This window comes from Stenotrophomonas sp. YJH_SMC_131 (genome assembly GCF_059367975.1).
The window spans coordinates 55786-112057 of record NZ_JCAFRJ010000008.1 but is presented as its reverse complement, the minus strand read 5'-3'; the positions used below and the strand labels follow the sequence as shown (position 1 = coordinate 112057).

At 68.2% G+C, this 56272-nt stretch carries 49 protein-coding genes (2 of these 49 running past the window's edge); 22 read left to right on the top strand and 27 right to left on the bottom strand.

The window, feature by feature from the left end:
- A protein-coding gene (locus tag AC5P56_RS16560; RefSeq protein WP_014037553.1) for a hypothetical protein crosses the window boundary here: on the bottom strand, nucleotides 1-168 show its 5' portion. Its footprint begins 129 nt before the window's first position; the window shows 168 of its 297 coding nt (coding positions 1-168); the start codon lies at nucleotides 166-168; the stop codon falls past the left edge of the window.
- A gap of 169 nt (nucleotides 169-337) precedes the next feature.
- Between AC5P56_RS16560 and AC5P56_RS16555 the strand changes: the two genes are divergently transcribed.
- The gene (locus AC5P56_RS16555) at nucleotides 338-997 is read left to right on the top strand and encodes a decarboxylase (RefSeq protein ID WP_069118248.1); all 660 of its coding nucleotides are present in this window, start codon (nucleotides 338-340) and stop codon (nucleotides 995-997) included.
- Nucleotides 998-1065: 68 nt separating this feature from the next.
- Nucleotides 1066-1845 carry a CDP-diacylglycerol diphosphatase gene (locus AC5P56_RS16550; RefSeq protein ID WP_041863570.1) on the top strand — a complete coding sequence of 260 codons (780 nt, stop codon included), beginning with the start codon at nucleotides 1066-1068 and terminating at the stop codon, nucleotides 1843-1845.
- Here AC5P56_RS16550 and AC5P56_RS16545 read toward each other — a convergent pair.
- A complete protein-coding gene (locus AC5P56_RS16545; RefSeq protein WP_014647486.1) occupies nucleotides 1842-2477 on the bottom strand; it encodes a GNAT family N-acetyltransferase in 636 nt (211 codons plus the stop codon). The two genes, AC5P56_RS16550 and AC5P56_RS16545, sit on opposite strands and share 4 nt — an antisense overlap.
- Before the next feature lie 179 nt (nucleotides 2478-2656).
- Here AC5P56_RS16545 and AC5P56_RS16540 point away from each other — a divergent pair, with 179 nt between their 5' ends.
- The gene (locus tag AC5P56_RS16540) at nucleotides 2657-5383 is read left to right on the top strand and encodes a TonB-dependent receptor plug domain-containing protein (RefSeq protein WP_495231815.1); all 2727 of its coding nucleotides are present in this window, start codon (nucleotides 2657-2659) and stop codon (nucleotides 5381-5383) included.
- Nucleotides 5384-5463: 80 nt separating this feature from the next.
- Here the strand turns inward: AC5P56_RS16540 and AC5P56_RS16535 are convergent, their stop codons facing one another.
- Nucleotides 5464-6105: a hypothetical protein gene (locus tag AC5P56_RS16535; RefSeq protein WP_075076515.1), complete on the bottom strand. Its 642-nt coding sequence runs from the start codon at nucleotides 6103-6105 to the stop codon at nucleotides 5464-5466.
- Nucleotides 6106-6289: 184 nt separating this feature from the next.
- Between AC5P56_RS16535 and AC5P56_RS16530 the strand changes: the two genes are divergently transcribed.
- Entirely contained in the window at nucleotides 6290-7450 is a 1161-nt protein-coding gene (locus tag AC5P56_RS16530; protein ID WP_495202662.1) for an amidohydrolase family protein, read from the top strand.
- 77 nt (nucleotides 7451-7527) lie between these two features.
- Here AC5P56_RS16530 and AC5P56_RS16525 read toward each other — a convergent pair whose 3' ends face one another.
- Nucleotides 7528-7965, bottom strand: a complete 438-nt coding sequence (locus AC5P56_RS16525) for a DUF3806 domain-containing protein (RefSeq protein ID WP_069118246.1) — start codon at nucleotides 7963-7965, stop codon at nucleotides 7528-7530.
- A 208-nt stretch (nucleotides 7966-8173) separates the two neighbouring features.
- Nucleotides 8174-9055 carry a LysR substrate-binding domain-containing protein gene (locus tag AC5P56_RS16520; protein WP_046431153.1) on the bottom strand — a complete coding sequence of 294 codons (882 nt, stop codon included), beginning with the start codon at nucleotides 9053-9055 and terminating at the stop codon, nucleotides 8174-8176.
- Nucleotides 9056-9177: 122 nt separating this feature from the next.
- Here AC5P56_RS16520 and AC5P56_RS16515 point away from each other — a divergent pair, with 122 nt between their 5' ends.
- Complete coding sequence (locus AC5P56_RS16515; RefSeq protein ID WP_495231814.1) at nucleotides 9178-9879, top strand: ankyrin repeat domain-containing protein; 702 nt, start codon at nucleotides 9178-9180, stop codon at nucleotides 9877-9879.
- A gap of 51 nt (nucleotides 9880-9930) precedes the next feature.
- Complete coding sequence (locus tag AC5P56_RS16510) at nucleotides 9931-11388, top strand: amidohydrolase family protein (protein ID WP_495202661.1); 1458 nt, start codon at nucleotides 9931-9933, stop codon at nucleotides 11386-11388.
- Nucleotides 11389-11481: 93 nt separating this feature from the next.
- On the opposite strand, the gene AC5P56_RS16505 is transcribed toward AC5P56_RS16510, so the two are convergent.
- Entirely contained in the window at nucleotides 11482-12411 is a 930-nt protein-coding gene (locus AC5P56_RS16505) for a LysR family transcriptional regulator (protein ID WP_445978872.1), read from the bottom strand.
- Between the two features lie 93 nt (nucleotides 12412-12504).
- Between AC5P56_RS16505 and AC5P56_RS16500 the strand changes: the two genes are divergently transcribed.
- Nucleotides 12505-13695, top strand: a complete 1191-nt coding sequence (locus AC5P56_RS16500; protein ID WP_445978873.1) for an MFS transporter — start codon at nucleotides 12505-12507, stop codon at nucleotides 13693-13695.
- Nucleotides 13696-14120: 425 nt separating this feature from the next.
- Here AC5P56_RS16500 and AC5P56_RS16495 read toward each other — a convergent pair whose 3' ends face one another.
- Both AC5P56_RS16495 and AC5P56_RS16490 read right to left on the bottom strand, forming a co-directional pair.
- Nucleotides 14121-14774 (bottom strand): response regulator, encoded by a 654-nt coding sequence (locus AC5P56_RS16495; protein ID WP_014647476.1) that lies wholly within the window; start codon nucleotides 14772-14774, stop codon nucleotides 14121-14123.
- Nucleotides 14767-17796 (bottom strand): sensor histidine kinase, encoded by a 3030-nt coding sequence (locus AC5P56_RS16490; protein WP_495231813.1) that lies wholly within the window; start codon nucleotides 17794-17796, stop codon nucleotides 14767-14769. The genes AC5P56_RS16495 and AC5P56_RS16490 overlap by 8 nt, the downstream gene beginning before the upstream one ends.
- A gap of 96 nt (nucleotides 17797-17892) precedes the next feature.
- Here AC5P56_RS16490 and AC5P56_RS16485 point away from each other — a divergent pair, with 96 nt between their 5' ends.
- The 7 genes from AC5P56_RS16485 to AC5P56_RS16455 all read left to right on the top strand — a co-directional run bounded on the left by AC5P56_RS16485 (nucleotide 17893) and on the right by AC5P56_RS16455 (nucleotide 24687).
- On the top strand, nucleotides 17893-18225 hold the full coding sequence (locus AC5P56_RS16485) for a hypothetical protein (RefSeq protein WP_495231812.1): 333 nt from the start codon (nucleotides 17893-17895) through the stop codon (nucleotides 18223-18225).
- Nucleotides 18226-18275: 50 nt separating this feature from the next.
- A complete protein-coding gene (locus tag AC5P56_RS16480; RefSeq protein WP_041863566.1) occupies nucleotides 18276-18719 on the top strand; it encodes a helix-turn-helix transcriptional regulator in 444 nt (147 codons plus the stop codon).
- A complete protein-coding gene (locus tag AC5P56_RS16475) occupies nucleotides 18716-19372 on the top strand; it encodes a hydrolase (RefSeq protein ID WP_014647472.1) in 657 nt (218 codons plus the stop codon). Before AC5P56_RS16480 ends, AC5P56_RS16475 begins: the two co-directional genes overlap by 4 nt.
- Nucleotides 19373-19374: 2 nt before the next feature.
- Nucleotides 19375-19818, top strand: a complete 444-nt coding sequence (locus AC5P56_RS16470; protein ID WP_329768152.1) for a DoxX family protein — start codon at nucleotides 19375-19377, stop codon at nucleotides 19816-19818.
- A 119-nt stretch (nucleotides 19819-19937) separates the two neighbouring features.
- Nucleotides 19938-21785, top strand: a complete 1848-nt coding sequence (locus tag AC5P56_RS16465) for an amidohydrolase (RefSeq protein WP_180835401.1) — start codon at nucleotides 19938-19940, stop codon at nucleotides 21783-21785.
- Nucleotides 21764-23047: an alginate export family protein gene (locus AC5P56_RS16460; RefSeq protein WP_481453769.1), complete on the top strand. Its 1284-nt coding sequence runs from the start codon at nucleotides 21764-21766 to the stop codon at nucleotides 23045-23047. The genes AC5P56_RS16465 and AC5P56_RS16460 overlap by 22 nt, the downstream gene beginning before the upstream one ends.
- Nucleotides 23041-24687 carry an MFS transporter gene (locus AC5P56_RS16455; RefSeq protein ID WP_288495281.1) on the top strand — a complete coding sequence of 549 codons (1647 nt, stop codon included), beginning with the start codon at nucleotides 23041-23043 and terminating at the stop codon, nucleotides 24685-24687. The genes AC5P56_RS16460 and AC5P56_RS16455 overlap by 7 nt, the downstream gene beginning before the upstream one ends.
- Before the next feature lie 114 nt (nucleotides 24688-24801).
- On the opposite strand, the gene AC5P56_RS16450 is transcribed toward AC5P56_RS16455, so the two are convergent.
- A complete protein-coding gene (locus tag AC5P56_RS16450) occupies nucleotides 24802-25626 on the bottom strand; it encodes an alpha/beta fold hydrolase (protein WP_134809004.1) in 825 nt (274 codons plus the stop codon).
- Between the two features lie 186 nt (nucleotides 25627-25812).
- On the opposite strand from AC5P56_RS16450, the gene AC5P56_RS16445 reads away from it, so the two are divergent.
- Nucleotides 25813-26199 (top strand): hypothetical protein, encoded by a 387-nt coding sequence (locus tag AC5P56_RS16445; RefSeq protein ID WP_495231811.1) that lies wholly within the window; start codon nucleotides 25813-25815, stop codon nucleotides 26197-26199.
- A 75-nt stretch (nucleotides 26200-26274) separates the two neighbouring features.
- On the opposite strand, the gene AC5P56_RS16440 is transcribed toward AC5P56_RS16445, so the two are convergent.
- The 13 genes from AC5P56_RS16440 to AC5P56_RS16380 form a co-directional block, all read right to left on the bottom strand.
- Nucleotides 26275-26985, bottom strand: a complete 711-nt coding sequence (locus AC5P56_RS16440) for a DUF2968 domain-containing protein (protein ID WP_014647465.1) — start codon at nucleotides 26983-26985, stop codon at nucleotides 26275-26277.
- 105 nt (nucleotides 26986-27090) lie between these two features.
- A complete protein-coding gene (locus tag AC5P56_RS16435) occupies nucleotides 27091-29241 on the bottom strand; it encodes a TadG family pilus assembly protein (protein WP_495231810.1) in 2151 nt (716 codons plus the stop codon).
- 8 nt (nucleotides 29242-29249) lie between these two features.
- A complete protein-coding gene (locus AC5P56_RS16430) occupies nucleotides 29250-29711 on the bottom strand; it encodes a DUF3613 domain-containing protein (RefSeq protein WP_049440896.1) in 462 nt (153 codons plus the stop codon).
- Entirely contained in the window at nucleotides 29708-30598 is an 891-nt protein-coding gene (locus AC5P56_RS16425; RefSeq protein WP_032962555.1) for a tetratricopeptide repeat protein, read from the bottom strand. The genes AC5P56_RS16430 and AC5P56_RS16425 overlap by 4 nt, the downstream gene beginning before the upstream one ends.
- Complete coding sequence (locus AC5P56_RS16420; RefSeq protein ID WP_014647461.1) at nucleotides 30598-31533, bottom strand: type II secretion system F family protein; 936 nt, start codon at nucleotides 31531-31533, stop codon at nucleotides 30598-30600. The genes AC5P56_RS16425 and AC5P56_RS16420 overlap by 1 nt, the downstream gene beginning before the upstream one ends.
- 28 nt (nucleotides 31534-31561) lie before the next feature.
- Nucleotides 31562-32518: a type II secretion system F family protein gene (locus AC5P56_RS16415; RefSeq protein ID WP_046431116.1), complete on the bottom strand. Its 957-nt coding sequence runs from the start codon at nucleotides 32516-32518 to the stop codon at nucleotides 31562-31564.
- 2 nt (nucleotides 32519-32520) lie between these two features.
- Entirely contained in the window at nucleotides 32521-33870 is a 1350-nt protein-coding gene (locus AC5P56_RS16410) for a TadA family conjugal transfer-associated ATPase (protein WP_014647459.1), read from the bottom strand.
- Nucleotides 33855-35111: a CpaE/TadZ family protein gene (locus tag AC5P56_RS16405; RefSeq protein WP_041863560.1), complete on the bottom strand. Its 1257-nt coding sequence runs from the start codon at nucleotides 35109-35111 to the stop codon at nucleotides 33855-33857. Before AC5P56_RS16405 ends, AC5P56_RS16410 begins: the two co-directional genes overlap by 16 nt.
- Nucleotides 35112-35138: 27 nt before the next feature.
- The gene (locus tag AC5P56_RS16400) at nucleotides 35139-36497 is read right to left on the bottom strand and encodes a type II and III secretion system protein family protein (RefSeq protein WP_032962552.1); all 1359 of its coding nucleotides are present in this window, start codon (nucleotides 36495-36497) and stop codon (nucleotides 35139-35141) included.
- An 18-nt stretch (nucleotides 36498-36515) separates the two neighbouring features.
- Complete coding sequence (cpaB, locus tag AC5P56_RS16395) at nucleotides 36516-37550, bottom strand: Flp pilus assembly protein CpaB (protein ID WP_126412474.1); 1035 nt, start codon at nucleotides 37548-37550, stop codon at nucleotides 36516-36518.
- 25 nt (nucleotides 37551-37575) lie between these two features.
- Nucleotides 37576-38052 (bottom strand): TadE/TadG family type IV pilus assembly protein, encoded by a 477-nt coding sequence (locus AC5P56_RS16390; RefSeq protein ID WP_164077797.1) that lies wholly within the window; start codon nucleotides 38050-38052, stop codon nucleotides 37576-37578.
- Nucleotides 38049-38594, bottom strand: coding sequence for an A24 family peptidase (locus AC5P56_RS16385; protein WP_126412472.1), 546 nt, complete (start codon nucleotides 38592-38594; stop codon nucleotides 38049-38051). Before AC5P56_RS16385 ends, AC5P56_RS16390 begins: the two co-directional genes overlap by 4 nt.
- An 89-nt stretch (nucleotides 38595-38683) precedes the next feature.
- Nucleotides 38684-38872, bottom strand: coding sequence for a Flp family type IVb pilin (locus AC5P56_RS16380; RefSeq protein WP_005416979.1), 189 nt, complete (start codon nucleotides 38870-38872; stop codon nucleotides 38684-38686).
- Between the two features lie 693 nt (nucleotides 38873-39565).
- On the opposite strand from AC5P56_RS16380, the gene AC5P56_RS16375 reads away from it, so the two are divergent.
- The 4 genes from AC5P56_RS16375 to AC5P56_RS16360 all read left to right on the top strand — a co-directional run bounded on the left by AC5P56_RS16375 (nucleotide 39566) and on the right by AC5P56_RS16360 (nucleotide 47839).
- Nucleotides 39566-40546 carry an AraC family transcriptional regulator gene (locus tag AC5P56_RS16375; RefSeq protein ID WP_032962548.1) on the top strand — a complete coding sequence of 327 codons (981 nt, stop codon included), beginning with the start codon at nucleotides 39566-39568 and terminating at the stop codon, nucleotides 40544-40546.
- Nucleotides 40547-40781: 235 nt separating this feature from the next.
- Nucleotides 40782-46523, top strand: a complete 5742-nt coding sequence (locus AC5P56_RS16370; protein ID WP_495231809.1) for an ESPR-type extended signal peptide-containing protein — start codon at nucleotides 40782-40784, stop codon at nucleotides 46521-46523.
- Between the two features lie 61 nt (nucleotides 46524-46584).
- Nucleotides 46585-47427 (top strand): OmpA family protein, encoded by an 843-nt coding sequence (locus AC5P56_RS16365; protein WP_049440882.1) that lies wholly within the window; start codon nucleotides 46585-46587, stop codon nucleotides 47425-47427.
- Between the two features lie 148 nt (nucleotides 47428-47575).
- Complete coding sequence (locus AC5P56_RS16360; protein WP_223224455.1) at nucleotides 47576-47839, top strand: DUF6959 family protein; 264 nt, start codon at nucleotides 47576-47578, stop codon at nucleotides 47837-47839.
- An 80-nt stretch (nucleotides 47840-47919) separates the two neighbouring features.
- On the opposite strand, the gene AC5P56_RS16355 is transcribed toward AC5P56_RS16360, so the two are convergent.
- Nucleotides 47920-48747, bottom strand: coding sequence for a class I SAM-dependent methyltransferase (locus tag AC5P56_RS16355; RefSeq protein ID WP_032962545.1), 828 nt, complete (start codon nucleotides 48745-48747; stop codon nucleotides 47920-47922).
- Nucleotides 48748-48810: 63 nt separating this feature from the next.
- Between AC5P56_RS16355 and AC5P56_RS16350 the strand changes: the two genes are divergently transcribed.
- Nucleotides 48811-49218 carry a MerR family transcriptional regulator gene (locus AC5P56_RS16350; RefSeq protein ID WP_262217522.1) on the top strand — a complete coding sequence of 136 codons (408 nt, stop codon included), beginning with the start codon at nucleotides 48811-48813 and terminating at the stop codon, nucleotides 49216-49218.
- A 73-nt stretch (nucleotides 49219-49291) separates the two neighbouring features.
- Here the strand turns inward: AC5P56_RS16350 and AC5P56_RS16345 are convergent, their stop codons facing one another.
- The 3 genes from AC5P56_RS16345 to AC5P56_RS16335 all read right to left on the bottom strand — a co-directional run bounded on the left by AC5P56_RS16345 (nucleotide 49292) and on the right by AC5P56_RS16335 (nucleotide 54026).
- Nucleotides 49292-50008 carry an MgtC/SapB family protein gene (locus tag AC5P56_RS16345; RefSeq protein ID WP_014647448.1) on the bottom strand — a complete coding sequence of 239 codons (717 nt, stop codon included), beginning with the start codon at nucleotides 50006-50008 and terminating at the stop codon, nucleotides 49292-49294.
- 101 nt (nucleotides 50009-50109) lie between these two features.
- Entirely contained in the window at nucleotides 50110-51882 is a 1773-nt protein-coding gene (locus tag AC5P56_RS16340) for a chloride channel protein (RefSeq protein ID WP_046431088.1), read from the bottom strand.
- A 62-nt stretch (nucleotides 51883-51944) separates the two neighbouring features.
- Nucleotides 51945-54026, bottom strand: a complete 2082-nt coding sequence (locus AC5P56_RS16335) for a TonB-dependent receptor family protein (protein ID WP_495231808.1) — start codon at nucleotides 54024-54026, stop codon at nucleotides 51945-51947.
- A gap of 131 nt (nucleotides 54027-54157) precedes the next feature.
- Between AC5P56_RS16335 and AC5P56_RS16330 the strand changes: the two genes are divergently transcribed.
- The gene (locus AC5P56_RS16330; protein ID WP_046431082.1) at nucleotides 54158-55078 is read left to right on the top strand and encodes a M14 family metallopeptidase; all 921 of its coding nucleotides are present in this window, start codon (nucleotides 54158-54160) and stop codon (nucleotides 55076-55078) included.
- A gap of 87 nt (nucleotides 55079-55165) precedes the next feature.
- Here the strand turns inward: AC5P56_RS16330 and AC5P56_RS16325 are convergent, their stop codons facing one another.
- Nucleotides 55166-56017 (bottom strand): LysR family transcriptional regulator, encoded by an 852-nt coding sequence (locus AC5P56_RS16325; RefSeq protein WP_014647444.1) that lies wholly within the window; start codon nucleotides 56015-56017, stop codon nucleotides 55166-55168.
- Between the two features lie 162 nt (nucleotides 56018-56179).
- On the opposite strand from AC5P56_RS16325, the gene AC5P56_RS16320 reads away from it, so the two are divergent.
- Nucleotides 56180-56272, top strand: partial view of an SMR family transporter gene (locus AC5P56_RS16320; protein ID WP_010485170.1) — the beginning only. 261 nt of this gene lie beyond the right edge of the window; only the first 93 of its 354 coding nucleotides appear in the window; it begins with the start codon at nucleotides 56180-56182; its stop codon lies beyond the right edge, outside the window.

The window sequence follows — 56272 nt, the reverse complement described above, 5'->3', positions numbered from 1 at the left end:
GGACAGGCGGCGGATGTTGGGCTCATTGGCAGGCTGGCCGATTGCCCAGCCCAGCTGGCTGGCGTCGCAGTGGCCGGTACCCTTGACCTGCGGACCGGGGGTGCTGACGCAGGCCGACAGCAGCAGGGCCGACGCGGGTAGCAACAGGGACAGACGGAAGGCGGACATACAGCGCTCCTGCGCAGGGAAGATGGGCGGAACGATAGCACCCGGCGCGCGAAAGGCGTCAGCGCCCCGGTCATTGCCGGCACGGCGTAGCCACTGCATAGTGGGAGGGATGACTGGCATCGCGCCAGCGGGCAGGCCGGGCCATTCCGGTGCAGGTGCTGGATACGGTATGACGGCAGACAGTTTCCGCGACAAGCGCAGGGCGATGACGGTACTTGCAGTATCGGTGCTGGCCGTGGCGTGTGCCGCCACTGCCGCCGAGCCAGTGCCGGCCGCAGCCGCGGAAACGCCGGTGTTCGGCGCGTGGCGCAACCTTCAGACCGAGGCCGGCTACGCGCCGGCCCAGCGCAATCTGGCCTTCGCCATGCTGCCGCAGGCGGCGACCCGCGGCGACCGTTTCGCCGTCCTCGACCGTGAAGGCAAGCGGGCGGTGTGTTGCCTGCAGGTGGCCAGCCCGTCGCTGGGCGTGGCCGCGCTGCGCGAGCAGTACCACCTGCCGCAGGCCTGGGTGACCGACCTGAGCAATGGCCGCAGCCCGGCGCGTCCTTATCTGCCGCATGTCTATGCGATGCAGCGTGTGGACGAACTGGCAGACTACGGCTTCGCCGATGTGCCCGGGGCCTACAGCGACCTGGGTGGGCTGCTGATCCCCGAGGGCGCCGCCCTGGAGGACGATGGCAGTGCCGTCCTGCTGGGCGACAACCGTTATTCCCTGCATTTCCAGCGCCAGCCGCACGCCGATGATGATGGCGCGCTGGACCGCTACACCCTGCAGGGCGGCGACGGCGAGGCCCCGTTCGTGGTTGAAGTGCCGTTCGGCACCTACTGACTGCAGCACTGCACTGGCTAGAATGCAGCGCGGCGCCGTCTGCCGTGCCTGTTCCGTGAGTTGCTGCCGTGTCCCTGCGCCCTTTGCTGCTGTCGTCCCTGCTGCTGTTGTCCGCCTGCGCCAGCGCGCCACCTCCACCGCCGGCCCATTCCGATGCGCTGTGGCGCTTGATCGAGCGTGACTGCAAGGCGGTGGAAGGACCGCGTGGCAGTTGCCTGCGGGTGGAGACGGCGGCCGACCGCCGCGACGTGCTGGTCAAGGATGCGCACGGTGACTACCAGTTCCTGCTGATGCCGCTGGACAAGGTCAGTGGCATCGAGAGCCACGGCCTGTACCAGCGTGGGGTACCCAACTATTTTGCGGCCGCCTGGCAGGCGCGCGGGCATACCGAACAGGCCCTGGGCCGGCCGCTGCCGCGCAGCGTGGCCAGCCTGGCACTGAATTCGCCGCACGGTCGCTCGCAGCACCAGCTGCATATCCATGTCGACTGCCTGCGCGCGGATGTGCTGCAGGCACTGGATGCACATGCCGGTGCGCTGGGTCCGCGCTGGTCACCGTTTCCGGTGCCGCTGCGCGGGCATCAGTACCAGGCCTATCTGCTGCCCGGTGCAGAACTGACCGCCAATCCGCTCAATCTGCTGGCCTATGGCCTGAGCGGCGTGGGCGATGTGGGCCAGTGGAGCCTGGTGGTGGCCGGGCGCGGCGAGGTGCGGGGCGGCCCCGGCTTCATCCTGCTAGCTACCCGCGTGGATGCCGCCAGCGGCAACGATGCCAGCGGCGAGGAACTACAGGACCATGCCTGCACGGTCTTGACCGGTGCCGGTGCGGCACTGGAGCGGGTGCGCTAGCCGATCGGCTGCTGGCAGCTGCGCCAGGCCGACGCGGTCAGCGCCAGCAGCTGACGGTCATGCCATCCCTGCGCGTCCAGATGGTAGTCGCGCAGGATCCCTTCGCGGATGAACCCATGGGCCTGCAGCGCCTGGGCAAACGGGCTGGTGCAGCCTGGCGGCAGCAGCACGAAGAGGCGGTGCAGGCCGACATCGTCGAACAGGAACGGGCACAGTGCCCGCAGTGCCGCCTGCGGATGGGGGTGCCGGTGCTGCAGCGATTGCAGCTCGGCGCAGCGCGAGTGCAGCGACTGCAGGCGGATATGCAGCTGGTCGTGCAGTACGCCCTGCACGTCGTCGAACACACCCAGCACCAGCAGGTCGTTGTCTTCCTGCAGGCGTGAACGATAGACGCTGGCGAGGAACCGCGCCTCTTCATCAATGCCGTAGGACGGCCGTTGGCCGCGCTGGCGACGGTCGTCGAAGGCACGCCAGCGTGGCAGGTCGGTGCGCTGGAACGAACGCAGGGTGATGGGCGTGGCCTGGAGGTGGAGCAAGTGGCGGCGCAGGACGGGTCGTAGTGGAGCGAAGTGGGTGGAAGGGGCGCTGTTGGTCATCCCGGCACGATGCGCATCACCGACGCGCCAGGCCATGCAATTCATTGCAAAAGTGGGGTGGTGCCGTAAACGCGTCTGATTCGGTTCAGGCATAAGCCCATCAGGGCTGGTCATTTCCGTTGAAACCACCCATTCAGGACACTTTCGTTACGGGATCGTTATGTGTCGTACCGGCTGCGGCTCCCGTACCACCCGCCCACTCCCCCAGGAAGCCCATGTCCGCCTCCCACAAGGCGATGCGCCCGCGTCCGCTGGTGCTCGCGCTGTCGTCCCTGATGCTGGCCTCGCTGCCGGCCTTCGCGCAGGAAAGCGCGCCCACCACATTGCAGGAAGTGAAGGTCACCGGCTCGCGCATTCCACGTGCCAGTGTCGAGGGACCCTCGCCGGTGACGGTGATCAGCCGCGAGCAGATCGACGCACAGGGCTACCGCAATGCCTTCGACGCCCTCAGCGCGCTGACCGAGAACACCGGCAACGTGCAGGGCGAGGATTTCGGCAATACGTTCACGCCGGCCGCCAACACCATCAATCTGCGCGGGCTGGGTCCGAACCGCACGCTGGTGCTGGTCAACGGCCGTCGCCAGGCCGACTACCCGCTGGCCTACGAAGGCTCGGTGAACGTTGTCAACCTGGCCAACATTCCCAGCGCCCTGATCGAACGCATCGAAGTGCTGGCTGCCGGTGCGTCGGCGGTGTACGGCTCCGACGCCATTGCCGGTGTGGTCAACATCATCCTCAAGGACCGCTTTGAAGGCGTGGACGTGAACGTGCGCGCCGGCGGCACCCAGCAGGGCGGCGGTGACAACCAGCGCGTGCAGGTGGTGGGCGGCAGTTCCGGCGAGCGCTGGGACGGCCTGTTCGGTTTCGAGTTCGACGTGCGCAAGGCGATCCACGCGCGCCAGCGCGACTTCATGGATTCGCTGGACGATGACCCGGCCGGCAAGGCGCCGCAGGCGACCGCGATCGCCTATCGGCGCAACGCTGCCACCGGCCGCAACATCGATCCGGGCGTCAACGGCTGCGACGCCGCGTCGGACATCTATGGCGGCAGCGTGTTCCGTGCCAACAACCCGCGCCAGGGCTGGTACTGCGGCAGCAACGAGGCCGCCGCCAGCTACTGGACCGTGCAGACCCAGAAGCGCAATCTCAACGGCTACGGTCTGCTGACCTTCCACGTCAACGAGACCACCGACCTGTTCGCCGATGTCGCCGTGGGCAGCGCGCGGATCTACAACAACACGCGTGCACCGACCTGGACCTCGGCCCGCAACTACTTCTACAACCAGACCACCGGCAACCTGGAAAGCTGGTACCGCCGCTTCGCGCCGGAGGAAATCGGCGGCCTGCCGCGCAATGCCAACCGCTTCCTGGAAAACTCGTGGTCGTTCAATGTCGGCGCACGTGGCCAGATCGGCGACAGCGGTTGGGATTACGAAGCGGTCTACAGCCGCTCGCGTTACGAGAACCGTACCCGCCGACCGGTGCTGCTGGCCGGCATCAACGAATACCTGCTCGGTCCGAAGCTGGGCGTACGCAATGGCGTTGAGGTCTATGCGCCCGACCCGGCACGCCTGTTCAAACCATTGACCCCGGGCGAATACGAGGGCCTGTCCGGCTACCAGAAAAGCCGCAATGCGGCGTGGCTGCAGACCTTCAGCGCCAGCGTCAACGGCCGTTTGTTCGCGCTGCCCGGTGGCGACGCTGCATTGGCGGCGGTGGTCGAGGCCGGCAGCCAGGGCTACCGCAACCGCCCGGACCCGCGACTGGGCACGGGCGAGTTCTGGAACACCAGCGCCGGTATCGGTGCCGGCGGTGATCGTGACCGCTATGCGGCCGGCGTGGAGCTGCAGTTGCCGTTGCTGAAATCGCTGACCACGACGCTGGCCGGTCGCTATGACCAGTATCGCGCCGGTGGCGAGCACATCGGCAAGGCGACCTGGAGCTTCGGCGTCGAGTTCCGCCCGATCGAGAGCCTGTTGATCCGCGGCTCTGCTGCGACCAGCTTCCGTGCGCCGGACATGAACTATGTGTTCGCGACCGAGACCCGCGGCTACAACCCGGGCATGACCGACTACTGGCGCTGCCGCACCGCAGGCCAGTCGTACGACAACTGCGACTACAACGGCCTGTCGATCGACTACAGCAACCGCGCCAACGCGCAGCTGCAGCCGGAAACCGCGAAATCCTATGGTTTCGGCGTGGTCTGGTCGCCGCTGTCCGGCCTGGATTTCAGTGCCGACTACTACGACATCCGCATCGACAACGAGGTCACCAGCCTCGATACCAGCCGCATCCTGCGCGACGAAGCCGATTGCCGCCTGGGCCGCACGCTGGGTGGCGAAGCGCGCGATATCGGTTCACCGCTGTGCCAGGACGCGCTGTCGCGGGTGATCCGCAACCCGTCCACTGCAACCGTGCAGCCGGACCAGGTGACCCGCGTGCTGATCAATCCGATCAACGCGGCCTCCGAATCGGTGCGTGGCCTGGACCTGAAGGGTAACTGGCGTTTCGATGCCGGCCGCTATGGCCGCTTCACTACGCGCCTGGCCTATACCGTGGTGCTGGAGCACACGTACCGGCAGTTCTCCGATGATCCGGAGCGTGACATCCGCAATTCGCTGGATGACTACCAGTGGCGCAGCAAGGCCAATGGCAGCATCACCTGGAACCAGGGTGACTGGACCACCACGCTGTACGGCAACCGTTTCGGTTCACTGCCGAAGACCGATGGCAGTGGCCGCATCGCGCCGTACATGACCTACAACGCCAGCGTGTTCCGCCAGTTCGGCGAGAACCTGTCGGTGGGCGTGATCGTCAACAACCTGCGTGACAGCCGCCCGCCGGCGGACAGGAACGGTGGCGGCTGGCCGTTCTATCCGGTTGGCAACTACGACCCGTATGGCCGCCAGTACTGGCTGCAGCTGGACTACCGGTTCCGCTGATCCGGCTGGCAAACAGAAGGCCCGGCAATGCCGGGCCTTCTGCTGTGTCGATGTCCGCTGTGATGGCGGGCGCCGGTGGCCTAGGGCAGTGCCTGCTGCAGGTACGACTCGATGACGTAGCTGAAGGGCTGCTGCTGGCGATCGCGCAGCAGGGCGCGCACTTCCAGGATCACGCTGCGGTCGCCTTCGCCACGCGGTGGCCAGAAGGTCTGGTCAGCCAGTGTCTGGCGCTGGAAGCCGAGCGGGCCAACCACGCGGCCAAAGGGTTCGTCGGTGCTGTCCAGCACCTGGTTCATGGCGGGACTGAGGTGGTCCGGCAGGTACCAGTTGTCGGCCTCGGAGAGTACGCGGCTGCCACAGACCAGCTGCACACGGCGGTAGCGAAGGGCGGTGCCGGGTTTCGCACCCAGTGCCTGCAGCACGTCGGCCGGTGCTGTCTTGTCCTGGCCGTGTACACGCACCGCGCGCACCCGCGCCTGTTCGGCCAGGCCGTGTTCGGCGCACCAGTATTCCAGGGTGGCGGTGGCGCTCTGCCCGGAAAGCACACGCTGGTGCAGCCGCTCGACCAGCGCCGCCGGGGCGATGCGCTGTTGGCCAGGCGGCGCCTGCAGCGGCGCGGTGGCGGCCGCATCAGTGGCGGATAGGCTGGCCATCGGGGCAGCAGCCAGCAGGGACGCGGCCTGCCAGCGGCGGAGACGATCGTGGCGGTCGGACGGGCCCATGCGGCATCACAGCGGAAACAGGCGCCTATGGTACCCGTTCAGGCGTGTGCACGGCGTGGCTGCGAGCCGCCGTCGCGGCGGCATTCATCGTTCTGATGAATGTGTGGCATCCAGATATTTCGTTGGCCGATGGCAGTGCCAGCGCGCAGGATGGCGCCATGACTTGGCTTTCCGGGAGTTTCCGATGACGCTTCAGTTCGTCCATGGCGCGGTTGATCGCGAGGGCGCGCCGCTGCATTTCCACATCCACAACGGTCGTATCAGTGGTCTCAACGGTGATGCTGCGCCGCGCGAGGGTGCGGAACCCGTCGACTTGCAGGGCTGTGCCGTCCTGCCGGGCCTGGTCGACGGCCATATTCATCTGGACAAGAGCTTCGTCGGCGACCGCTGGCACCCGCATCAGCCGGTGAACAGCCTGCGAGAGCGGCTGGCGGTGGAGAAGGCCGCGGTGGCGGGCGCGGCGCCAATGGTGGACCGTGCCGAGGCCTTGATCCGCCAGTGCAGCCGCTTCGGCACGGTGGCGATGCGCTGTCACGTCGATGTCGACGGCAGCACCGGCCTGCGCCATCTCGAAGCAGTGCGCGAGGCGGCGCGGCGCTGTGCCGACATCATGCGCATCCAGCTGGTGGCGTTCCCGCAGGCCGGGGTGATGTCCTGTCCGGGTACCGCCGCCGTGCTTGAGCAGGCCCTTGCAGCGGGCGTGGAGGTGCTGGGCGGCATCGATCCGACCACGCTGGATGGCGATGCTGAAGGCCAGCTGGCCCTGCTGTTCGGCCTGGCCGAGCGCTATGGCGTGCAGCTGGACATCCACCTGCACGAGCCCGGCGAAACCGGACTGGCCCAGTTGCTGCGCATTGCCGCGCGCACCCGTGCCGCTGGCCTGCAGGGGCGGGTGGCGGTCAGCCATGCCTACTCGCTGGGCGACGTGCCGCTGGCGCGCGCGCTGCAGGTGGGTGAAACACTGGCCACGGCGGGCGTTGCGATCATGAGCAACGCGCCGGGCGACCATCCGTTCCCGCCGCTGCGTGCATTGCACGACGCCGGCGTGCGCGTGTTCGCCGGCAATGACAACATCCGCGACTGCTGGTGGCCGTACGGCAACGGCGACCTGCTGCAGCGCGCGATGCTGCTGGGCTACCGCTCGGGCTTCTACACCGATGGCGACCTGATGCTGGCGCTGGACATGGTCACCACCCATGCCGCGCAGGTGATCGGGCTGCCGCAGCACGGCATCGCCGAAGGCCGGCCGGCGACGTTCGTGGCCGTGCGTGCGGACCATGGCCCGGCGGCCGTGGCCGGGGTGCCGGTGGAGCGCCGGGTGGTGGTTGACGGCCGCTGGTTGTAGATCCACGCCGTGCGTGGAGGGAGCCATCGCGTGGTCTCATTCATCCACGGATGGCATGGATCCATCTCGATGTGTCGTCAGGCGTAATCGTCGGCGCGGGTAGCGACGAACGCTTCCAGCCACGCCAGCAGGTGGGCGATGTCGATGACTTCGCCCTGTTCGACGCGCTTGAGCAGCAGTGTGCTGGCGCCGATCTGCAGGCTGCTGTCGGCATAACGCAGCACTGCATCGATGCCCCAGGCGTCGGTGACCTGCATCCAGGCCAGCCCCGGCACGCGCTGGGCCAGGGTGTCACCGAACGCCACGCCCAGCGCTTCCCAGCCATCGCAGTCGTCAGGCTCGATCAGCTCGGCATCGATCACGCGCTGCAGCGTGCTGGCCGCCAGCGGCCATTGCACCGGCAGCGTCGGGAAGCCGGCGGCGACGCGCGCGGCGATCAGCGAGCGCTGGTGCTGCAGGTGCGTCTGCAGGGCGGCGGGCAGGGGGTCGAAGCGGGCGGGGATTTCGTCGGACATGACACGATGCCGTGGAGCACGGAAACAGGGGGCACTCTAGCGGCAGAGCCGTGACTTCCGCGCGACAGGCGTGATCAGCTTTCGATGGTCAATGCGCGGATTTCGCTTCGGGGTCAGATCCGTTTCGGAAAACGGATCTGACCCCACGCGGGACGATGTTGCCGTCGCGGCTGCCGGCCAGCGGCCCACGCTACCGCAGTTGCAGTGGTCAATCCGGTTCGCGCTGCACCTGCCGCCACAGCTCGCTGGCCAGCGCGCGCACCGCATCGTCGGCGTCCGCACGATGCAGCAGGCCGATTTCGTAGTTGTCGATCACCGGCAGGTCGCGCTCACCATCGATGATGCGATGATCGCGGGCGACCGCGCGGCGGGGCAGCAGGCTGATGCCGATGCCATCGGCCACGGCGCCCTGGATGCCACTCAGCGACGAGCTGGTGAAGGCGATGCGCCAGCGCAGGCCCAGCGCTTCCACGGCGTGGATCATCTCGTCGCGGTACAGCCCGCGCGGCGGGAAGGTGACCAGCGGCAGCGGGTCCTGCTGCAGGCAGCTGCTGCGCAGGCTGTCGATCCAGTGCATCGGCTCGCGGCGGCAGTGCACCGCCTGACGGCTGTTGCGCCGCTGCTTGACCAGCACAAGATCCAGTTCACCGTGGTCGAAGCCGTGCGCCAGGTCGCGGCTGAGGCCGCTGCTGATTTCCAGTTTCACCTGTGGGTGACGGCGGCTGAAAGCGGCCAGCATGCGTGTGGTCTGCGCGTTGACGAAGTCCTCGGGGACACCGATGCGCACCGCGGTTTCCACGGTGGCGCCGGCCAGCGCCTGCGCCATTTCCTCGTTCAGGTCGAGCATGCGCCGCGCATAGCCGAGCAGGGTGTGGCCGGCGTCGGTGGGGTGCACGTCGCGGTGGCCGCGCTCGAGCAGGCGATGCCCCGCCAGCTCTTCCAGGCGGCGCACCTTCTGGCTGACCGTGGACTGGGTCGAATGCAGGCGGGTGGCGGCCGTGGTGAAGCTGCCGCAGTCGGCCACCATCACCAGCGCCCGCAGCAGGTCCAGTTCGAACAGGGTTCTATTCGATTTGGCACTGTCTTGCATTTGAACATTTCACTTCTGGATACCCAGGCCGACTTCTACCATGCAGGGCAGGGGCCGGCAATGCCCGGCTGTTGCTACCGTCGCACGGCGTTCCGTGGCGACGGACATGAGGAGACACTGTCATGCGCGTCCATCATTCCGCTGGCTGGCCTGCGCCGTTCACGCGCGTGCTGCTGTTGTGCCTGCTGGCCATGGTCACCCCCGCCTGCACCGCCACGTCCCGGGCCGACGCAGACGCGCGCCTGCGGGATGCCGCCAGCCGCGGCGACGCCGATGCGGTGCGGCAGGCGATCGAGGATGGCGCCACGCTGGAGGCGCGCGATGGCCAGGGTCGCACGGCGTTGCTGCTGGCCACGCAGGGCAACAACGTGGATGCCGCGCGCGAGCTGATCGAAGCCGGTGCCGACGTCAATGCCAAGGATGTGTTGCAGGACAGCGCCTACCTGTATGCCGGCGCGCGCGGCCTGGATGAGATCCTGGCGATGACGCTGGCGCATGGCGCCGATCTGCGCAGTACCAATCGCTATGGCGGCACCGCGCTGATTCCGGCCGCCGAGCGCGGCCATGTCGCCACCGTGCGCACGCTGCTGCGTGCCGGTGTGGCGGTCGATCATGTCAACCGCCTGAACTGGACCGCGCTGCTGGAAGCGATCCTGCTCGGCGATGGCGGTGCGCGCCACCTGCAGATCGTGCAGTTGCTGCTGGAGGCCGGCGCCGACCCGGAGCTTGCCGACGGCGACGGCGTGACGCCGCTGGCGCACGCGCGCCAGCGCGGCTATGCCGGAATTGAGACCCTGCTGCGCCAGCACGGCGCGGTGCGCTGAATGCAAACCCCTTCCACCCGCACGCTGGGCGTGCCCATCAGGATGCTGTCCATGTTCCGTTCCCGTCCGTTGTCCCTTGCCATCCTCCTTGCGGTGGCACCGCTGTCGGCGTCTGCCGCCGAGCGCGCCGACCTGCTGATCCGCAATGCCACCGTGGTCGATGTCGAGCACGCCAGTACCCGGGCCGGGCAGAGCGTGGTGATCCGTGGCGAGGACATCGTCGCCGTCGGCCCGGACGCGCAGCTGCGCAGCCAATGGAGCGCGGCCCGCCAGATCGATGCCAAGGGCAAGTACCTGATCCCGGGCCTGTGGGACATGCACGTGCACTTTGGTGGTGGCCCGGCGCTGATCGAAGAGAACAAGGCACTGCTGCCGCTGTACATCGCGCACGGCATCACCACGGTGCGTGACTGTTCCGGCGACCTGCCCGAGCAGGTGCTGCAGTGGCGCGGGGAAATTGCCAAGGGCACGCTGTTCGGTCCGCGGCTGCTCAGCTCGGGCGCGAAGATCGAAGGCCTCAAGCCGGTCTGGAAGGGCACGATCGAAGTGGGCAGCAAGGCTGACGTCGACAAGGCGATCACCCGCCTGCAGCACGACAAGGTCGATTTCGTGAAGATCACCGACAGCACGCTGAAGCCGGAACTGTTCCTGTACTCGGCCAGTGCCGCGCGCAATGCCGGATTCAAGGCGTCGGGGCACATCCCGATGGCGCTGACCGTGGAGCAGGCAATCGATGCCGGGCTGGCCTCGATCGAGCATCTGGACTACGCATTCAAGGCCGGGAGCAAGGACGAGGCGCAGATTGCTGGCGACTTCGGTGCCGGCCGCATCGACCGCGCCGAAGCCAACCGCCGCCTCGACGCCAGCTTCGACCGCGATACGGCGATGCATGCCTACCGCGATTTCGCCAGGCGCGGCGTGTTCGTGACCCCGACCCTCAACGGTGGCCGCATCCTCGATTTCCTTGACCAGGATGACCACGCGAACGATCCGTACCTGGCTTACATCGGCCCGGGCCTGCGCGCGACCTACCAGTGGCGCGTTGAACGTGCCGCCAAGGCAACGCCAGCGCAGATCGAAGCGCGCCATGCGCAGTACCACCAGGTGGCCGCCGTGCTGCCCATGCTGCAGGAAGCCGGCGTGACGATCATCGCCGGCACCGATGCGGGCTTCCTCAACTCGTTCAACTTCCCGGGCATCGCCCTGCACCAGGAACTGCAGCTGTTCGTGAAGGAGGGCTTGAGCGCGCCGCAGGCGCTGTCTGCCGCGACCCGTTCCGGCCCGGCCTGGTTCGGCCAGATGAATCGTTACGGGGGTGTCGCGCAGGGCAAGGCCGCCGATCTGGTGCTGCTGACCGCCAACCCGCTGCAGGACATTGCCGCCACCGAAAAGATCGACAGCGTGATCCTGCGTGGCAACGTGTATGACCGCGCCGCGCTGGACAAGATGTTGGCTGATACCAAGGCCAAGGTGGCGGCGTGGAATGCCGAGGCGGCGAAGACGCAGTGATCGACAGGGTCAGAGCCCTTCCCGGTGGGAAGGGATCCGATCCTATGGGGTTGGACGGAATCCACGCCATGCGTGGATGATGCGGCCAGTGACCTAACGCGGTGCCGGCCGCATTCCGTGCAGCTGCGGCAGTGCGGCCTTCATCGCATCGATGAAGGCGCGCAGCCGTGGCGGCTGCTGGCGCGCGGTGGGAAATACCACGTGTACCGGCAGCGCCGGCGCCTGCCAGTCCGGCAGCAGCTGCACCAGCCGCCCTTGTGCGAGGTCTCCGGCCACCAGCCAGGCCGAGACCACCGCTGCACCCAGCCCAGCACATGCGGCCTGTTGCACCACGAACAGGTTGTCGCTGAGCAGGCGCGGGCTGATCGAAAGGGTATGCGCACGCCCCTGCGCGTCATGCAGCAGCAGGCGTTCGCGGTAGTAGGTGACCAGTGAAATCCACGGCAGTGCCTGCGCCTGTTCTGGTGTGCTGATCGCGGTGGCCTGCACCAGCGAGGGCGCTGCCACGACGATGCGCGGCACTTCGGCGAGCGGCAGTGCGACCATGCGCGGTTCGTCGACCGGTCCCACCCGCACCGCGCAGTCGATGCCTTCGGCGATGAAATCCGGGCGACGATCTTCCAGGATCCACTCCAGGCTCAGCTGTGGGTGCTGGGCGAGGAACGCGAGCATGGTCGGCAGCAGCTGCGCCTGGCCGAAGGCATGCGGCACCATCACCCGCAGGCGTCCGCGCAGCGTTTCCGGTTCGCCGTGCAGTTCGGCCTGCAGCGACTCCCATTCGTCGACCACGCGTTGCGCATGGCGCTGGCAGCGCAGGCCATCTTCGGTCAGCTGCAGGCCATGGGTGGAGCGCTGCAGCAGGCGCAGGCCGAGCTGCCGCTCCAGTGCCTGAAGGCGCCGGCTGACCGTCGGCTGGGTGGTGCCCAGCTGCACGGCGGCGGCAGACAGGCTGCCGGCATCGACGATGCGCAGGAAGGTGCGCAGCAGATCCAGGCGATCGGCGCCGGTGGCGAGGTCATTCATGCGTGTCACGTATGAAGTATATGTGCAGGAGCCTACTACAGACGCACGGCGAATACGGGCAGGATACGCCCACTTCCTCCACCGGACTCCCCCATGTCTATCCCTTCGCTGTCCGTCGTCGCACCCGCGAACGCGCCTTCCACCCCGCTGGTGCTGGCGATGGCGGCCGGCGCCGGCTTTTCGGTCGCCTCGCTGTACTACAGCCAGCCGATGCTGGGCCTGATCGCGCAGGACCTTGGCGCAGGTGAGCGCGCCGCCGGGCTGGTGCCGACCCTGACCCAGCTCGGCTACGCGCTGGGCATCCTGCTGCTGGCACCGTTGGGCGACCGCTTCGACCGCCGCCACCTGATCCTGTTGAAGTCCGCGCTGCTGGCGTTGGCACTGGGCGCCGCAGCGATGGCCGGGCACCTGCCGGGCCTGCTGATGGCCAGCCTGCTGGTCGGGTTGATGGCCACGCTGGCGCAGGACATCGTGCCGGCCGCTGCGGTGCTGGCGCCGGATGCACAGCGCGGCCAGATCGTCGGCCGGGTAATGACCGGCCTGCTGCTCGGCATCCTGCTGTCGCGCGTGGTCAGTGGCGTGGTGGCCGAGGCATGGGGTTGGCGCACGCAGTTCGTGCTGGCCGCGGTATCGGTGGCGGCGATGGGCGCAGTGATGGCGCGTGCGCTGCCGCGTTTCGCACCGACCAGCACGCTGCGCTATCCGGCGTTGCTGGGCTCGTTGCTGGCGTTGTGGCGCGAGCAGCCGCAGCTGCGCCGCGCGGTGGCGAGCCAGTCGTTGCTGGCGGTCGGCTTCAGCGCATTCTGGTCGACGTTGGCGCTGATGCTGCATGCCCGCCTGGGCCTGGGCAGTGCGGCGGCGGGTGCGTTCGGTATTGCGGGTGCGGCCGGTGCGCTGGCCGCACCGTTCGCAGGACGTTTCGCTGATCGCCTGGGTTGCCATGCCGTGGCGCGGTTGGCGATCGCGGTGGCGCTGCTGGGCTTCGGCCTGCTGCTGGCCGAAGCCTGGCTGCCGGCCGCCGCGCTGCTGCCGCTGCTGGTGGTGAGTGCGCTGCTGTTCGACTTCGGTTTCCAGTCGGCGCTGGTGGCGCACCAGACGCTGGTCTATGGCCTGGTGCCGCCGGCACGCAGCCGGCTCAACGCGCTGCTGTTCACCGGCATGTTCATCGGCATGGCCGCTGGCGGTGCGCTGGGCAGCCTGGCGCTGGCGCAGTGGGGGTGGCACGGCGTGGCCTGGCTGGCGGTGATGTGCGCGGGCGGCAGTCTGCTGCTGCGTTTGAAGTAGGGGGGGTGTTCGGCAGGGCTTGCAGCCCTGCACCTGCGGTAGTGCCGGCCGCTGGCCGGCAACAGCGCAAACAGCGGATTTTCAGTAGCCTTCGACAGGTTCCTGCGGTCTGTTGGAACGGCTCTTGGGGTCAGATCCGTTTTCCGAAGGAAAACGGATCTGACCCCTGATTGATTTCGATATCTGACAGAAGTGTCGACCAAGGTCGACACCTACCAAACGCCATCGGAATCCGTCAGAGGTGGGGCGGTGTCGGAGTGTGGGGTGTCAGCCGCATGGATGCGGCTGCCAAGCTTGCAGGGACGTACTTGCAGCGTCCACGCAGTCCGACACCGCCCCGCCATCCCACGGAATCCATGCTGTTGCTGTTGCTGTTGCTCCAGCGCGTAGCGGGTGCAGGGCTGCAAGCCCTGCCGAACAACCCCCTAATCGTGACCGCTGTCGTCCAGGCTGATGATGCCGCGCCGCAGCGCCTGGGTCACCGCGTGCGTGCGATCACCCACCCCGAGCTTGTCCATCAGGCTCTTCATGTGCGCCTTCACCGTCTGCTCGGAAATCTGCATGCGCTCGCCGATGCGCTTGTTCGACAGGCCACCGGCCACATGCCGCAGCACCTCGGTCTCGCGCGGCGACAACCGGTCCTCCACCACATGTGCGGCAATGCTCGCAGCGACTGCCGGTGGTATCGGTGCGCGCCGGCCGCCAGCGACCATGCGGATCGTATCGACCAGCTCGTGGCGCAGCATGTCCTTCAACAGGTACGCACTGGCGCCGGCCTGCAGCGCCCGTACCGCACGCACGTCACCGCGATAGGTGGTCAGCACGATGATGCGCGCACGCGGGTCCATCGCGCGGATCCGCACGATGGCTTCCACACCATCCAGGCGTGGCATCTGCAGGTCCATCAGCACCACGTCCGGCTGCAGCTGCTGATAGCGCTCGATGGCTTCCTCGCCATCGGCGGCCTCGCCGAGCAGGCGCAGGTCGGAATGGGCGCCCAGCAGCGCGGCCAGGCCGTCACGCAGCAGCGGGTGGTCGTCGACCACCAGCACGCCGATCGGGGCAGGGGACTCAGTCATGGTGGCTTCTACTCCAGGGCCAGCGCCAACGCGATGGGCGGCGGTGATACAGGCGACGGGCGGGAACCGCCAGCGCGACTTCAGTGCCCAGCCCGGGGCGGGTCCACAGCCGCAGCTCCGCGCCGAGGCGCTGCGCGCGCTCACGCATGCCCTGCAGGCCCCAATGGCCATGCCCGGCATTTTCGTCGGCGATGCCGACGCCATCGTCGCGCACGTGCAGCAGGAAGCACCGCGCGCCGTAGGACAGCTCTACCTCGATGGCGCTGGCATTGGCGTGGCGCAGTGCATTGCGGATGGCCTCGCGGCCGATCAGGAACACCTCCTCGGCGGCATCGGCCTGCAGCGGTGGTGCTGCGCCTTCCACAGTCAGGCGCAGCGGATTGGTGCCGTGCCCGGCGTATTCGGCGTGAACATCGGCCAGCGCCGAAGCGAGGTCGCGGCCCGCGAAAGGACCGTCGCGCAGTGCGTTGACCCGCTCCCGGCCCTCGGCCAGGTTGCGTTCGGCCAGCTGCATCGCCGATTCCAGCTGGCCGCGCACCCTGTCCGGGGTCTGCGGCGACTGGCTGATCGCGTGCAGCCGCAGGATCAGGCCCTGGCTGCCCTGCAGCAGCGTGTCGTGCAGGTCGCGGGCAATGCGTTCGCGTTCGCCATGGCGTTCCTGCAGGCGCGCACGGAACAGTGCAGCCAGCTGCCCGCTGCGGATGCGCACCGCCAGGACCAGCAGCGCAAGCACCGCGGCGGCGCACAGCAGCTTGAACCACAGGGTCTGCATGAAGGTAGGGGCGATGCGGAAGGTGCGGCTGGCGGGTGCAGTGCTCCAGATGCCGTCTTCGTTGGCGGCTTCCACCTCGAACCGGTAATTGCCCGGTGCGAGGTTGGTGTAATACGCGCGCGTGCTGCTGCCGGCATCCTGCCAGCCGTCGTCGACCCCGGACAGGCGATAGCGGTAGCGGTTGCGCTCCGGGCGCGCCAACGACAGCGCCACGTAATCGATCTGCAATTGGCTGGTGCCGGCCGGAAGGCGCAGGCCATCGCGCAGTGGCTGGTGTTCACTGCCGTACAGCACTTCGCCGATGCGCACGCTGGGCGCCATGGTGTTGACGTGCGAGCGGGTGGTGTCCAGCCAGGCCAGGCCCTGGTTGGTGGCCAGCCACAACAGGCCATCGTTGGCCAGTGCAGTGGTGGCGATCGGTCCGCTCTGCAGGGCGATGCCCGGCATGCCATCCACCGCATCGAACAGGCGGGGCGTCACCGGCTGCCGGCTGCGCAGTGCGCGCCGCAGCTGATCGCTCCCGAGCCGGACCAGGCCACGACTGCCATTGAGCCAGAGGTAGCCATTCGCATCGGCCACCATGCCGGTGATGCCTTCCATGACACCAGCCATGTCGGTGCTCACCTGAACGAACCGGCCATTGCCCGGGCGCACGGCCAATCCGGCCTCGCCGGCTACCAGCAGGAGGTCCTGATGATCGAGTACCGCCGTGATCGGCCCGACCGACAGGCCGTGGCTGGCGTCGAAGGTTTCGATCTGCGTCGCCCCCATGCGGCGCAGCCGGCCGTCTGCATAGCCGAGCAGCAGCTGGCCGTTGGCATCCAGCGCCAGTGACGAGCAGGCCTGTTCGGGCAGGCGGCGTTCGCGTTGCCACTGGCCCTGCTGGTAGTGCAGCACCCCCCGTTCGCCGGTGCAGACCCAGGCCTGTTCGTCGTCGGGGAACAGCAGGGCATGCAGTGGTTGCCCGGTGAACGGCGCAGGCAGCGGAATCCGCGTGGTGCGGCCGGCCACGGTGCGCGCAAGGTTGACCCAGTCGAACTGCCAGATCGGGGCAGCTGCCTGGCGCGCGGCGGCCTGCAGCTGCGTGGCGCTGCCATCGAGCAGGGTGCGCTCGAGGTCGTAGGGCTTGAGGTCTTCGCCATAGCCATACACATGGCCATCGCTGGCCCGCACCAGCGAGCGGTAGGGATCACTGGGACCAACCGCCAGCGTGTGCACGCTGCGCGCGCGGAAGCGGTTGAGGCCGAGATTGGTGCCGACCCAGAGATTGCCTTCGCGATCAACGATGATCGGCACGGCCGAGGTGGCGGTCAGCCCGTGCGGCGAATCGAAGCGCTCCATGCGTATGGCGCGGTCGCCATCGAAGGTGACCCGGGCGACACCGCCATGCGGGCTCATCGTTGCCCACAGCGCGCCATCGGCAGTGAACTGCAGGCGCGCCGCCACCAGCTCCGGCAACCGCCGTGCCTCGCGCTCGCTGTCCGGCAGCAGGCCTCGTGCGTTGGCCAGCGGCGACGTACCGCGCACGCGGTCGGCCAGCCACACTTCCCCCTGCGGACTTTCGGCCAGCGTCGCCATCTGCGAAACGGCGATGCCGGTGTCCTTGAAGGCCGCCTGGCCGGCCGCGCGCACCCAGATCTTCAGGTCGGCCAGTACCCAGAAGGTGCCGCGGCTGTCGTGCAGCAGCCATTGCACGCGATGTTCCGGCACCCCCATGCCAGCGGGCAGCGGCTGCCAGCGTTGGCCAGTGAACTGGCGTAGTCCACCATTGATCGCGGCCCACAGCCGGCCGTCACGGTCCTGGCTGAAGTGTGGCACCACACCCACCGGCACGCCCTGGTCGCGGCCGTAGTTGTGCAGCTGGCCGCGCGCAAACTGACTGATGCCGGCCTGGAAGTAGCCGATCCACAGTGCATCGTCGCGGCCCCGCGCAAGGGTGACCATGTTGGTGGACGGGAAATGGCTGCCCGCGGGAGCGGCCTGGCGTTCAAAGCGACGACCGTCGAAGCGGTACAGCCCTGAGCCGGTGGCCAGCCACAACAGGCCATCGCGGTCCTGGGTGATGTCCCAGATGTCACCGGGGGCGCCCTGGCCGACGCGCCAGGCCGTGTGCTCGTAATCGGGCAACCCGCCGCTCACCGGCGGGCGCTGCACGGCAAGGGCGGGCAGGGCGGTCAACAGCAGCAGGCAGGTCAGCAGCGTCCGCAGGTGACGTTGCAACGGGAAGGGGCGGCCACGCATGGCGCGCATTCTGGCAGGTGCGGGGCAGTCCGGGGTGACCCGAACGGGGTAGGCAGTGGCCGCCGTGGTCGGCTATCACGCCGGCATGTCCCCTGGAGCCCGGCCATGCAGCGCCTGTTCGTGATGTTTCCTGATCGCGGTCCGGGCGTCGGCCTGCTGTGGCTGCGGCTGTGCCTGGCCGCCGCGGCGTGCGCGCCTGGCACGCATGCTGGTTGGGGGGCGGTGCTGTGCGGGCTGGCGGCGGCCATGCTCGTGCTGGGCGTGTTGACGCCGCTGGCGGCCCTGATGGCAGCCGCGACCATGTTCGCGCAGCAGGCGCCGTGGCCGCTGGTGGCGTTGCCACCGGCGCTGCTGATGCTGGGGCCGGGCGCCTACTCGGTGGATGCGCGCTTGTTCGGGCGCCGCCTGCTCGGCCGCCGGCCTCCCCCATTCGGGTAGGTGCCGGCCTCGACCGACGGGGGTAGGGCATCGCACGCCGGCAGCGCACCATGGGCCACCCCCTCGCGGCGCCCCGCATGGCCACCGTCAGTCCGCCCGATCCGTCCGCCATCCCACTTGCCCCGCAGCAGGCCGCCGCACTGCAGCGCGCCCTGCGCTATGTCGATGAGCACCTGTCGCAGCCGCTGCGGGTGACCGAGCTGGCGCAGGCTGCCTGTGTCAGCCGCTTCCACCTGGTGCGCCTGTTCCGTAGCGGCACCGGTGCCAGCCCGCTGCGCTACGTGCGCCGCCGCCGCATCCAGCGTGCCTGCCAACTGCTGCCCAGCGCGCAGTTGCCGATGGCGTGCCTGGCCCAGCAGCTGGGCTTCTTCGACCAGAGCCATTTCGTCCGCAGCTTCCGCGCCGAGACCGGCTGCAGCCCCGGCCAGTATCGGGCCGGCGATGCGGCCCTGCTGCTTCCCCCTGATCATGTTTCCCACGGAGTCCACCCATGAGCCTTGCCACCGCCACGCCCGCCCCGGCCCTGCTGTCGCCCACCGACCATGCCCTGGTGCTGATCGACTTCCAGTCGCAGATGGCATTTGCTACCCACACGATCGACATCTCCGCGCTGCGCAACAACGTGTCGCTGATCAGCAAGGGGGCCAAGGGGTTCAACGTGCCGGTCGTGTTGACCACGGTGGCCGAGACGTCATTCTCCGGCCCGATGTTCCCGGAACTGCCGCAGATCTTCCCGGGCCAGCCGGTGTTCGACCGCACTTCGATGAATACCTGGGAAGACCAGCCGGTAATCGATGAGATCAACCGCATCGGCAAGCGCCGGCTGGTTCTTGCCGGCCTGTGGACCAGTGTCTGCATCGTGGGTCCGGCGCTGTCGGCGCTGGCGCAGGGCTTCGAGGTCCACGTGATCACCGATGCCTGTGGCGATGTCAGCGAAGAAGCGCACGAGCGTGCGATCACCCGCATGGTGCAGGCCGGCGCGGTGCCGATGACCAGCGTGCAGTACCTGCTTGAACTGCAGCGTGACTGGGCACGCGGTGAAACCTACGACCTGACCACCGGCATCGCCCGCGACCACGCCGGCGGCTATGGCATCGGCATCCAGTACGCCAAGCGCATGTTCGGCGCGCAGGAAGGCGGGCACTGAGCATGCTGGCCGGCCACGGCCACGGCCACGGCCACGGCCTCGACCTGGCCCTGCTGATGCTGCGGGTGGCGGCAGGCGGCTTCCTGCTGCCGCACGCGCTGGGCAAGCTGTTTGGCTGGTTCGGCGGACCGGGGCTGGCCGGCTTCGCCACCGAGCTGCGCGGTTTCGGGCTGCCGGCAGTGGCGCCGTTGCCGCTGCTGTTGTCCCTGCTGCAGGTGCTGTCCGGGCTGGCCGTGCTGCTGGGCTGGCAGACCCGCATCGCCGCGCTTGCCGCCGCTGCCTTCATCGGCTTCACCGTCCTGTTGGCCTTGCCCAGGGGCTGGTTCTGGATGCGCGGCGGCAGTGAGTACCCGCTGATGTGGGCCACGGTGCTGCTGGCCATCGCCCTGGCCGGGCCGGGGGCCTGGGCGCTGGACGGTCCACGACTTCCGGGAGCTTTCGCATGAGTCACGATCCCCTCGACCACGGCCGCCGCAACGTGGTGCTGGCCAGCGGTGCCGCGGTTGCGCTCGGCCTGGCCGGTCGCGCCGCTGCCGCACTCGATTCCACTTCCAAGGAGCGTCGCATGAGCACGCTGGTCATCCGCAATGCCCGCATCACCACACTCGACCCGCAGCAGCCGCACGCGCAGGCATTGGCCGTGCAGGAGGGCCGCATCGTCGCTGTCGGCAGCGATGAGGAGATCATGCGCGGCTGGGGCAATGAAGCGACCCTGATCGACGCGCAGGGCCGGCGCCTGCTGCCCGGCCTAAACGACAGCCATACCCATCTGATCCGCGGTGGCCTGAACTACAACCTGGAGCTGCGCTGGGACGGTTTGCGCTCGCTGGGCGACGCGCTGGACATGTTGAAGGCCCAGGTCGACCGCACCCCGGCACCGCAGTGGGTGCGCGTGGTCGGTGGCTTCACTGCCGCACAGTTCAACGAGAAGCGCCTGCCGACGCTGCAGGAGCTCAACGACATTGCGCCGGATACGCCGGTGTTCCTGCTGCACCTGTATGACCGCGCGCTGCTCAACCGCGCCGCGCTGCGCGCCTGCGGCTACAGCAAGGACACGCCGGATCCACCGGGCGGGCAGATCGTGCGTGACTCGCTGGGCAACCCGACCGGGCTGCTGCTGGCCAAGCCCAACGCGCTGATCCTGTATGCGACGCTGGCCAAGGGGCCACGCCTGCCGATCGAATACCAGGCCAACTCGACGCGCCACTTCATGCGTGAACTGAACCGGCTCGGCATCACCTCGGTGATCGACGCTGGCGGTGGTTTCCAGAACTACCCCGAGGACTACCAGGTCATCGAGCAGCTGCATCGCGATGACCAGCTGACGGTGCGCATCGCCTACAACCTGTTCACCCAGAACAAGGGCAAGGAAGTGGACGACTTCCGCGGCTGGAGCGAGATACTGCAGCCGCGCCAGGGCGATGACCTGCTGCGCCACAACGGCGCTGGCGAAATGCTGGTGTTCTCCGCGGCCGACTTCGAGCTGTTCAACGAGCCGCGCCCGGAACTGCCGCCTGAGCTGGAACCGGAACTGCACGATGTGGTGAAACTGCTGGTCGAGAAGCGTTGGCCGTTCCGCATCCACGCCACCTATGACGAGAGCATCACCCGCATCCTCGATGTGTACGAACAGGTCAACCGCGAGGTGCCGTTCGATGGCCTGCACTGGTTCATCGACCACGCCGAGACCATCACCCCGCGCAACATCGAACGCATCCGCGCGCTGGGCGGCGGCATCGCCGTGCAGCACCGCATGGCCTACCAGGGCGAAGCCTTCGTCGAGCGCTATGGTGTGCAGGCGGCGCGGCACACGCCGCCGGTCAAGCGCATGCTGGCCGAAGGCGTGCCGGTCGGTGCCGGTACCGATGCCACCCGCGTGGCCAGCTACAACCCGTGGGTGGCGTTGTCCTGGCTGGTGACCGGGCGCACCGTGGGCGGGCTGGCCCTGTATGGCGATGAGAACCTGCTCGAGCGCGAACAGGCGCTGCGCCTGTGGACCCAGGGCAGCGCCTGGTTCTCCGGCGACGAAGCGGTGAAGGGCACGCTGAAAGCTGGCCAGCTGGCTGATTTCATCCTGCTCTCGGCCGACTTCTTCCGCGTTGATGACGCGCAGATCGCCGACATCACCAGCCTGCTGACCGTGGTCGGCGGCCGCATCGTGCACGCCGACGGCGACTACGCCGGCCTGGCGCCGCAGCTGCCGCCGGCGATGCCGGACTGGTCGCCGGTCAACCGCTTCGGTGGCTACCACGTCGGCGGTGCTGCCACCGGATTGGCCGCCGCCCATCGCCACCATCACGGTGTCGCCTGCAGCACCCACGGCGCGCACGGGCATGCGGCCCGGCATGCGGCACCCACCGATGACCTGACCGCGTTCTGGGGCGCGATGGGATGCTCGTGCTTCGCCTTCTGAGCCTGGCGCTGCTGGCCATGCCATGGATGGCGCTGGCCTGTGACACCGGCCGCTGCACCGACATGGGCGCCGGGCAACTGCAATGGGACGCCTCGCTGCGCTTCAGGGGGATGTACTACGACCCGGCCCGGTTCGGTATCGGCGGCAGTGAAGACGGCTACGGTCTGCTGCGTGCACTGGCGTCGGCCACGTATGTCGAGGACAACTGGCAGGCACGGGTGCAGCTGGGCGTGCATGCCGAGAATGGCAAGGCAGGTGGACCCGGCCGCACCGACCGCAGCGCGCTGGACGTGCAGCAGGCGTACTGGCGCTGGCAGCGCGGTGGCTTCCATCTGCAACTCGGCCGGCAGGAAGCCGGCTATGGCAGCTCGCGGCTGTTGTCGGTGCGCGATGGGCCGAACATCCGGCTGGCATTCGATGGTGCCCGTGCAGGCTGGAAAGGCCGCCTCGGCACGCTGGACCTGATGGCGCTGCGACCGCTGGAGAACCGACCCGGCGCCTTCGATGACCGCGGCGAACGCGGTGCCCACTTGTGGGGCGCGTATGCGACCACCGCGCGTGGTCGTGGCCCAGGCCAATGGGATCTGTACCTGCTGGACTACCGTCGCGACGGCGCGCGCTTTGCCGCCGGCAGCGGCACCGAACGTCGGCAGACCCTGGGCGCGCGCTGGTTCGGCCAGGCTGGTGCACTGGACTGGAACAGCGAGCTGGTGGCGCAGGGCGGTGAACTGCGAACGACCGCCGGCACGCTCGCTATCCACGCCTGGACGCTGGCCACCGATACGGGGTGGCGCTGGACGGACCTGCCGCTGCAGCCGCGTCTGGGGCTGAAGGCCGACATCGCCAGTGGCGATGGCAATCTGCACGACGGCCGCCTGGGCACCTTCAATGCCTTGTTCCCGAAGTCGGCCTATTTCAGCGAGGCCAGCCTGCTGGCCCCGGCCAACCTGATGGACGTCCAGCCGACCCTGACACTGCGCCTGCACGACGCGCTGACCACGGAACTGGGCGTACAGATGGCCTGGAAGCATCGTCGCGCCGATGCGGTCTACACCACGCCGGCACCGCTGGTGGCGTTGCCGGGCAGCGCCGGCGGCGCGCGCCGCATCGGCACGCAGTACAAATCCGAAACCCGCTGGCAGGCCAGCGAACACTGGCAATGGCAGCTGCAGCTGGCCTGGGTCGATGCCGGGCCTGCACTGAAGCAGGCCGGCGGCCGGGACACGCTGTTCGCCTCGATCGTTGGAGCATGGCAATGGTGAACGCAACCGCGTCGCACCCCCCCGCACAGGCCGCAGGCGCCTGGTCCCCACTGAAGATCCAGATGTTCCGCTCGATCTGGCTGGCGATCCTGGCCAGCAACATCGGCACCTGGGTCAACGACGTGGCCGCCGCCTGGGTGATGGCCGAACGTACCGGCTCGCCGTTGATGGTGGCCCTGGTGCAGTCGGCCACCACCGTGCCGATCGTGCTGCTGGCACTGGCCGCCGGAACCCTGGCCGACATCGTTGATCGCCGCAGGTACCTGCTGGCCACGCAGGGTTGGATGCTGCTGGTCGCCGCCGTGATGGCGGCGCTGACCGCGATGGACATGCTGACCCCGCAGCTGCTGGTGCTGCTGACCTTCTGCATGGGCTGCGGTGCGGCGATGGCGATGCCGGCGCAGGCCGCTATCGTGTCCGAACTGGTGCCACAGCCGATGCTGGCCTCGGCGGTGGCGCTGAACTCGATCGGCATCAACATCGCGCGCTCGATCGGCCCGGCCATCGGCGGCGTGATCGTCGCCCAGCTCGGTGCGGTCTGGGCCTTCGGCTTCAACGCCATCACCTTCGCCGCGATGCTGTTCGTGGTGTGGGGCTGGAAGCGCGACCCGAAGCAGTCCAGCCTGCCGCCGGAAGGCTTCGGTGCGGGCCTGAAAGCGGGCCTGCGCTATGCCAGCCGCGCCGGGCGGTTGCAGGCGGTGCTGATCAAGTCGGTCGGCTTCTTCTTCTTCGCCGCAGCGATGAATGCGTTGCTGCCGGTGGTGGTGCGTGGGCAGATGCAGGGCGGGGCGGGCCAGTACGGCATGCTGCTCGGCTGCATCGGCATCGGTGCGGTGGGGGGTGCGCTGCTGCTGCCGAAGCTGCGCGCGCAGCTGGATCGCGACCTGCTGGTGCTGCTGGCGACCCTGTCGCTGGCCATGAGCCTGGTCGGGCTGGCGCTGACCCGAAGCTGGTACGTGCTGCCGCTGGTGATGCTGGTCAATGGCTTTGCCTGGATCACCGTGCTGTCGTCGCTGCAGATCGCGGCGCAGACCGCAGTGCCGGCGTGGGTGCGTGCGCGTGCGCTGGCGCTGTACATCATGGTGTTCTCTGCCGGCATGGCCGCCGGCGGCCTGAGCTGGGGCGCACTGGCTCAGCGCACCTCGCCGGAGCTGGCCCTGCTGGTGGCTGCCGCGGGTGCGGTCATCGGCGGGTTGCTGGTGTGGCGCGTGCGCATCGCCGGCACCGAAGACCTGAACCTGCGTCCGGCGGGGCACTGGCCAGCCCCCGAACTGTCGGTACCGGTATCCAATGATCGAGGCCCGGTGCTGGTGACCATCGAGTACCGCATTGACGATGCTGATCGCGCCGCGTTCCAGGCGCAGATGCGCGCACTGGGCACCATCCGCCGCCGCGATGGCGCCGTGGTCTGGGGCGTGGTCGAGGATGTGGCCACCCCGGGCATCCACCTGGAGTATTTCGTGACCCCGTCGTGGCTGGAGCACCTGCGCCAGCACGAACGCATCACCGCCGACGACAGGGCGATCCAGGAAGTGCTGCGCGGATTGCATCGCGGTGAGCGTGCGCCGGTGGTGCGCCACTTCGTGGGTGGGCATGACCCGCTGCCTGCCGCTGTGCCGCATCACCACAACGACATCTGACAAAAAAAGGGGACGGAGGGGATTAAGTCGTTTGTGCACAAACGACTTAATCCCCTCCGTCCCCTTTTTGCGATCGAAGGGGCGGCGGCACCGTTACAGTGCCGCCGCGGCACATCAACTGCGCGCGAACGCCAACAGGTCGGCGTTGAACTGCTCGGCGTGGGTGATGGTCAGGCCGTGCGGGGCACCGGCGTATACCTTCAGTTCGGCATTCTTGATGATCTGCGAGGAGAGCTTGGCCGAGGCATCGAACGGGACGATCTGGTCGTCATCACCGTGCACGACCAGTGCCGGCACGTCGATCTTCTTCAGGTCTTCGGTGTAATCCACTTCCGAGAACTCGTGCACGCAGTCGTACTGGCCCTTGACGCCACCGAGCATGCCCTGCAGCCAGAACGCATCACGCATGCCCTGGGTGACCGTGTTGCCATCGCGGTTGGCGCCGAAGAACGGGGTGGTCAGGTCCTTGAAGAACTGCGAACGGTCGCCGCCGGTGCCCTTGCGGATGCCGTCGAAGACCTCCAGCGGGGTGCCGGCCGGGTTGTCAGCGGTCTTGAGCATCAGCGGCGGCACGGCGCCGACCAGCACCACCTTGGCCACGCGCGTGCTGCCGTGGCGGCCGATGTAGTGGGCCACTTCGCCGCCGCCGGTGGAATGGCCGACCAGGATCGCGTCCTTCAGGTCCAGCGCCTCGATCACTGCAGCCAGATCGTCGGCGTAGGTGTCCATGTTGTTGCCGTCCCAGGTCTGGCTGGAACGGCCGTGGCTGCGGCGGTCGTGGGCGATCACGCGGTAACCGTTCTGGCCCATGAACAGCATCTGCGGGTCCCAGGCATCGGACGACAGCGGCCAGCCGTGGGCGAACACGATCGGCTGGCCGTTGCCCCAATCCTTGTAGAAGATGCGGGCGCCGTCGGCGACGGTGACGAAGTTGCTCATTGCAGGTTCCTTGGCGGAAGGGAGGGAAGGCACCGGCAGGCTGCCGGTGCCTTCGGCAGTACAGCGCAGGTGCCGGCGACGGACTTGCACCGCTGTGCTGGATTGCAGAGGATGTGACGCATATCGCTCTGGCGGGACCCGAGTCGCGCGCCGAGGATGTCCGCAGCCCGCCTGTGGAATGCCCGGATGCCCGCCACGCGATGGTCCCTGCTGTTGTGCCTGCTGTTGCCGATGGCCGCGCCGGCTCAGACCAATGTCTACAAATGCGTGGATGGACCGCATCCGGTCTACCAGCAGACACCCTGCCAGGGCCGGGCGGCGTGGCGCTGGGATGTCCCGGCGGAGCAGTCATTGTCCCGTGGGGCGGTGGTTCCCGCAGTCACGCCATCGAAGCCGTCGCGTCGCCCGCGTCGTGCCATCCGGGCGCAGGGCGCATTGATCACGATCAGTACGGATGCGGCGGCCTGCGAGCGTGTGCGCCGCCAGCGCGGACAGGCGCTGCTCAAACGTCGGCGGTTGGATTTCGTGCAGCGCCGGCAGCTGGATGACGCGGTCTACGACGCCTGCCAGTGAAGTGGTGCACTGAAGCGCCGAAAACAACAACGGCGCCCTGGGGCGCCGTCGTGTGCAATGCCGTGAGTGCAGCTCTCAGCGGCCGTCGCTGGTGGCGGCCGGTGCCGGCGAGGGCACGCTGTCCGGCTTGGGCAGGCTCAACTCCGGGTTGCCCTGTTCGGCCTGCAGGATCTGGATGCGGCGCTGCAGGGCGTCCAGCTGGCTGTTGGTGCTCTGCACATCGGTGCTGAGGCTGACTGCCTGCTGCTGGGCCTGCTGCAGGGCGGCGCTGACCTGCGCCGACTGTGCCTGCTGCTGTTCCATTTCCTGCTGCAGGGTGCGCAGGCGTTCTTCGTTGTAGGCCACCAGGCGCTCGGTGTAGCGCTTGCCGGCTTCCAGGCGGGTGGTGTCGATGTAGACCTGGGCCAGCTGCTCGGACTGCTGCGCGAAGGTGCGGTAGACACGTTCGGCGTTGTCCACCGCATCGGTCTTGATCACCCGCCAGAAGTTCTTCTCCTGGAACAGGGCGACGTAGTAGGTCAGGGTATTGGCGTTGAACAGCAGGCTGGCGCCGTAGTTGCCGTTGTAGGTGGTGCGCAGCTCGGTCAGCTGGCGCGAATCCATCAACTGCTTGAGCTCGTCCACGGTATTGCGCACCACCGGCGCGCTGCGCGCCGGTTCGGCTGCAGCCTCGCGGTCGCCACGCGCGGCCATCGCCGCCGGTGCCACCAGCATCATGGCCACGGCCAGCACTGCTGCGTTGCGCGCGTGCCGGGCGAAGACCGCGCCCCCTGAAGTTTCTCGCATGTCTAGACCATCCACGGATGAGTGTGGGTTGAGATGAAGGTGGTTCCCCGCCGGGAGTCTAGCATGGGCGCGGGCGCCGCCAAGGGCGGCGGTCACGGCGCGATTTCAATAGACCAGCTGTGCCGCGCTGCACTGGATCGACTGCACGTTGACGTCGGTCCGGCCCAGTTCCAGGCCCAGCACGCTGGCCAGCAGGTTGGTCAGCAGAGTGCCGACACTGTTGAGCACCGGTCGCAGTGCGGCCAGGATCGGCTTCAGCACGGTGCACAGCAGGCCGCTGCAGCTGACGCTTCCGTCCGGGTTGGCGACGCCGCTGCCACTGGCGCCATCGAGGAAACCCGCCGGCGCGGTCTGGATGTACGACGCCAGGTTGTTGCGCACGCAGCCGTTGTAGTCGATCAGGTTGCCGAGCAGGCTGTCGCAGCGGTTGATCAGCAGGCCGCCGACCAGCGAGCCGAGCAGGCCATCGAGCAGGCCCAGGCCCTGGCCGGTGACGGTCGTCCTGTAACCGGTCCACACCGAACCGTCTTCCCAGCAGGTGGTCAGGCCCAGCAGGCAGGGCTTGGGGACGCCATTCTTCACCGTCCAGTTGCCCAGCGGGGCGAGGTTGCGTGCCGGATCGCCATCGCGCAGCAGCGGGATGACCTGGTCGACGTTGTAGCGTCCGCCAGTGGGAAAGGCCGCCTGCAGGTAACGATCGGCCAGCGCCTTGGCCGTGTCGTTGGCACTCATGCCCTGCTTGGGCGAGCTGAGCATGCCCGACAGCACCCGCAGCAGCTCGTTGACCAGGCTCGACACTGCGTCACCGATCGCGAGCGGATTGATCCGGGTCGAGCCGGTCTCGCCCGCAGCCAGGGTCAGGTTCTGTGAGCCGGTGAGGGCGGGCAGGGTGATCCTGTCGTTGATCAGCGGCTGTCCCAGCAGCTTCAACAGCTGTTCGTTCTGCAGCGTGGCGTCGCAGACATTGGCCTTGGAGAATCGCTGTGCGGGGTCGACGTTGCCGACGCAGGCACGCAGCACCGATGAATCGACCTGGATGGTGGCCTTGGGGGGACTGCCGCCGCACTGGATGCCGGTCAGGGTACCCATGCCGTTGGCCACGTCGACGTGCAGCGGCAGGTGCAGGCGCGTGCCGAGCAGGTTCAGCAGCGGCCCAAGCGCGAACAGGTTGTTGCTGTCCACGTCCACCATCAGCCGCACCTGCGCATTGTAGGCGCGGGTGCCGACGCCGCCGATGGCGATCGACGGCGGCTCGACCACGCCGCCCTGGATGTTGATGCCCAGCAGGTCCAGCCCCTTGATCGTCACGCCGTTGCCATCGTTGGCGATGGAGATGGCGGTGCTGATCAGGTTGAGCACGTTGATCTTCGATTCCAGTGCGCTGCCGACGGTGCCGTCGGGTGAGACAACTTCCGCGAACAGCCCGCCGCCGCCGGCCTGGCTGCCGAGCACGATGTTGAGCTTGTTGATGTCCAGCTGGGTGGCGACCAGGTCGGACAGGGCGCGCAGCTGCACGCCCACCGTCGAGTCACGGCCGACCACGGTGGCGGTGGCATCGACCAGTTGCGCCAGCGAGATCTTGTTGACCGACAGCAGGCGGTTGAAATCGGCCACGCTGAGGTTGGCGCTCACCGGGATGTTGAGTGCCTTCAGCAGGCCGGATGGGGTGACGTTGGCCTGCGCCAGACCGTCATAGGACAGCACCGTGGCATTGCTGACATCCAGGCCGACCAGGCGCAGGGTCGACAGCAGTACGGAATCGCCATTGGTACGCAGCAGCTGCGAGCCCACCGCGAACACCGCCGTGGGCTCCGAGCGGCGGGCGACCGCCTGCACGCTGACGGTCGGCAGGCTGGGGTTCTGGCCGAAGAAGGGCAGCACGCTGCGCTCGGCGATCACCTGCACCGCATTGCGCGGGTTGCTGGCATCAACGCTGGTGACGAAACGGTTGCTGGTACCGCGGCTGGCACTCCAGTTGCCGCAGCGGACCTGCAAGGTGCCTGCGAACCTGTTCTGGGCCAGTGCGCTTTGCCGGGCGGCGCTGTTGTCGCTGTTGTCCGCGCTGCACAACTCCAGTCGCTGCGCGCCGGCCAGTGCGGCCAGATCGGCAACCTTCTGCGCATCGCGCTTGGCCCAGAACAGATAGCCGATCTCGATCAGGCCCAGCATCGCCAGCAAGGCCAGCATGACCAGCATCATGGTGACCGACATGCCGCCGCGTGCGCGGCCGAAACTGAACTGGCGTGGGCGTTTCATGGCCTACCTCAGCGTCCGGAGGAGGAGGCATCCTTGGACCGGGCAACATCGGTCTCAAAGAAGTCCGGGATCTCGTGTTCAAAGCTCTTCAGGTAACGCGCATAACTCAGGGTGGCCTGGTCACCCAGGATCGGCAGGCGCTGGCCGGCCTGCTGTCCCGACGCCTGCAGGCGGAACAGGTTGCGGGTGGCTTCGCCGCTCTGCAGGCGCGCACGCGGTGTTGCCGGCGGGGCACCGTCGGTTGCGGGGAGTGCCGGTGGCACCGCTGCCACCGCCGCGGATGCGGCGGGTGCGGCCAGCTCCACGGTGGGAAGCGGCTCGGCCTGCATCGGTGCTGCGGCCGGTGCCGACGGCAAGGGGCCACCTAGCATCTGTCCGGTCAATGGCTGTTGCTGGGCCTGCACGGCACCGGCAGCAAGCAGGCAGGACAGCACGGGCAACAGGCGTCGGGTCAGGCGCATCGCAGTCATGGTGTGCTTCCGGTCGGGTGTTCGGTGGTGCTGAAGCGTTCCAGCATCGACGGTGGCAGGCGCTGCGGATCGCGCTCGTCACGTGCTTCGCGGCGTGGTTCGGCTGCCAGCCGGGTGCTGCCCGACGCACGGGCGCCGTGTTCGCTGCTGGCCGCGGACGCAGGCGCAGGGGCGTTGACGGCGGCCGCCGCCTGCCGCTGCTGCAGGCGCGTGCGGATCTGCTGGGCCTGCTGCTGGATGCTGCGGCGCGTTTCGTCGTTGAGGTTGGCCTGTGCCGCCAGGCGCTCCGCGGTGGCCTGGTCGCCGCGCAGGAGCGCCCACAGTGCGAGGTTGGCCGTGGCCTTGGCGTTGCCTGGCGACAGTTCCAGGGCCTTGGCCAGCGGCTCGCGCGCCTGGTCGAACTGGCCGGCGCGCAGCCGCGCATAACCCAGGTCGCCCAGGTAGTCGGTGTTCAAGGGCTGCAGTTGCGTGGCGCGCGCCAGCGCCTGTTCGCTGCCGGCGTCGTCATCGCGGCGTGCAGCGATCAGGCCCAGGCCGTGGGCGGCCGCGGCGGCCTGCGGCCCGCTGGACAGCTCGCGATACAGCGCGACCGCTGCGTCGCTCTGGCCAGTCTCGCGCAGGGCGTCGGCCTGCAGCAGGCGCAGGGCGGGGCGATCACCATAGCGTTGGCGGAAGGCCTCCACGTGGGCGAGCGAGGCATACCAGGCGCCCTGCTGCTGCATGCGCTCGATCAGCTCCAGATAGGTGTTGCGGCTGTCCTGCGGATCGGGCTCCGGCGGCGCAAGGCTGGGCGCCCGCACGTACTTCGGCGTGGTCGATGCGCAGCCACTGGCCAGGGTGGCGAGGGCGACGGCAAGCAGCAGGCAGGGGGTGCGCAGGGCGGGCATCAGGGCGATCCCATCTTGGACATGGTGGTGGCCAGCGCGACCAGCGCTGGACCGGCAAGCACCAGCATCAGTGCCGGCAACAGGGTCAGCATCATCACCACGGTCATCTTCACCGAGAGCTTGCCGACCTTTTCCTTCAACGTGTTGCGGCGCTGCTCGCGCAGGCGGATGCTGAACTGGCGCAGCGGTTCCTGCACGGCGCCGCCGTGCGCATGCACCTGCAGGATCAGCTGCATCAGGCTGGCCAGGTCGTCATCGGCGTAGACCTCGCTCAAGCGCCGCAGTGACTGCGCGCGGGTGCGGCCGTGGGTGTAGGCCACGTTGGCTTCCTGCAGTTCGCCGCCCAGTACCGGCAACGCATCGCGCAGCTTGTCGCCCAGCGTCTGCAGGCTCTGGTCCATGCTGAAGCCCACGCCCTGCAGCAGGCGCAGCAGGTCGATCAGCAAGGGCAGTTCGTTCTCGACCGCGCGGCGGCGGCGCTTGACCCACGACGACAGCACGAACTTGGGCAGCAGCAGCCCGGCCGCCAGCGCACCGATCACCACCATCACCCTGGCCAGACCGTGCGCGCTGCTGAACGCCAGCGCCAGCGCCAGCACCAGCAGCGCAAGCAACAGGCGCAGGCCGAGATAGATGGCGGTGCCGCGGCGCGTGTTCCAGCCGGCCAGGTCCAGCAGCAGCCTGTCCTCGTTGGCCAGCAGCGCGGCCTCCAGGCGGCCACCACTGAGCGAGCGCCCGAAGCGCTCGAGCCAGCCCAGCGAGTCGCGGCGCGTGGCCTCGGTGTCGCGGGCTTCCTCGCGCGGCTGCAGGGCGGTCTTCAGCGCGGCCGAGGTGCGGTGCTCGCGATGGCTGCGCACCCAGCCGGCAATGCCGAGCAGGGCGACGCCCGCTGCCAGCACCAGCAGCGAAAGGGCGAACCAGGCGCTGGCGCTCATCGGGCACCTCCCGGGTAGCTGCGGGCGGTCATAGCGATTTGGCCAGGCGGTACAGCAGCAACGCCCCGAGCAGTTCCAGGCCCAGTGCGATCAGCAGGATCCTGTGGCCGAGCGGGTCATGCAGCACCGGCTGGAAGAACGCCGGGCTGGAGATCGCCATCAGCACCGCACTGGCCGGTGGCAGCAGCCCCAATACCCAGGCCGACATGCGGGTTTCCGACGTGGTGGCGGCCAACTCCTGCTGGGCCTGCTCCAGGTCGCGCATGAAATCACCCATGCGCTGCAGGATCTGGTCGGCGCGCCCGCCGATGCGCACGCTCACCCCGATCACCACCGCCAGCACCTTCAGCACGTCCATGCGGTACGGCTGTGCGGCCAGGCTCAATGCACGATCCAGCTCCATGCCGCTGCGCGCATAGCGCACCGTGGTGTCCAGCAGGCCGCGCAGTGGCGCGCTGGTCTGCATCGAAGACACCTGGAACGCGGCCTGCAGGCTGTTGCCCAGCGCGGTGAGGCGGACCAGGTTGTCGAGGAAGTCCGGCATCTGGTGCAGCAGCTGCGCGCGCAGTCTCGTGATCCGGCGCATCACCCACAGCCAGCAGCCCAGCAGGTACAGCAGAAGGGTCAGCGGAAACATCCAGGCCGTGCCCAGCCGCACCGCCGCCACGACCGCAAGCACCAGTCCCGGTACCAGCAGCATCAGTGGCAGCTTCCAGCCCGGCTGCAGGCCGGCGCGCTGCAGGACGCCATCCCAGGGTAATGCGCGGCTCCCACTGCTGGCGGGGCGGGCCGAATCGTTCGCCGCCGCAACGGCAGGCCCGGCCGGCACCGCACCGGCCGTGCTGCCGCGTGCCAGCTGCTGCTCGGTGTGCTGCAGCGAGGCCTGGCGCTGTTCACGGCTGCTGGCGGTACCCCACAGCCAGACGGCCAGCGCCAGCAGCACCGAGATGATGCTCAACACGCCCAGCAGCAGGCCGGTGCCCATGTTCAGAAGTCCCCGTAGAGTGATTCGCGCAGCTGCTGGCGGAACGGCTCCAGCTTGTGCGAATGCGGATGGAAGCCCAGGCCGATCCAGCGGTCGGTCTCGCGGCCGGTGCCATCGATCTGCACCTCGTGGCGGAACATCTCCTGGGTGGTGATCAGGTTGTCGCTGACCCCGGTGATCTCGGTGATCGAGACCAGCACCCGGCGCCCGCTGCCCAGTCGCGAGATCTGCACGATGAAATCAATGGCGCTGGCGATCTGCCGGCGCAGGCTGTCTTCGCTGCCCTGGAAGCCGGCAAACCCGGCCAGCATCTCGATGCGGTACAGGCAGTCGCGCGGCGTGTTGGCGTGGATGGTGGCCATCGATCCGTCATGGCCGGTGTTCATCGCCTGCAGCATTTCCAGCACTTCAGCGCCGCGCACTTCGCCGACCACGATGCGGTCCGGGCGCATGCGCAGGCTGTTGCGCACCAGGTCGCGGATGCTGACCGCGCCCTGGCCCTCGGCGCCGCCGATGCGGCTCTCCAGGCGCACCACGTGCGGATGGTTCAGCGAAAGCTCGGCGGTGTCCTCCACGGTGATGACGCGCTCATCGGCCGGCACGTAGCTGGCCAGGGCATTGAGCAGCGAGGTCTTGCCCGAGCTGGTGCCGCCGGAGACCAGGATGTTGCAGCGCCCCAGCACCATCGCCTTCAGCAGTGCCTGCATCGGTGCGTCGAAGGTGCCCTTGGCGAGCAGTTCGTCGGGGGTGAACGGGTCCTTGCGGAACTTGCGGATGGACACCATCGGTCCGTCCACCGCCAGCGGCGAGATGATCGCGTTGAGGCGGCCACCGTTGGGCAGGCGCGCGTCGACCATCGGATTGGAATCATCCAGCCGGCGGCCGAGCGGGGCGAGGATGCGGCGCAGGATGCGCAGCAGGTGGGTATCATCGGTGAAGCGCTGGGTGGCGCGCTTGAGCTGTCCGCCCTGCGAAACGTGCACGTCCTTGAAGCCGTTGATCAGGATGTCTTCGATGGAGGGGTCGTGGAGCAGGTCGTCCAGCGGGCCGAAACCGGTCAGCTCCTTGACCAGTCCCTCGGCGACCACCTGCATCTCTTCTTCGTTGATCGGGATGCGCCATTCCTGGATGAAGCCCACGGTCTGCACCTGCACCCAGCGGGCGATGGTGTCCGGGGCCCAGGAATCGATGTCGATGCGCTCGTCCTCGATGCTGTTGAGCAGATGCTCATGCGCGGCCGACAGCACCTTCTGGTACTGCTCGGTCTGCGCGAACGGCAGGTGGCCCGGGGCAGATTCGGGCAGTACCGGGCGGGCAACGGCGTGCGGGAACGGGGTTACCTTGTCTTCCATTGCGATCCACCCAGGGCAAGGGAGAGTCTTTCCCGCAGGCCATGCGGCTGGACCGGGCAGGCGGCCGGATCCAGGCGCGACACGAGCGGGGCGAGGGCACGCAGATAGGGGTCGCGCGGGGCATCCTGCAGCAGCAGGTGTCCCTGGCTGGCGGCCAGGCGCACGCGCGGTCGTTCGGGCAGCGTCGCCAGCAGCGGTACTTCGAAGCGGCGTGCGATCTGTTCCGGGCTCATGCCGCTGCTGTCATCGTGGCGGTTGATCACCAGTTGCAGGCGCTTCTCGCGCTCACGCTGGCCCGCCAGGTGCTTCAGGGCCTGGTCCAGAGAAACCAGCGTGGCGATCGAGGCATCGGTGACCAGCCAGATCTCGTCGGCCTGGTCCAGCAACAGGGGCGGAAGCTGCCGCAACGGGCAGCCGCCGGCATCGCACAGCACGCTGGCGAACACGCCGCGCAGGCGCTGCAGCAGCGCGCCAGGATCCGAGGGCGGAACGGCATCGCTGCCACTGGCACGATCCAGCAGCACCAGCCCGGAGTCATGGCGCGCCATGGCCGTGCGGGCGAGGGTGGCATCGATGCGGCTGGCATTGCGCAGCGCGTCTTCGTAGTGGAAGCGGCTGTCGAGATTGAGGTACAGCGCGAGGTCGCCGGAGGGCTGCGCCAGCTCCATCAGCAGGCCGTCCTGCTGCACGGCTTCGCCCTGGGCCAAGGCGCGCGTCTGCTGCGCCAGCACCGAAAGATGTGCGGCCAGGGTGCTGGTGCCGACGCCGGCGCGCACACCCAGCAGCACGATCAGGCGTGCCTTGTGTGCGTGCTGGGCAACCGCTGCCGGGCGCGGAGACAGGGCGCGCCGCAAGGCCGCCTCGATGCCTGCGTCGTCACTGTCCAGGTCCAGTACATCGCGCAGGCCGGCGCGCAGCGCGATCACCACGCCTTCGACCTGGCCGGCGCTGGTGGCGCCCACGGCCACCAGCGGCAGGTCCGGTTGGGTCTGCTGCAGCTGCTGCGCCAGCACGCTCGAGGCGGCCGCATGCTCGGGCCGGAAGTCGAGCAGCACCAAGCTCTGCGGGCCGCGTTGCAGGTCCTGGGCGGAGGTGGGGGCGTTGCTGTCCTGCCAATGCAGGGCGGTGCTCGGCGGCAGCTTGGCGGCCAGCCGGGGCAGCAGTTCGCGGTCGATGCCGTACAGGACCAGGTTCATTGGCGGTCCTTGCGGATGCAGCGGCTGGGCGGTGGCGTAGGGCATGGGCGTGGTATCGCAGGCATCATGGAGTCAGCGCGAGAATCCGGGCACCGGGTCCTGGCTGACCGGACCCAGCAACCAGGAACCCCACTCGGGGAGATGCGGCCTGGCTTCGCGCTCGCCGGGCAGCGGCAGTTCGGTGTTGCGCGCCAGTGGCTGCACCAGGCGCGGGGTGACGATGATCACCAGCTCCTTGTCCTGACGCTTGTAATCGAAGTTGCGGAAGAACGAGCCGATGATCGGCAGGTCGCCCAGCAGCGGAATCTTGCTGACGTTGGAGACGATGTTGGAGCTGACCAGGCCCCCGATGACGAAACTCTCGCCATCACCCAGCTCGACGGTGGTGTCGGCGCGGCGGGTGGTGATCGAGGGAATCTGCACGTTGTTGAGCACAATGGCATTGCTGTAGTCCAGGTCGCTCGCTTCGGGCGCTACCTTCAGCGCGATGCGGTTCGCTGCCAGCACGGTCGGGGTCACGGTCAGGCCGATGCCGAACGGCTTGTAGGTGATGGTGGTGGTGCCAAGCCCCTGCGGTTCCAGGATCGGCAGTTCGCCACCGGCCAGGAAACTGGCGCTCTGCCCGGACAGCGCCACCAGCGTCGGCTCGGCCAGTACGCGGGCCATGCCATTGGCCTGCAGCAGTTCGACATCGGCGTTCCACAGCCCCTTGGTCGAGCCGAAAACAAGGCGGAATGCCGAGGAAATCGGCGAGACGGCCTCGTTGCTGCTGTTGCCTTCCTTCATGCCGGGCAGCAGGCCGGTGTTGCCCGGCAACCCGGTGCCGGGCCGCGCGAAGCCGTAGGCGAAGCCGCCGTTGCGGTTCTGGAAGTTGATGCCGATCTGCTTCATCGCGGTCTTGTTGAACTCGACCACCTTGACCTCGACCTGGACCACACCGCCGCTGCTGATGGTGGACGTATCGGCAAGCGCACCTTCCTTGCCCAGTGCCATCGCCGCCGTGCGTTGTTCCTGCATGTGCGAGAGCACGCTGTCAGTGCTTCCCTGCAAAAGGCCCTGCTGGTCCTGCTGGGTGAACACCAGATCGTTGCCGCCGGTGCTGGCCGCACCCTGTACGGCGCTCTGCACCCGTACTGTCACCCGTTGCGGCTCGGCCTGCTTGCGGTGCCACAGCAGCAGGGTGGTGGTGCCGGGCATCCTGCCCACCAGCAGCGCCTGGCGCTGGCCGCGCAGCATCACGATGTCGGCAACGCCGGGGTCGGCAATGGCCACCCGTTCCAGGTCGGCCGGCAGGTTCCAGGGACGCTGCTCACGGGCCTGCAGCACCAGGTCATCGGCGGCCACGCTCGTTGCCGGTGCCAGCAGCACCAGCAGCAGGGCCAGCCACCGCTGGCGGGGAGAAAGGCGTGGACGGCGGCGACGTTCGGTCATGGATGCGCTCGATGCAGGTCAAAGGGAGCCACGGGGGGCGGAACTGTCGCCACGGATGATCTCGATACCCGAAGCGCGCGGGGCGCTGCGACGGGGCGCCGGCGCACGTGCGGGTGCATCCGCGTTGCTGCGTGGCGGGGCACTGCCGCGGCCGGCCAGCGCGTCGCCGTCGATACCGGCGAAGGCGTGGTTCTCCGGGCGCTGCAGTGCCAGCTGCTGCTCTGCGTCGAGCCCACGCAGCGGATCGATCACGCCGCGCGACTGAGGGAACAGTGCGAGGTCGGGCAGGCCCGTATCAGCGGGATTGCGCAGCGCCAGGAACAGCTTGCCCTGCTGCGCACCCAGCAGCAGTCGATTGGCGTCGGCCACCGGTACCGCCAGCACCGCGCTGCGCGCGGGTTGCGGGGCTTCATTGCTGCTGTGGCTGCCGCCACTGCCGGTGATGTCGGCCGCGCGCGGGTCGTTGCGGGTGTCGGCCTCGCTATTGGAGGTGGCTTCCGAGGCGACCGGCGCGATGTCCTGCTGCCCATAGCTCAGCACGCGCAGGCGCGACAGCAGCAGGCGCGTCTGCGCGGCTTCGGCGGGGCTGTTGATGCTGGGCTGGGCATTGCGCAGGTTGAGGAAGACGTCGACGAAGTCGCCGGGAAGGATGCGGTTGCCGGCACCGACCAGTTCGTCCACGGGCACGGCCAGTGCACGCTCGCCCGGCCGCAGCTGCAGCGAGAAGCCCTGTGCCAATGCGCTGCTGCTGACCGGGCTGCCTTCGGCGATGTCCTGCACCGGCACCTTGCCGACCACGGCGGCGATGCTGGTGGCGGCACCGGCGACGGGGGAGGTGCGCTGGGCCAGGCGCAGGTCGTTGGCGCTGATCGGCTCGCCCGCGGGCAGGCGCGCCACGGCTTCCACCACCGTGATGGCCTGCACTTCGTTGTGCGTGATCGGCGCGGCCGTGACCGGTGCGGCCGGTTTGCGCCCGATCATGAAGGCGATCAGCGCCAGCAGCACGGCCAGGCCGATCAGGGCGACGGCAGCGATGCGGGTCAACTTGAGCATGGAACCGTCTCCAAAATACCGGTCATCAGTTGCCGCTGCCGAGATCGAGCTGGGCGACCGCGACGCTGCGGATGGGAGCCTGCATCACCCACTTGTAGAGCGTGGCGGTGCCGGGCAGGAAGGGATGGCTGGCGTAGTCGTAGCTGACTGTCACGGTCATGCACTGGGCCGTGGCCAGGCCGGCGCAGGGCGCCTGCGCGGACACCACGATGGCATTGCTGCCCCCCGCGCTGCAGTCCACGTTCTGCTTGGAGAACTGCAGCAGCCATTGCATCGAGGTGCGTGCGGCGACGCAGGCGGCGGTGCGCCGTTCGCCGGCCGTGCCGTAGCGCAGCGAGGCGCGCGCGCCTTCGGCCGAGGCGGTGGCCAGGGTCTGCTGCGCTGCCATGATCATCACCCCGGAGAAGGTGAACAGCAGCAGCGGCAACAGGCCGAGCATCAGCATCAGGGCGAACTCGATGCTGGCGACGCCGCGTTGCTGGCGCGGGCTGCGGATGTTCATGGTGCACCTCCGTAGATGCTTGCCAGCACCCAGCCGATGGCGGCGAGTGCGAGGTAGGCGGCATAGGGAATGCCACGTCGTCCCTGGCGTGCGGTCTGCATGTCGCGCAGGGCCGGATGCGCGTGCCATTGCGTGCTGGTGCGATTCACCTGCATCTGCAGGTGGCCGGGCAGCAACACGCCCAGGCGCCGGCCCGCCAGCACCAGCACGGCGTGCAACCCGGCGGCGAGGCTGGCGACCAGCCAGACCGGAAGCAGCGCCTGCCAGCCCAGCATCAGCCCCAGCACGGCAAAGAACTTCACGTCGCCGGCGCCCATCCAGCGCAGGGCATAGAACGGCAGCAGCGCCAACAGGCCGAGCGCCGCGCCGGCAACGTGGGGCAGCCACGGCTGGCGCGGCGCACTGAACTGGCCGAAGACGATCACCACGGTGGCGATCACGCAAGCGGCGATCAGCCAGGCGTTGGGCACCCGACGGGCATACAGATCACTGATCGCGATCCGCAGGCATACGCCGATGGCCAACAATCCCAGCAGTGTCATCGCACACTCCGTCGTCCGTCACTGGACGGTCTTCGCCTGGTTCCATGCGCCCCACCGTCGCGGCTCTGCCGGCCGCGCGCGGTCGCCGCTCAGGTCGTCGAGCCCGACGCCTTGGTGGCCAGTGCGGAGAGGTTCTTGAACAGCGTTTCGAAGAACCCCTTGATCTGGTCGTTGCCGACCGCGATCAGGACACCAGCGATGACGGCAGCCAGCAGCCCGTACTCGAGCGCGGTGACACCGTCTTCTTCCTTCAGGAATTTGCGGATCGATGCGTTCATGACCAATGTCTCCCTCTACCTGTCTGCGGATGCAGTACACCTGCGTTGGGCGGTGGCCCGGCTCCGCCGGGATCGTCCGTGGGCCTCCGCGCGTCCTGGCGGAGGAGGCACGGCGGGATGGGCCCGCTGTGCTCAAGCAGGGTGATCGTCTCCAGGCAGGCCGCCAGCCGCACGGTCGCGACCGCTCGGCCCGGGGCCGGTGGTCGAGGCATCCAATGATGCGTGCGTGGTCATGCTGTCCCCCTGGGTGCGGCCGGATCAGTTGGCCGGATCACCGTGCTATCGACTTTGCCTGAATGGAAGTTGGCTGCAACAGGAACCTATATGCAAATTCGGCAGAAACCCCGCGATGCTGAAACTTTCAGGCCGTTTCTGTGACGAGAATCCGTTCGAAGGCAAAACGATTCATGGTCGTGCAGATTATGTGATTTCCATTTTCCGGCGCATGCGAAGACCGTGCCAATGGCGCCGACATTTTCTTCATCTGTGTATCTTTTTTCTTCATTGCAGCCCGCGGGTTTACCTTCGCCGATTATCGGGCATACTCGCATTCAAGCTGTTGCATTTCCATGGTTGGCCGCATCGGAGCCGATGCGGCCTGCACGACAACGGAAGTGGTTTCTGGATCGCTGCGCGCCCTGTCAGGCAGTGGGGGCCGCATCGCATGGCGGATCAACGGGGGACAACACTGTCATGGTCGATGGTGGGGTAGGAGACAGCGGCGACAGCGGCCTGCGGTCGATAGACCTGGCCACGCTGAGCGGCGTGCTTCGTGTCTGTGATGTCGAACTGCTGCTGCTCGATGGCAATGGGCCACGTGCGGCATTCGCTTCGCGCGTGCACGAGGAAGCCCTGTTCTGCAGCATCAGCTGCGGTTTCCACTGCCGCGGCCGTTTCATGCTGCCGCCGGACTGGGCGATGCTCGGGTACCTGCACGCCACCGATGAGACGCTGAGCTGGTGCCATGGCGTACCGCTCACGCCGGGGATGGCGTTGACGATCATGCCGGAAGGCATCAGTGAGTTCACCCTGAGCCCAGGCACGCACATGACCCTGATGCTGCTGCCGGTGGCACGGGTGCAGCGCAAGCTGACCGAACTGAGCCTGCGCAGCACGCCTCCCGCTGGCCAGGCACTGTCACTGTTCAATCTGGCCAGCGAAGGCACGCCGTTGGCACGCCACTACCAGCAGCTGCACCTGCAGCTGGGGCAGGGTGCAGGCCTGCAGCCGGAAGAAACTGAAACCCTGCTGCACGAGCATGTGCAGGCCCTTCTGGGTGCCGGTGCGGCGGATCGCCCGGGTTGCAGCCGTGCACGGCGTACGCATTATCTGATCGCACAGCGGGCAGAGAACTTCATGCGGCTCAACCTGCGCCGCAATATCTACATGAATGAAATCTGCGATGCGGCTGGGGTCAGCGAGCGCGGCCTGCGTTATGCGTTCGAGGACCTGTTTGGAACCTCGCCCAACCGGTATCTCTCCATGCTGCGCCTGTGCGCGGCCTGCCGCAGCCTGTCGATGGCCGATTCCAGCCGTCGCTCGGTGAAAGCCATCGCCCTCAGCTGCGGCCTGTGGGATCTTTCGCGCTTCGCCGACAATTACCGCAAGGTATTCGGCGAACTGCCGCGCGATACCCTGATGCGCGCGCCCGCGCAGATCGGCCAGCCGGCCTGAGCCAAGCCCCGCAAGGGTTCTCGCGGCATTCGTGCCGGAATTGCACATCCGCTTGCCGATCATGTTGCCGCTTCTGCATAAACGGCTGCCGATTCCGGCCGTGGATTTGCCGGAATGCGCGATTGCCGTGCCGGATTGAAGTGCGCCGCCACCGTTGCAACCGCTGAAATGTCAGTCACCTGCCTAACGGCAAGTCCACTGACATTCCAGTTGTTCGCCTACGGGGGAAATGCTCATGAACCGCATCTACCGGCGTGTATGGAACCGCCAGCTCAATGCTCTGGTTGTGGCCTCGGAACTGGCCACCGGCGACAGCGGCGGCGGCGCCGCACGCGATCCGCGCGCCTTCCTGCTGATGCCCACCGCGCTGGCCCTGGCACTGCTGTGCGCGCTGGCCAGCGGCCACGCAGGGGCATCGGAAACCAATCAGTCGCTGCGCGACCTGCAAGCGCTTGCGGCGAAGTATGCGCAGCCGATGCCGGTCAAGGTCGACGCGGAAGTGGCCTTGGCTGCCGCCGCGCGACAGGCGCAGAGCAGCCCCGCGATCAGTGCGGACGCTCGCCTGGGCCTGCAGTTGAACACCACATCGCTGCCGGTGGTGCGTGACGTATTGCCGGCCGCCGTGCAGGTGAAGCTGGCAGCGAACACCACGCCGAAGCAGGTGGCCGTGCCGGCGCTGGCGGCCGATGTACGCGCCACTGTCGGCCTGGGCAACACTGCGATCAAGGCGGCACAGGTGGATGCATCGCTGGCAGCGCACGTTGCGCCGGGCGCGCAGGCGCCGCTGGGCGTGGCTGCCGATGCGCGCGCCAGGGCCAAGGTCGGCATCGCTGGCCATCAGGTCGCTTCGATCGATTCGGGTGCCCAGGCGGCAGCGGGCCTCAGCGGTTCGTCCCTGAAGGCCTCTGTCGACGGCGACACCGACGCGCATCTGGCGGTGGCTGGCCATCACATCGAGGGGCAGGGCCAGGCCCGGGCGACGGCGGCGGTCACGCTGCCGGCCAAGGAGGAACTGCCGGGTGACACGCATGATCGCGCCATCAGTGCCGCGTTCGATGCCGGCGCCGCGGGCAAGGTGCGCGTGCAGGCGCCGGACGGCCAGGAAGTAGTCGCCGATCGCAACCTGAAGCTGGCCGGGCAGGCAACCGTAGCCGCGCAGCACAGCGCGCTGGGCGTCGGCGGTCTGGTGGGCGGAGCAGTGGATGCTGTCGGCGGGACGCTTCACGGTGCCGCGGGTGCGGTCGGTAGCACGGTGGGTGGTGCGCTGAACGGCACCGTTGGCACGGTTGGCGGCGCAGTGGGCGGCGCTCTGAACGGTACTGTCGGAACAGTCGGTGGCGCAGTGGGCGGTGCACTCAACGGCACAGTCGGCGCGGTCGGCGGTGCAGTGGGTGGCACGCTCAACAACGCGGTGGGCGCAGTCGGTGGTGCGGTTGGCGGTGCACTGAACGGCACGGTAGGCACGGTCGGTGGCGCAGTGGGCGGCGCTCTGAACGGTACTGTCGGAACAGTCGGTGGCGCAGTGGGCGGTGCACTCAACGGCACAGTCGGCGCGGTCGGCGGTGCAGTGGGCGGCACGCTCAACAACACAGTCGGCGTGGTCGGTGTTGCAGTTGGCGGTGCACTGAACGGCACGGCAGGCACAGTTGGCGGCGCCGTGAGCGGCGCGCTCAACAACACGGTCAGTGCGGTCGGTGGTGCTGTGGGCGGAGCTCTGAACGGCACCGTTGGCCAGGTCGGCAGCGCAGTGGGCGGTACGCTCAACAACACGGTCGGCGCAGTCGGTGGTGCAGTTGGCGGTGCTCTGAACGGCACGGTCGGCACAGTTGGCGGCGCAGTCGGCGGTGCACTGAACGGCACCGTCGGTACCGTCGGCGGTGCGGTGGGCGGAGCTCTGAACGGCACCGTTGGCCAGGTCGGCGGCGCACTGGGTGGCACGCTCAACAACACGGTCGGCGCAGTCGGTGGTGCAGTTGGCGGTGCTCTGAACGATACTGTCGGTACTGTCGGTACTGTCGGCACTGTTGGCAGTGCAGTGGGCGGCGCGCTCAACAACTCGGTCGGTGCGGTCGGTGGTGCTGTGGGCAGCGCACTGAACGGCACTGTCGGTACCGTCGGCAGTGCAGTGGGTGGTGCGCTCAATGGCGCGGTTGGCCAAGTCGGCGGCGCCGTGGGTGGCGCTCTGAACGGCACTGTCGGTACCGTCGGCAGTGCGGTGGGTGGCGCTCTGAGCGGCACCGTCGGCCAGGTTGGCAGCGCGGTGGGCGGCACGCTTAGCAATACCGTCGGCACGGTCGGTGGTGCAGTGGGCGGCATTCTCAACGGCACCACCGGTAGCCCCGGCACAGGCCTGGGCGGTGTGCTGGGAAGCACGCTGGGCAACGTCGGCAGCGCGGTGGGCAACCTGCTCAACGGCAATCTCAATGGCACTGTCGGCAACCTGGGCAGCGCCGTGGGTGGCCTGGTGGGAGGCACGCTGGGCAGTCTCGGCCTGACCCAGCCGTCGGCGATCCCGCCGACCAGCCCGAAGGCACCGGCGCCGGCCGACCCGAATGCCGGCCTGATCATCGGCACCGGTGGCCTGGTCGGCAATGTCGGCCAGCTGATCGGGCCGACCACCACCAGCCTGTTCGGCGGCAATGGCTACCTGAGCAATGGCAATCTCAAGCTCAGCAATGCCAACGTGATGCAGACCTATTCGACGGTCAATGTGCTGGGCCTGCCGGTGGTGAACCTGTCGCCGGTCGGCAGCACGCTCAACGGTCTGGGCGGCGCGGCCACGGGCGGCAGCTCGCACCTGACCCTGATCGGTGGCGTCACTTCCGACAGCTACATCTACAACATCAACAACGGCAATCCGGGTGGCCTGCTGGGCCTGCTGCTGCCGAAGGATTCCCCGGCCTGGGCGGCCAAGTGCCTGGACATCGCGCTGGCCGACATCTCCTGCTGGGCCGTCAACGCCGCACAGGACTACCAGGTGCTGATGGGCGATGGCGCCTTCGCCAACGGCTCGAAGGAAGTGGTGATCGGCGCCAACGCACGCCATGAACTGCCGAAGGTCGATGCCAATGTCGCCTTCCCCGGTGATGGCGTGAACGATCCCAGCAACCCGACCGGCGTGCCGACGGCTGACTATGCCGCGCGCATGGGCCACTCGGTCATCGTCGGCGACAGTGCCGCCGGTACCGCCAACGGGCAGACCCTGCTGGGTGCCGAATCCACCTCCAACCAGGCCAACTCGGTTGCGCTGGGCTACCGCTCGGCCGCGCTGCGCGGCGCGCAGGCCAGCTACAGTGCCTACGGTCTCACCGCACCGCAGGTCTCGGCCGGTGAAGTATCGGTGGGCACCGCCGGTGGGGGCGAGCGCCAGATCACCAACGTGGCTGCGGGCAGCGGCAACACCGACGCGGTCAATGTAGCGCAGTTGAAGGGGGCCATCAGCCTGATCAATGGCGTGGCCGATGCCGCGGTGACCTACGATCTGGACGCCGGCGGCAATCCGAACTATCGACGGGTCACCCTCGGCGCAGGCACCGGCACCACCACCATCGGCAATCTCGCCGCCGGTGCGGTCACCGCGGGCAGCCTCGAGGCCGTCAACGGTGGCCAGCTGGCGGCAACGAACAGCGCGATCGCCAGCTTCTTCGGTGGTCGTGCAGCCTTTGACCCGGCCAGCGGCATCTTCACCGCACCGCTGTTCGAGATCAGCACGATCTCCACCACCGGCGCCATCGCCCAGGGCCTGTACACCAACGCCACCGATGCCTTCGCGGCGGTGGATGGTTCGCTGGTCAACCTCAACACGCAGATCACCGATATCCGCAACGGCGGTACCAAGTACCTGCGGGTGAACTCGACCGGTACCGAGGCCGTGGCCAGCGGCGCCGATTCGATCGCGGTCGGCACCAATGCGCGGGCGACGGCAGCCAACAGCATCGCAGTGGGTGCGGGAAGCCTTGCCGATCGTGCCAACACGGTTTCCATCGGTGCCGCTGGCGCAGAGCGTCAGGTCATCAACGTGGCGGCCGGTACCGCGGCCACCGATGCGGTCAACGTGGGACAGCTGCAGGCCTCGGAGCAGGGGGCACTGCGCTATGACCTCAACGCCGATGGCAGCGTCAACTATGCCAGCGCCACGCTGGGCCAGGCCGGCACCGCCACCACGCTGCGCAATCTCGGCCCGGGCCAGGTCAGCGCCACCAGCAGCGAGGCCATCAACGGGGCCCAGCTGTTCGCCGCCAACCAGGCTGTGGCCACCCACCTCGGCGGTGGTGCTGCGGTCAGCGCCAGCGGCGTGCTGACCGCACCGACGTACTCGATCAACAACGTCGCCGCCAACGGCACCGTGACCAAGGGCAGCTACACCGACGTCGGCACCGCCTTCGATGCGGTCAGCAACTCGCTGGCCAACGTTGCCGACCAGACCGGCGAGATCGACAAGCTGGCCGTGAAATACGATGTCGACGGCAGTGGCAACGTGCTCAACAGCGTGACGCTGACGGGCACCGGTACCGGTGCGGTGAAGATCACCAACGTCGCCGCCGGCAGCATCCTGGCCGGCAGCAGCGACGCCATCACCGGCGACCAGCTGTTCAGCACCCACAGCACCATCGCCAACTACTTCGGCGGCACCACTGCCTACAACGGCACCACCAACGCGTGGACCGCGCCGACGTTCAGCATTTCCAGCATCGCCACCGATGGCACCTTCACCAGAGGCGATTACAACAACGTCACCGCCGCCTTCACTGCCGTCGATGGCTCGCTGAAGGTCCTCAACCAGCGCATCACCAACGGTGGCGGTGGCAGTGCCTACCTGGCGGTGAACTCGACGGCGGCCGCAGCCACCGCGGCCGGTGCGGAAGCGGTGGCGGTCGGCCCGCAGGCCAGTGCAGCCGGTGCCAACAGCGTGGCGGTCGGCAACGGTGCCAGCAGCAGCGCTGGCAACAGCGTGGCACTGGGTGCCGGCTCGGTGGCCAGCGTTGGCGCACAGAGCGGCTATACCGGCGCCTACGGCCAGACCGGTGCCAGCAACTCGGCCGGTGAGGTCTCGGTCGGCAGCAGCGGCAGCGAGCGCAAGATCACCCACGTTGCCGACGGCTCGGACACCTACGACGCAACCAATGTCGGCCAGCTGAAGAACGGCGTGAATTACGCCATCGACGAGTCGAAGAAGTACACCGACCAGAAGATCCAGAACATCACCAACGTGGCGGGCAGCTTCCGCGCCAACAACACCAACAACCTGGCCGATCCGTCCGCCAGCGGCGCCAACTCCGCCGCCGGTGGTGCAGGCTCCACTGCCGCCGGTGCCAACTCGACCGCGCTCGGCAATGGTTCACAGGCGCAGGCCGACAACTCGGTGGCATTGGGTGCAGGTTCGGTGGCGAACCGGGCCAACACGGTCTCGGTGGGTGCCAGCGGCGCCGAACGCCAGGTGGTCAACGTGGCCGACGGCTCGCAGGCCACCGACGCGGTCAACGTGCGCCAGCTGCAGGCGTCGCAGCAGGGCACCATCCGCTACGACACCACGGTGAACGGTGCGACCAACTACAACAGCGTCACCCTGGGCAGCACCAGCAGCGGCCCGACCACGGTGCGCAACGTTGCCGCTGGCACCGCCGGTACCGACGCGGTCAACGTGGATCAGCTGAAGTCGGGCATGGCGCAGACCCTGGACTGGTCCAAGGCCTACACCGACGAGCGCATGGGTGGCTTCGAGCGCGACCTGCGCAAGACCGACAACCGTGCTTCGGCCGGTATCGCCTCGGCGATGGCCACCGCAGCGCTGCCGCAGCCCAGCGAGGCGGGCCGCAGCATGGCCTCGATCGCGGCTGGCAGCTACAACGGCGAATCGGGCGTGGCGCTGGGCATCTCCGGTGTATCCGAAGGCGGGCGCTGGATCTACAAGTTCAGCGGTTCGACCAACAGCCGTGGCGAGGCCGGCGTGGCCGTCGGTGCCGGCATCCAGTGGTGATCCCCGCCGCCGGGCCGCGCCCGCGGCCCGGCATCGCGGAAACGTCTACAGGGGGAATGACATGAAACAGCATCGCATCGCCCGCGCCGGCCAACATGCCGCTACGCTGGGCCTGATCCTGGGGATGGGCCTGCTGGCCGCCTGCCGCAGCCATGCGCCGGCCACCGACGGTCCCGTCGAAGCCACCGCCGTGCAGTTCCCGGAGGCCTCCAGGGCCTCGTTGAAGGAAGGCATCTATCCGGACGCCGCCGACCTGCGCCGCTTCGCGCCGGGCATGAGCAAGCGGCAGTTGTACACGCTGCTGGGCACGCCGCATTTCAATGAAGGCATGTGGGGCGTGCGCGAGTGGAACTACCTGTTCAACTTCCGCACCGCGCAAGGTGCGGAGTATTTCACCTGCCAGTTCCAGGTCCGCTTTGACAGCAAGGGCATTGCCCAGGCGGGTTACTGGAAGCCGGAATCGTGCGCGGCCGTGCTGGAGCCGCCGCGGCCACCGGTCCCGCCGGCACCGGCACCGGCACCGCTGCCGGAACAGCCGCTGCGGCTGTCGGCCGACGCGTTGTTCGGCTTCGACAGCGCGGTGCTGAGCGCGGAAGGGCAGCAGGCGGTGCAGGGCATCCTGGCGCAGGTACGCGAAGCCGCACAGGTGCAGTCGATCAGGGTGACCGGCTATACCGACCGTATCGGCAGCGCCAGCTACAACCAGTCGCTGTCGCAGCGCCGCGCCGAGGCCGTGCGCAGCGCGCTGGTGCAGGGCGGCGTGCCTGCGGCCAGCATCAGCGCCGAAGGACGCGGCGCGGCTGAGCCGATCGTGCAGTGCGGGCAGCGCAACCGGCGCGAGCTGATTGCCTGCCTGGCGCCGAACCGGCGCGTGCAGATCGCCGGGATGGCACAGCCACGTTGACCCTCCTGCGCCGGGGCGGTGCCCCGGCATCCCGAGTCCCCCCTGACCGCCGGCAGGCGTGGCAACGTCTCCCCCGTCGTCCACGCCTGCCTGCGGCTCAGGTCTTCAAACGGTGCACGCGATGAATGCCCAATTCCTGCCACTCTCCATGAAGACGGAAGCTACGCTCAGCGTGTACGGCCAGCTCGGCAACCATGCCGTGGTGCGCATCCCGGGCCGGCGCCTGCCCGGCCTGATCCTGCAGGCCGATACCGTGGCAGGGTTCCTGGCCCAGCTGCAGGAAGCACAGGCCTGCCTGCGCAGCGGCCGCGCACAGCGCACCGACGCCGAGCTGGACATGCTGATCGACGTGCTGCAGCAGTGGTACGCCTTGATCGAATCGCGCCTGGCCGACGCCGGCGAGGCGCTGTAAAGAAAAAGGGGACGGAGGGGATTAAGTCGTTTCCTGCACACGCGGGGCAAGAACGACTTAATCCCCTCCGTCCCCTTTTCCTACGCGCGGGCGCGGACCAGCCAGCAGGCGGCATCCACGCGTACGCGGTCGCCTTCGATGAACGGCGCGAATGCAGCCAGCGCCTGGTGGCGAAGCACGGCGGCACGGGCTTCCGGCATTGAGCGCAGGGCCAGCCCCAACGGGCCCAGCTGGCCGACATAGGTGGGCAGGTCTTCGCGGGCGATCGAGCAGGGCAGGTCTACCGCAACCACCTCCACATCCTTCCAACCAGCGGCCCGCACAAGCCGCTGTACCTGCCCGCCGTCGGCAAAGGCGAACTGTCCCGGCGCGCCGGGTACCCGGGGCGGCAGATCCAGTGCATCGCCGATGGCGCGCTCGGCCGTGGTCATGAATGGATTCTCGTCGGCACTGCGCCAAGCGATGAAGCGCAGCCCAGCGCCGGGTGTCGCGGCACGATGCAGGTTGGCGAACGCGGCCTGGCTGTCCTCGAAGAACATCACGCCCAGCCGCGACTGGATCCAGTCGAAGTGCGCGGACGGCAGAGGATGGCGCTGCGCGTCTGCCACGATGAAGTCCGCGTCCAGTCCCGCAGCCTCGGCGCGCTGGCGGGCCAGCGCCAGCATCGGCGCGGAGATGTCCAGGCCGGTGCTGTGTGTCGCCGGGCGTGCGGCGGCTGATGCCAGCAGGCTGGCACCGGTACCGCAGCCTACATCCAGCAGTTGCGTGACGGTCTCCGGAAGTTCGGCCACCAGCAGGTCGGCCATGGGCTGGAACAGGCCATCGAGAATGGCCTGCTGCGCAACCCAGACCTGGCCGCCAGGACCGTTCCACAGGGCGCTCTGATCAACGGGGGGTGTACGGGTCATGGTCTTGCCTTGCAGGGAAGTCGCCCATAGGTTGGCGCTTGAAGGTCACTTGAGGTCAAGCCCGTGCGTGAACTGGATATCGGCGAAGTGGTCAAGCGCAGTGGCGTGCCGGCCTCGACCCTGCGTTACTACGAACAGCTTGGGCTGCTGCAGGCAGTGGGCCGTCGCGGCCTGCGCCGGCAGTACGACGAGCAGGTGCTGGAGCGGCTGGCACTGATCGGCCTGGGCCAGGCAGCCGGGCTGTCGCTGCAGCAGATCGGCGCATCGCTGCCGCCGCAGCGCGGATGCCTTACGCTGGATCGTGAGGCCCTGCTGGCGCAGGCTGATGTGCTGCAGCAGCAGATCATCCAGCTGCAACGGGTACGCCGGCACCTGCAACGTGCGGCGGCCTGCCCGCAGGCAGAGGATGCCCGGAAGTGCGGATCGTTCCGGAAGCTGCTGCGGGCACAGCAGCGCATGGCGGGTGGGTGAGAGAAGCGTATCCACGCATGGCGTGAATCCACTGCAGCACGACCTCGGCAGATCCACGCCCTGCGTGGATGAATCAATCGCGGGTGCTGACTTCCCACGTGGCATGCAGCACCCCCGGCACGTGCTCCATCCGTGCCAGCACCAGATCCAGCTCGTCGGCACTGACCGCGGTACTGACCAGGACCGCGATCACGTCGGTAGGCGCGTCGGCATGCTCGACCACCTGCACATCGCCCACCGGATACTGCGCGGCCTCCAGCGCATCGACCAGTCGCTCGCGCACCCGCGGTACGGCTTCGGCATCCACGCTCAGGCGCACTTCGTAGGTGGCTTCGGTCGCCGCCTCGTTGATCGGGATGCGGTTGATCGCATTCACCAGCGGCCGCAGCAGCGTGTTGCCGGCGATGATCAGCACGGTCAGCAGCACGCCCTCGGCCAGCATGTCCGCGCCGGTGCAGCTGCCGACCGCCGCCGAGCACCACAGGGTGGCGGCGGTGTTCAGGCCGCGCACGTTCATGCCTTCCTTCATGATCACGCCGGCGCCGAGGAAGCCGACACCGGAGACCACGTAGGAGATCACCCGTACCGCCTCGGCGCTGCCGGCGATGCGCATGCCCAGGTCGACGAAGGCGGCGGCGCCCACTGCCACCAGCACGTTGGTGCGAAGGCCGGCGGTGCGTTGCCGGTACTGGCGCTCGGCGCCGATCAGCGTGCCCAGCACGAAGGCGGCCAGCAGGCTGACCACGGTGTCGGCGAAGGGACCGGCCTGGAAGGTCTCAATGAAGCGCATGGCCGGAGTCTACCCGGTCGAGGTGACAGTAGATCCACGCCATGCGCGGATTTCGAAAGTGTCAGAAACGACTTAATCCCCTCCGTCCCCTTTTGGCGGGGTCAGTCGGTGTCGTCGACGCGCTCGCCCATCAGTTCGCGCTGGCGCTTGTCCAGTTCCTCGGCGTAGCGCTTGCGGACGAAGGCTTCAGAGACCACGCCCAGGACCTGGCCGTCGGCGGCGACCACGGCCAGTTCATCGGCCTGGGTCTGGTCGAAGCGCTGCATCACGCTGACCACGTCCGCGGCCGGTGACAGTGACACGTCCCGGTTCTCGGCCAGCTCGCCGATCATGGTCTCCGGCTTCACGCCGTCGCCGTAGACGCGCGGAATCTGCACGATGCCTGCGTAATGGCCTTCGCTGTCGATCAGGATCACCCGGCTGCCCGAACCCAGCGGGAAGCGCTGGCGGAACGTGGCGGCATCGAGATCGGCCGGCGCGGTAGCCACGCCCTTGCGCATCAGCCGGCCGGCGTTGAGGTTCTGCACCCAGCCCACGTCGCGTGCGCTCTTGATGGTCTCGCCGCGCAGGTGCATGCGCCAGGTCGAGAACGAATAACCGAACCACTGCCGTACCAGCGTGCTGGAGACCAGCACCGCACTCATCACCACGCTGGTCAGCAGGAAGTCGTGGGTGCCTTCCAGCACCAGCATGGCCATGGTCATCGGTGCGCCGACCACGGCGGCGGCCAACGCTGCCATGCCAGCCAGCGCGGCGGACGTGGCATCGATCACCGGCACACCAGTGGCCATTGCCAGCAGGCCGGCGAACAGGGCGCCGACCAGGGTGCCCATGAACAACGAGGCGAAGAACAGGCCGCCGCGGAAACCAAACCCGAGCGAGATGCCCGAGGCCAGGCACTTCAGGGTCAGCAGGCCGCCGATCCAGATCAGCGGCAGGTGCGTGGTCAGGTCCAGGTGCAGCGCGCCATGGCCGGACGACAGCACCTGCGGGCTGGCCAGGGCCAGCGGAATCAGCAGCAGGCCGCCCACCACCGGCCGACCCCAGGCAGGCAGCGGGCTGCGCTTGACCGTGCCTTCGATCGAGGCGATCAGCCGCATCACCGCGATGCCGACCATCGCGCAGCAGCAGCCAAGCAGGCCGTAAATGGCGTAGTCGGCGGCGCGGACATCAATCGTCGAGGCAGCCGGCAGCAGGTAGGGCTCGATGCCGGCCTGGTCGGCCACGAATGCACCTGCCAGCGCGGCCACCGCCACTGGCGCCAGTGCGGCCGGGGTGTAGGCGCCGATGACGATCTCGAAGGCGTAGAACGCGCCGGCCAGTGGCGCCCCGAAGGCGGCCGCGATGGCACCGGCGGCACCGGCGCCGACCAGGATGCGCACGTCGTTGCGGCGCAGGCGCATCACCCGGCCCAGCTGCGAGCCGCTGCCCGCTCCCATCTGCGTATACGAAGCCTCCAGCCCGACCGAGGCGCCGCAGCCATTGGACAGCAGGGTCTGGGTCAGCACGATGAGGTTGTCGCGCATCGACATGCGCCCGCCATGCAGGGCATTGGCTTCGACCGCATCGAGCAGGGGCCGCTTGAGCCGGGTCGCGGCCAGGCTGACCAGGCCGACCAGCAGGCCACCCAGCGGCAGCACCAGCAGTGCGGTCCAGGTCAGCGCGGGCAGGGAGCTCAGGCGCATGCCGTCGTCCAGCCCGTACAGGGTGCCCTGCAGCCAGCGTGCGATGCCGGACTGCAGCAGGGTCAGGTAGCCGGCGATCAGGCCGACCAGCAGGGCAAGCGCGATGAACCACAGGTCGCTGCCGCGCAGGCGCAGGCGCAGGCCCTGGAAGGCCAGATGCAGGCGCGATGGCGAAACAGGCAGTGACATGGTGGCGGCATGATACGCCGCCACCGTGGTCGCCGCCGTCACTGCATCGGGCGGTTACCGCGTCAGAAGCGGTAGCGGCCCTGCACGTAGAAGGTGCGTGGCGCAGCCACCATGCGGCCGGCGTTGCCATCGACGTTGCGGGTGTACCAGCGCTTGTCGGTCAGGTTGTTCACGCCCAGCGCGATCTCGCTGTCGTCCAGCCCCGGCACCTGCCAGGCCACCTGCGCGTTCCACAGGCGCACGCCCGGCACGCGGCCCACGCGCGCGTCAGCGGTTTCTTCCCAGGTGTTGGCGGCATCGGAGAACTGGCCGCTCTGGTGGGTGCTGGAGACATTGAAGGTCCAGCCGGCCAGTGCGTAGCGGGCGCCGACGCTGTCGGTGTCGCGCGAGTAGAAGGGCACGTCCAGGCCGCGGTTGTCACCGGACTGCTGGATCGCCTGGGTCCAGGTGTAGTTGGCGTACAGCTCCAGCCCGGCCAGCGCACTGTCCTCGGCGAAGTGGTACTCCAGCGCGCTCTCCACGCCCTTGTGGTCGGTGGCACCAATGTTCTGGAAGGTCGGCGGGGTGATGCCCGGCACCTGCAGGATCTGGTTGTCGAAGCGCATCTTGAACACGGTCACTTCCGCGCGCAATGCACCGTCCTGCCAGCGCGCGCCCAGTTCGGCGGTCTTTGCCACTTCCGGTTTGAGCGGATTGCTGGCGGTCTGGGAATTCAGCTGGATGTTCTGCACCGGCCCGAACGAGGTGGTGTAGTTGCCGAACACAGTCAGCCGCGGCGTCAGCAGGTAGGCGATGTTGAGCGAGGGCAGGGCCTTGTCGTTGCGGCTGCTGAAGGTCGCCGTGCCACCGGCCTGGCGGCGGTCCATGTCGATCCATTCCATGCGCACGCCCGGGGTGATCCGCCACTGGCCGAGCGCGATGCGGTCGTCGATGTAGAACGCATGGGCATCGGTCGCGTTGTCGAAACGGGTGGTGGCACTGGCCACGCCGGTGCGGCGGCTGACGGTGTAGCTGCGGTCGTTGCCGCGCTCGCGCAGGAAGCGGTAGCCGGCGGTGATGTCGTGCACGCTGGCGCCCCAGTGCAGGCGCTGGGTGTAGCGCGGCTCGATGCCAAGCACGCGGTAATCGCGCGGCTGCACGGTCAACTGGGTATTGGCCGTGTTGATCAGCGAGCTGGCGCGGCTGCTTTCGTTGTAATAGGCCAGCACCTCGAACTCGCTGTTGGCCGACAGCGTGTTGGTGTAGCCCAGGTCGATGCCGGTGCGGTGGCCCTTCCAGAAATCGGTGGAGCGGGTGTTCTGGAACGGGTCGGCCTCGTATTGCGCGCGGGTCAGGCCGCCCGGGGTCAGCGAGCGCACATCGTAGTACGACAGCTTGGCACGCAGTTCCTGCTGCGCGTCGATGGCATAGGCGAACTTCAGCGCCAGGTCGTTGAAGCGGTCATCGCTGCCCTGGCGCCAGCCACGCCCGTCCTGGCCGGAGTACAGCAGGGCCGCGCCCAGGCCGTTGTCGCCGGTACCGCCGAGGAAGGCGTTGTACTGGGTGCTGTCACCGCCGCCATGGTCGTAGGCGGTGTAGCGCACGCCCGCTTCGCCGTGCAGGCCTGCCTCGGTGGGAATGGCGCGGGTGCTGAAGTTGATGATGCCGCCCACGTTCTGCGGGCCGTAGCGCACCGCGCCGCCGCCGCGCACCACGTCGATCGATTCGATGTTGGACAGGCTGGTCGGCGCGAACGACAGCTGCGGCTGGCCATACGGCGCCACCGCCAGCGGTACGCCGTCCAGCAGTACGGTCGAGCGCGGCGAGTAGCGCCCGGTCAGGCCGCGCACGCCGATGTTCAGCGAGACCGAGCTGCCGGCCGTACCGGAGTTGTCGGTGACCTGCACGCCGGGGATGCGGCGCATGGCATCGCCGATGCTGGCCGCGCCGCTGGCCTCGATGCGCTGGCGGTCGACCACCGTGCGCGCGCCGGCGAAGCGCTTCACGCTGTCATGCAGGCCGGTACCCAGCCAGCTGCCAGAGACCTGGATGCTGTCGAGCGTGGTAGCGCCGTCCTGGGCGAAGACGCTGGCGGCCGGAAGCAGGCACAGGGTGAGGGCGGCGGCCAGGGGCAGGCGGGCCGGTTGCAGGGCGTGGATGGGCATCGGTGCAGGCTGTGGAAGGTCGTAAATGAGAATTATTGCTGATTCGATTCGCCAATGGAATGCGCGTCGGGTTCATGCCGTTGACCCGGTGGTAGAGTGGGCGATTGCTTCCTGACTCGCCGAGATCCGCCATGTCCCAAGCCGCCTTCTACCCCGTCGGAACCCCTGGCCAGCCGTGGGGAGCGGCGGAACGGGAGCTGTGGCGTGGTCGCCAGCAGCGCCTGCGTCGCTATGACCAGGAGGTGCTGCCGCGCATCGAAGCGCTGGCCTCGCGTTTCGACAAGGTGGCCTATGGCCAGCTCGACTACGCTGGCGAGACCTATACGTTGTTCGCCCTGCGCAGCCGCGACTGGAACCCGGCGCTGCCCGCCGCGCTGGTTACCGGTGGCGTGCACGGCTATGAGACCAGTGGCGTGATGGGCGCGCTGGAGTTCCTCGAAAAGCACGCCGCCGACTATGCCGGCAAGGCCAACCTGCTGGTGGCGCCGTGCGTGAATCCGTGGGGCTTCGAGCGCATCAACCGCTGGAACTTCGATGCGATCGACCCGAACCGCAACTTCCGCGCCGATGGCCCGGCCCGCGAGTCGACCGCGCTGATCGAGCTGGTTGCACCGATCAAGGGCCAGTTCGTGCTGCACATCGATCTGCACGAGACCACCGACAGTGATGAAAGCGAGTTCCGCCCGGCGCTGGCCGCGCGTGACGGCAAGCCGTTCGAGCCGGGCCTGATTCCGGATGGCTTCTACCTGGTGGATGACAGCGAGGCCCCGCAGCCGGCGTTCCAGCAGGCGGTCATTGCCGCCGTGGAGAAGGTCACCCATATCGCCCCCGCCGACGACAAAGGCGAGATCATCGGTTCGCCGGTGATCGCCCACGGCGTGATCGAGTATCCGCTGGTGAAGCTGGGCCTGTGCGCCGGCATTACCGGCGCGAAGTACACCACCACCACCGAGGTCTACCCGGACAGCCCGCGGGCAACCCCGCAGCAGTGCAACGACGCACAGGTGGCAGCGGTGTGCGCGGCACTGGATTACGCGCTCGCCCATCGCTGACAGATAAAAAGGGGACGGAGGGGATTAAGTCGTTTGTGCCCCAGTACCGCCGGGGCACAAACGACTTAATCCCCTCCGTCCCCTTTTTCACCCCAACGCGTCGGCCCACCACAGTGCGGCTGGGCCTGGCGGCGTGTCGCGTCGCCACAGCAGGTCGCTGTGGATGCGCCGCGGCCAGCCCGGCAGCACCAGTTCCACCAGCCGCCCACGGTCATAGCGCTGCACCAGCGCCCGCGGCAGTTCGGCCCAGCCGATGCCGTCCTCGGCCATCTCCATCACCATCAGGTAATCGGTGGCGGTCCACGCGAGGCCGGTGACCAAGCGGGTCTGATCGACTTCCGCGCTCAGGCGCACCTGCCGATGCCGTGCCAGTTGTGCGGCGGCGCGACGCCCGGCGCTGGCCAGCGGGTGTCCGCGCGCCACGTACACCGACAGTTCGCTGTGGTGCGCCAGCGGCCGCGCCACCAGCCCATCGGGATAGCGCTCCTGCCTGGGCAGCAGGCCCAGCGCGGCGCGGCCGCCGCTCACCCGTTCCAGCACGTCCTCGCCTTCGGCATCCAGCCACTCCAGCTCGATCTCCGGGAACGCTTCGGCGAAGCGCTGCAGGATCCGCTGCTCCGGATCCAGCTGGTAGACATCGGAAAACACCACGGTCAGGCGCGGCTCGACCGGCGCGGACAGGCGCACGCTCAACTGCTGCAGGCGCGCATCGGCGGCCAGGATTTCCTGTGCGTGCCCCAGCACCTGGCGCCCGGCCTCGGTCAGCCGCGGGTAGCGCCCGCTGCGGTCGAACAGGCTCACGCCGAGGTCGGCTTCCAGGTGGGCAATGGCGGTGCTGACCGTCGACTGGGTCTTGCCCAGCCGCCGTGCCGCGGCCGAGAACGAGCCCAGCGCGGCGGCTTCCACGAAGGCCTGTAGGGATTCAGGGGAATAGGGCATTGATCCATCGCTCCTGTCGATGGAATCCATTTTGATACCACCGTAAAAGACGATGATACTAACCCCCGTCGCCCCTGTCTGCGAGGGGCGTTCCGGACCCTCCACGCGCGGCGTGGATCCATTGATGAGGCGGCGCGGTCCCCGTCCTGCAAGGAGTTTCACATGTCCCGTACTGTTCCCGCCCGTGGCGCGCTGGTCGCCTGGGCCTGCCTGACCGTGGCGATCGTCGCCGAAGTGGTCGGCACCTCGTTCATG

Excerpts from the sequence above, each read along its gene's own strand:
- AC5P56_RS16460 (WP_481453769.1), top strand. The coding sequence starts at position 21,764 with ATGCTCGTGCTTCGCCTTCTGAGCCTGGCGCTGCTGGCCATGCCATGG.
- AC5P56_RS16335 (WP_495231808.1), bottom strand. The coding sequence starts at position 54,026 with ATGCCCATCCACGCCCTGCAACCGGCCCGCCTGCCCCTGGCCGCCGCC.
- AC5P56_RS16450 (WP_134809004.1), bottom strand. The coding sequence starts at position 25,626 with ATGAGCAACTTCGTCACCGTCGCCGACGGCGCCCGCATCTTCTACAAG.
- AC5P56_RS16410 (WP_014647459.1), bottom strand. The coding sequence starts at position 33,870 with ATGGAAGACAAGGTAACCCCGTTCCCGCACGCCGTTGCCCGCCCGGTA.
- AC5P56_RS16400 (WP_032962552.1), bottom strand. The coding sequence starts at position 36,497 with ATGACCGAACGTCGCCGCCGTCCACGCCTTTCTCCCCGCCAGCGGTGG.
- AC5P56_RS16330 (WP_046431082.1), top strand. The coding sequence starts at position 54,158 with ATGTCCCAAGCCGCCTTCTACCCCGTCGGAACCCCTGGCCAGCCGTGG.
- AC5P56_RS16370 (WP_495231809.1), top strand. The coding sequence starts at position 40,782 with ATGAACCGCATCTACCGGCGTGTATGGAACCGCCAGCTCAATGCTCTG.
- AC5P56_RS16365 (WP_049440882.1), top strand. The coding sequence starts at position 46,585 with ATGAAACAGCATCGCATCGCCCGCGCCGGCCAACATGCCGCTACGCTG.
- AC5P56_RS16385 (WP_126412472.1), bottom strand. The coding sequence starts at position 38,594 with ATGACACTGCTGGGATTGTTGGCCATCGGCGTATGCCTGCGGATCGCG.
- AC5P56_RS16415 (WP_046431116.1), bottom strand. The coding sequence starts at position 32,518 with ATGGGCACCGGCCTGCTGCTGGGCGTGTTGAGCATCATCTCGGTGCTG.
- AC5P56_RS16465 (WP_180835401.1), top strand. The coding sequence starts at position 19,938 with ATGAGCACGCTGGTCATCCGCAATGCCCGCATCACCACACTCGACCCG.
- AC5P56_RS16475 (WP_014647472.1), top strand. The coding sequence starts at position 18,716 with ATGAGCCTTGCCACCGCCACGCCCGCCCCGGCCCTGCTGTCGCCCACC.
- AC5P56_RS16375 (WP_032962548.1), top strand. The coding sequence starts at position 39,566 with ATGGTCGATGGTGGGGTAGGAGACAGCGGCGACAGCGGCCTGCGGTCG.
- AC5P56_RS16495 (WP_014647476.1), bottom strand. The coding sequence starts at position 14,774 with ATGACTGAGTCCCCTGCCCCGATCGGCGTGCTGGTGGTCGACGACCAC.
- AC5P56_RS16345 (WP_014647448.1), bottom strand. The coding sequence starts at position 50,008 with ATGCGCTTCATTGAGACCTTCCAGGCCGGTCCCTTCGCCGACACCGTG.
- AC5P56_RS16425 (WP_032962555.1), bottom strand. The coding sequence starts at position 30,598 with ATGCCCGCCCTGCGCACCCCCTGCCTGCTGCTTGCCGTCGCCCTCGCC.
- AC5P56_RS16380 (WP_005416979.1), bottom strand. The coding sequence starts at position 38,872 with ATGAACGCATCGATCCGCAAATTCCTGAAGGAAGAAGACGGTGTCACC.
- AC5P56_RS16545 (WP_014647486.1), bottom strand. The coding sequence starts at position 2,477 with ATGGCCTGGCGCGTCGGTGATGCGCATCGTGCCGGGATGACCAACAGC.
- AC5P56_RS16360 (WP_223224455.1), top strand. The coding sequence starts at position 47,576 with ATGAAGACGGAAGCTACGCTCAGCGTGTACGGCCAGCTCGGCAACCAT.
- AC5P56_RS16520 (WP_046431153.1), bottom strand. The coding sequence starts at position 9,055 with ATGCAAGACAGTGCCAAATCGAATAGAACCCTGTTCGAACTGGACCTG.
- AC5P56_RS16510 (WP_495202661.1), top strand. The coding sequence starts at position 9,931 with ATGTTCCGTTCCCGTCCGTTGTCCCTTGCCATCCTCCTTGCGGTGGCA.
- AC5P56_RS16420 (WP_014647461.1), bottom strand. The coding sequence starts at position 31,533 with ATGAGCGCCAGCGCCTGGTTCGCCCTTTCGCTGCTGGTGCTGGCAGCG.
- AC5P56_RS16490 (WP_495231813.1), bottom strand. The coding sequence starts at position 17,796 with ATGCGCGCCATGCGTGGCCGCCCCTTCCCGTTGCAACGTCACCTGCGG.
- AC5P56_RS16440 (WP_014647465.1), bottom strand. The coding sequence starts at position 26,985 with ATGCGAGAAACTTCAGGGGGCGCGGTCTTCGCCCGGCACGCGCGCAAC.
- AC5P56_RS16535 (WP_075076515.1), bottom strand. The coding sequence starts at position 6,105 with ATGGGCCCGTCCGACCGCCACGATCGTCTCCGCCGCTGGCAGGCCGCG.
- cpaB (WP_126412474.1), bottom strand. The coding sequence starts at position 37,550 with ATGCTCAAGTTGACCCGCATCGCTGCCGTCGCCCTGATCGGCCTGGCC.
- AC5P56_RS16430 (WP_049440896.1), bottom strand. The coding sequence starts at position 29,711 with ATGACTGCGATGCGCCTGACCCGACGCCTGTTGCCCGTGCTGTCCTGC.
- AC5P56_RS16340 (WP_046431088.1), bottom strand. The coding sequence starts at position 51,882 with ATGTCACTGCCTGTTTCGCCATCGCGCCTGCATCTGGCCTTCCAGGGC.
- AC5P56_RS16540 (WP_495231815.1), top strand. The coding sequence starts at position 2,657 with ATGTCCGCCTCCCACAAGGCGATGCGCCCGCGTCCGCTGGTGCTCGCG.
- AC5P56_RS16480 (WP_041863566.1), top strand. The coding sequence starts at position 18,276 with ATGGGCCACCCCCTCGCGGCGCCCCGCATGGCCACCGTCAGTCCGCCC.
- AC5P56_RS16525 (WP_069118246.1), bottom strand. The coding sequence starts at position 7,965 with ATGTCCGACGAAATCCCCGCCCGCTTCGACCCCCTGCCCGCCGCCCTG.
- AC5P56_RS16555 (WP_069118248.1), top strand. The coding sequence starts at position 338 with ATGACGGCAGACAGTTTCCGCGACAAGCGCAGGGCGATGACGGTACTT.
- AC5P56_RS16445 (WP_495231811.1), top strand. The coding sequence starts at position 25,813 with ATGCCCGCCACGCGATGGTCCCTGCTGTTGTGCCTGCTGTTGCCGATG.
- AC5P56_RS16325 (WP_014647444.1), bottom strand. The coding sequence starts at position 56,017 with ATGCCCTATTCCCCTGAATCCCTACAGGCCTTCGTGGAAGCCGCCGCG.
- AC5P56_RS16455 (WP_288495281.1), top strand. The coding sequence starts at position 23,041 with ATGGTGAACGCAACCGCGTCGCACCCCCCCGCACAGGCCGCAGGCGCC.
- AC5P56_RS16500 (WP_445978873.1), top strand. The coding sequence starts at position 12,505 with ATGTCTATCCCTTCGCTGTCCGTCGTCGCACCCGCGAACGCGCCTTCC.
- AC5P56_RS16405 (WP_041863560.1), bottom strand. The coding sequence starts at position 35,111 with ATGCCCTACGCCACCGCCCAGCCGCTGCATCCGCAAGGACCGCCAATG.
- AC5P56_RS16390 (WP_164077797.1), bottom strand. The coding sequence starts at position 38,052 with ATGAACATCCGCAGCCCGCGCCAGCAACGCGGCGTCGCCAGCATCGAG.
- AC5P56_RS16485 (WP_495231812.1), top strand. The coding sequence starts at position 17,893 with ATGCAGCGCCTGTTCGTGATGTTTCCTGATCGCGGTCCGGGCGTCGGC.
- AC5P56_RS16355 (WP_032962545.1), bottom strand. The coding sequence starts at position 48,747 with ATGACCCGTACACCCCCCGTTGATCAGAGCGCCCTGTGGAACGGTCCT.
- AC5P56_RS16435 (WP_495231810.1), bottom strand. The coding sequence starts at position 29,241 with ATGAAACGCCCACGCCAGTTCAGTTTCGGCCGCGCACGCGGCGGCATG.
- AC5P56_RS16470 (WP_329768152.1), top strand. The coding sequence starts at position 19,375 with ATGCTGGCCGGCCACGGCCACGGCCACGGCCACGGCCTCGACCTGGCC.
- AC5P56_RS16530 (WP_495202662.1), top strand. The coding sequence starts at position 6,290 with ATGACGCTTCAGTTCGTCCATGGCGCGGTTGATCGCGAGGGCGCGCCG.
- AC5P56_RS16515 (WP_495231814.1), top strand. The coding sequence starts at position 9,178 with ATGCGCGTCCATCATTCCGCTGGCTGGCCTGCGCCGTTCACGCGCGTG.
- AC5P56_RS16505 (WP_445978872.1), bottom strand. The coding sequence starts at position 12,411 with ATGAATGACCTCGCCACCGGCGCCGATCGCCTGGATCTGCTGCGCACC.